The following is a 57671-nucleotide window of genomic DNA, read 5'->3' on the forward strand; positions in this document are numbered from 1 at the left end:
GTCCATGACTGTCAACAGTGTATTGTCGAGAGTGAAGTCATAAGGTAAGTCATTAATTATACACAAAGCAGATTTTACCGCATAACGTTCATTACTGCATTTTCCTGGGATCTCATTTTTAATATTGTTTGGGTGAATACAGATATCAAATCGGTAAAACTTGTCTTGGTAAGCTTGCATTAAAGACAGTTTGGAAGCTACTAAGTTTGGGCTTTTAGCTTCAAAGCTTACAATGACAATGACGTTATTTTGAACATTGATTGTTTGTTTTAATATACATTCGATAGACTCTGTTATGACTTCGATAGGCTCTTCAAAGCAGGGGATAATGATCAAGTGTTTTGTTTTGTTGGAGATTGGCGCTTCTTTTTTATTTTCAATCAACATTTTACAAAAAAAATAGCCGCTTGTTACCATCATCACTAACATTAAACTTGCTTGTAATCCCCAAATAAATAGTGAGAAGTTATATCCTTTCTGAGGATTAATGTCCCATAGATAGTCAGCAAGAAATAAAATGCTCCAGAGTGTAGGCAATAAGAGTAAATACCAACGCAATATTTGTTGACTTTTGAAATAATTTACCATTTTTGTTAGGCCATGTATCAACATCATTTGTTGAGTCGATTTAACGTGCTTCAAGTATAGAAGGTATTTGGATACTGTTTGATTTTTATTGTTAGAATGGCGGGAGACTTTCGTGTTTTAGCGCTATTGTTTACGAAAGCTAACTGACTATGAATGGAGAATAAATAGCGAAGTTTGAATTTAAATTGAGCATAAAAATAGAGGATTAGGCCAATCGTATTTTCTGATAGTAATATCGCTTTAATAAATAACGATTAAAGGAACGACAGCCCTATATATGATTATTTAATCAGTAACGTTAATAAGTATTTTTGATGTGACTTTATATTTTTTTGTAGCTTGTTTGTTTTCATTGATGTGTGTTTGTTTGCTCTTTGTTTTTTTGTTGTTTTTATTTGGTATCCCTTAAGAGCCTGTGTAAAATAAAGCTAGTAATTTTACATTTATATTACAAGTTAAGTTGACTTCAACGTATTGATCTGTATCTATTTTTACAAATAAACATCAACCTTATTGCAATGTGAAAGGATACTCGATAGTTTATACTCGTTTTATTATTAAGAGATCCTAATGAATAGGTTAACCGGAGCTAATTACTGACCATGTATTACCAAAATGATGATGTTCGTATTAATAAGATTAAAGAGCTGTTACCCCCTATTGCTATTTTAGAGCGATTTCCGGCGACACAGAACGCATCAGCGACAGTATTTAATGCTCGAGAGAATATTCATAATCTATTAGCAAAGAAAGATGATCGCTTGTTGGTTGTGATTGGCCCTTGTTCGATTCATGATACTGAGGCTGCAATTGAATATGGCCAACGTTTAGTCAAATTACGTGAAAAATATAAAGATCAACTTGAAATTGTCATGCGGGTTTATTTTGAAAAACCCAGAACAACAGTAGGTTGGAAAGGCTTAATTAACGATCCTGATATGGATAATAGCTTTAAAATTAATGATGGGTTACGCACTGCTCGTAAATTATTATTGGAGCTAAACGATATGGGGATGCCCACAGCGGGAGAATTTCTCGATATGATAACGCCTCAATATGTTGCGGATTTAATGTGTTGGGGAGCGATAGGGGCACGTACAACTGAATCTCAAGTACACCGTGAACTTGCTTCTGGCTTATCCAGCCCTGTTGGGTTTAAAAATGGAACTGACGGCACGATAAAAGTCGCAATTGATGCCATAGGCGCTGCCAGTGCAGCACATCATTTTTTATCTGTAACTAAGTTTGGGCATTCAGCGATTGTTGAAACCAAAGGTAATCCTGATTGCCATATCATTCTACGTGGCGGTAAAGAGCCTAATTATAGTGCAGAACACGTTGCGCAAATCAGCGAACAGCTTGATAAAGCTGGTCTTGCTCAAAATATTATGATTGATTTTAGTCATGCAAATAGTAGTAAACAGTTTAAACGTCAAATGTTAGTAGCTGATGATGTTGCATCACAAATTTCTCAAGGTGAGCAAGCTATTTTTGGTGTTATGGTTGAAAGTCATCTTATTGAGGGCCGTCAAGATCAAGTATCTGATCAGTCGCTTTGTTATGGACAGAGTATTACCGATGCTTGTATTGGTTGGGATGATACTGAAGTTTTATTGAAAATATTAAATAACAGTATAATTGAACGTCGAAGCTAAAAGTTAATGATGGAGGCTATTTTTATGCCTCCATATTAAAAGGTTTGGTTATTAATTTTTTAATCGAAATCTTTTTAGGCTCGTTGACTCAGTAAATAGTCATTGGCTTTTGCTAAGCTTCCAAAAGAAGCGATTAAGTTATTTTGACCTTTTTCTTGGATTTCAGGGTTACCCGATTGGGTCATCATCCATATCCAAGTTTGGATGAGTGGTAATGGTGGGTATTGTATATTTGATGAATCCAACATTGTTGCCCCTTGCTTGAATCTGAGTGAAAATACTTTTTGCTAACTCAATAATATGAATGTTCGATATTTTTGAGGTATCAAGCCATAGTTCATAGCCTTTACAAAGGTTAACAATATTCGTGTTAATGTTAAATCTTTTTTTACAAATATGACTAACCTTTTTTGTTTAATTTTTATTGTTTTTTTATTTGAACAATTTATTTGAGTTATATTAGGTTTTCCTATATTGAAATTAACTTGAAAAACAGATTAGAAAACAGTGGGCTGAGTTTGTTTTCTTTATGCAGTTTTATGTGTATATTTAAGGTGATCTAGAGTAAATATGCGAATTTTTTAACTAATAAATCAAAAAAAAGAGTGCATATTGTGTGCATATGAATTAATTTAGATACGGTGTTATTAATAATTTGTGCTAATTGGGTGGTGGTTTATGAAAAATATTCCTTTACAGGTCAATATTGAAGGTCAGGGTTCCAAAGTTAATACTGATTGGTTAGCGATAATGGCGACACTGAAAAAAAGAGGTTTATCTCAGTTAGAGCTGGAATCTGTCTATTGTGAAGTGAATGCTGGCATGTTGGTTACAACGCGTGGGCTAACATTAGCAAGATGGGTACCTTCAGAGTCATTAAACGGTATAATTAAAGAAGGGAACTTGTCTTCACAAGAAAGTCCCAATTTAGTTACAGCTTAATTCTGATTATTGATGACGTAACTAGGTTAAATATAAATTAATGGTAGATATCACTAGGTTATTTAATATAGATTAATTGTAAGCTATAGCTAAAGCACCCAGAGGAGATAATACTAATGAAGAATATTCCCCTACGCGTTAATATTGAAGGTCAAACGAGTAAAGTAAATACAGACTGGTTGGCAATAATGGCGACGCTTAAGAAGCGCGGCTTAGAGCAAGATGAGCTTGCCAGTGTTTATTTTGATTTAAATGCGGGAATGCGAGTCACAACTCGTGGATTAAGTCTGGCTAAAATAACAGTGACTGAAAACTTGGAAGGTATAATCAAAGAGTCTTCAGCATTAAAGACTGATTTTTCTTCAGTTGTCAGTGACTAATAGGTCAGCTTTCCTAGCTTCCATTGATGACAAAGTAAATTAGGCTGATAGGAGGGAAGTAATTGTGTTAAAGATACGATGCTTCCTTCTTTGTAACACACCGCTTCTCCTTCAATTGTGATCATGCGGTCGCAACTTTTACAACTGGTATAGAGTACCTGCGTTTTATGTTTGGGATCCTTCATGGTGCTGCTCTTCTACTGAACAATATTATCATCTGGTTGCATCATTTAAGCACTTTTCATAAAGAATATAAAGCTTTCTTTATGTGGTAGTATTCGCTGCTTTTTTTCTCTTTGTTGAAGCGATATACTGCTTGAAGTGTTTATGAGAGTGGTTTTGTTGTCTTTTTGCAGTTTGTTGAATGATGGAATCGACATTTCTGCTCTGTTGAGGCTGAGTTGATAGTCTTTTTCAATATCTTGTTAAGTTTGTCTTAGCAACTCTTTTTTCTCATCTCAAGAGGTGGTTATGTGGACTACAGGTCAAATTATTGAGCGTATTGATTGGAATGATAAGTTATTTACATTAAAAATAAAATCGACACTTTCTCCTTTTATTGCAGGTCAGTTTATAAAATTAAGCCAAGTGGTTGAGGGGAAGCGTGTGGCTAGGGCATATTCTCTTGTTAATGCTCCTGATGCGGATCACCTTGAAGTACTCGCAGTGACGGTAGAAGGGGGGCAGTTATCGCCTCGCTTGCATTTATTAGAAGCTGGGGATGAGATTGAAGTGACGACAGCAGCAACAGGCTTTATGACATTGGATGAATTGCCAAAAGAGCAACAGGTCTCCTCTGATTTATGGTTTCTAGCCACAGGTACGGCAGTGGGGCCTTTTATTTCAATTATGGATACTCAAGAGCCTTGGCAACGCTTCAACAATGTTATTTTAGTTTATGGTGTCAGAGAAAAACAAGATTTAGCTTATTTAGATAAATTACAAGGCTTGGCTGTAACTTATCCCGATCAATTTAGATTAATTTTATCTGTAACGAGAGAGGTGGTAGAAGGCGCACTATCTGAGCGCATTTCTAATGCTTTAGAAAATGGCAGTATTGAAAAGAAAATAGGGATGACACTGACACCAGAACATTCACAGGTCATGCTATGTGGCAATCCAGGTATGATCTCTGAAGCTGTTTCGGTGCTAAAAGCTAAAGGGTTAACGAAAAATTTACGTCGTGTTCCTGGGCAAATTACAATGGAAAAATATTGGTAATGAATTTTTAATCTAATGAAGTTATAGATAATATGAGACCAAGAAAATTAAATCATGAAAGGTGATGAAAGATGGAAAGTCAGGGGATGCCTCGTGAACAGTTAGGAATTTGTGCTGAAGGGAATCTACACAGTATTTATTTGATGTTAAATGCAAATGAAGGTGTTGAATCGCAAGTGCGTCCATGTGTTGCGAATATTGCTCAATATCTATATGAATTAGCAGATAAATATGCTGATAGCGCTTTTAATGGCTTTATTGCAATAGGGGCTAATTATTGGAACAGTCTTTATGGTGATATACGACCTACGCAATTAAGACCTTTTCCGGCTATACATGAAGGTAATAGAGCAGCGCCTGCTTTAGAATACGATTTATTTGTTCATATTCGCAGTGATCGATTTGATATATTACATTTAGTAGCCAACGAAATCTGTCAGATGTTTGAGGGCTTAGTTGAACTTGTTGAAGAGGAAAGAGGCTTTCGTTTTATGGATAGCCGAGATCTGACTGGCTTTGTTGATGGCACTGAAAACCCTAAAGGTAGGCAGAGGCAAGAAGTGGCTTTAGTGGGTGAAAACGAGCCCCACTTTCGAGGGGGCAGTTATGTACATGTACAAAAATTTGTTCATAATTTAAGTAAATGGAATCGGTTACCTCAGAAAAAGCAAGAAGATATTATTGGTAGGACTAAGCTAGATAATGTTGAATATGCATCTGAAGATAAGCCGCTATTTAGTCACATAAAGCGGGTCAATTTAAAAGATGAGCAGGGAAAGTCTAGAGAGATTTTACGACAAAGCATGCCTTTTGGCTCCATGAAAGAACAAGGGCTTATGTTTATTTCATTATGTGAAAATGCCGTTAATTTTGAGAAGATGCTTGAAAGTATGATGTTAGGTGATAAGGATGGTCATCATGATCATTTAATGCACTTTACTCAAGCCATTACGGGTTCTGCTTTCTTTGCTCCATCATTGGACTTTATGATTGCTCAGGCGTCAGGTTCTTGAGTGAAATATCATTTAAAAATGAAAACAGAAATAACCTATGAGTGTTATTTCTGTTTTTCAAATGGCTTACTATTATTCATTATAATTAAATAATGATTTAACCGTTTGTAGCGTATCTTCAATATGTTGGATATTAGAGGGAGTGATAAAAATGGTATCGTCGCCAGCTATCGTTCCTAAAATCCCCTCAGGTTTGCCGATAGAATCTAATAAACGGGCAATTAATTGTGCAGCCCCAGGACTGGTTCTTACCACTATCATGGCTTGATTATGATCGACATCCAGCACCAAGTTTTTAAGTGGACTTGTGGCTGTAGGCACGCCGAGTTCAGCGGGTAAACAATAGACCATCTGTTGTTTAGCATTTCGAGTGCGTACAGCGCCGAATTTACTGAGCATACGGGAGACTTTTGATTGATTGATATTGCTAAAGCCTTCACCCTGTAATGCGTTGACTATCTCACTTTGTGAGCCAAAACGCTCTTCTTTTAAAATTGCTTTAAAAGTCTTAACAAGATCATCCTGATTTCTAATTACTTGCATAATATTATTATTCTTTATTCAAAAATACACCTTATTGTGGGTAGTATTGAAATATTTGTCAACAATTATTCGATTTTAGTGAATAATAATGCATGGGAAGATTGAAGAGGGGGTGATTGCTAAATGAATAAACAAAGCGAAAATAAAGCTTTTTTGTTTGTGTAATGGTTGGTTTGTTAGTATTTATCGCTGATATTGTACCACGGTTGTAAGTGAAGAGTAAACCAAGTTTTATATGAACATCTCACCAGAATAATTGAATTTTCGCCGTTAATCCAGTAGGGTGACGGCATCAAAATTCGTCTTATCTCGAGAATGATCTAAAGTCGGTTGCTTCAATCATTATTGGGATAGCTTACAAACTATCAGAGAATTAATGGAGAAAACTATGAAAGTTGCCGTTCTTGGTGCCGCAGGTGGTATTGGACAAGCATTGGCTTTATTGCTTAAGACGCAATTACCGGCTGGATCTGCGTTATCGCTGTATGATATTGCGCCTGTAACGCCAGGTGTTGCCGTTGATTTGAGTCACATCCCTACAGATGTTGATGTGAAAGGTTTTGCTGGAGAAGATCCTTCAGCTGCATTAGTTGATGTAGATGTTGTCCTTATTTCTGCTGGTGTTGCCCGTAAGCCTGGTATGGACCGTTCAGATTTATTTAATATCAATGCCGGTATTGTGAAGAATCTTGTTCAAAAATGTGCTGAGAATTGCCCTAAAGCGTTAATTGGTATTATTACTAACCCTGTTAATACAACGGTGGCTATTGCCGCTGAAGTATTAAAAAACGCGGGTGTTTACGATAAGAGTCGCTTGTTTGGTGTGACCACATTGGATGTTATCCGTTCAGAGACCTTTATTGCAGAAGCGAAAGGGCTAAATGTTGATGATGTCAAAGTAAACGTCATTGGTGGACACAGTGGTGTGACCATTTTGCCATTACTTTCACAAGTTGAGGGAGTGAGCTTTACTGATGAAGAAGTGGCGGCTTTAACAACACGTATTCAAAATGCAGGTACTGAAGTCGTGGAAGCAAAAGCGGGCGGCGGAAGTGCGACTTTGTCTATGGGTCAAGCTGCATGTCGTTTCGGTCTATCATTAGTTCGTGGCTTACAAGGAGAGGCAAACGTTGTTGAATGTGCTTATGTTGACGGTGGCAGTGAGCACGCTCAGTTCTTTGCTCAACCAGTATTGCTGGGTAAGCAAGGTGTAGAGAAAGTGCTTGCATATGGTGAGATCAGTGCTTTTGAAGCGAACGCGCGTGATAGCATGTTGGATACATTAAAAGGTGATATCGAATTAGGGATCAACTTTGTAAAATAAATACAAAATGTGATTTTAATAAAAAATGGCGCTTATAGAGCGCCATTTTTATGTTAGTTATTTTAGTTTGTGAAGATGGGTACAGGGATATTAATATTTACGAGCTACAGCGATTTTAGCCAATGCAATGAGGGCCATTTTGTAGTCTGAACTAGGAATATCCTTTAAAGCTTCAATGGCTTTGTCGGATTCTTCTTGTGCTCTTTTTTCGGTATATTCTAGTGCTCCACAACGTGATAATGTGGCTAAAATTTTATCAATATGCTCGGTGCCATCTCCTTTTTCAATGGCTTCTTTGATTAAGGTTACTTCATCTTGAGTGCCGTGAGTGATGGCATAAATAAGTGGTAGAGTGGGTTTTCCCTCAGCTAGATCGTCACCGATATTTTTGCCTAATTCTTCAGCATTCGCGGTGTAATCAAGTAAATCATCCGTTAATTGAAAAGCGGTACCAAGAAATTTACCATATTCCGCAAGAGACTTTTGCTCGCTTAAAGAGCTGCCCGCAATCACGCCGGCAAGTTGGGTTGCGGCTTCAAATAGCTTGGCTGTTTTGCAATAAATGACCCGCATATAATCTGCTTCACTGGTATTAGGATCATTGCAATTCATTAATTGTAAGACTTCACCTTCGGCTAAAATGTTGGTTGTATCAGCTAGGATTTCCAGCACTTTTAGGCTTTTTAATTCGGTCATCATTTGAAATGAACGTGTATAAAGGAAATCACCAACGAGGACACTGGCACTATTGCCAAATAAGGCATTGGCAGTTTCTCGGCCGCGCCTAAGTAAAGATTCATCAACCACATCATCATGTAATAATGAGGCAGTATGAATAAACTCTATAATAGCGGCAAGCTTCAAATGATCCTCGCCTTGATAGCCCATTGCACGAGATGCAAGAATGCAAAGCAGTGGCCGCATACGCTTACCACCACCATTAATGATGTATACACCTAGTTGATTAATTAGGGCAACATCAGATTTTAACTGCTTGTAAATTAACTGGTTAACATTTTGCATGTCATTATCTGCAAGATGTCGAATGGCGTTTAAATCCATAAATAGACTCTGGTTCGATTGGCTGCAAATAAGGGGGAAGCAACGCAATGTTAGATTCAAATAAAATAGATAGTGGGATTCTACCTAAATTTAACGTACAAGACAGCATGAGATTGATAAAGAATACCGAAAAATGCTCTTTTTTTATTCTTTAGGAATTAAGACTTGTCAGCTAAGCCTTCTTAGCGTAAACTCCGCGACCATTGTCATTAAAGCTTTTGTGGCACCCCGATCTCAACATTATTGAGCGGCGTGCTAGAAATTTTGGAGTAAAATAGCTATGTACGCTGTTTTTCAAAGTGGTGGTAAGCAGCACCGTGTTGCTGCAGGCCATACAGTTCGTTTAGAAAAATTAGAAGTTGCTACTGGTGAAACTATCGAATTCGATCAAGTTCTTTTGGTTGCAGATGGTGAAACTGTACACGTAGGTGCACCTTTAGTTGAAGGTGGTAAGGTTGTTGCTGAAGTTGTCAGCCACGGCCGTGATGAGAAAGTAACAATTGTTAAGTTCCGTCGTCGTAAGCACCACGATAAAAAAATGGGCCATCGTCAATGGTTCACCGAAGTTAAAATTACAGCTATCAACGCTTAATTAGGAGTCTAGCTCATGGCACATAAAAAAGCTGGCGGTTCTACTCGTAACGGCCGCGATTCAGAAAGTAAACGTCTTGGTGTAAAGCGTTTTGGCGGTGAATCCGTTCTTGCTGGTAACATCATTGTTCGTCAACGTGGTACTAAATTCCACGCTGGTGTTAATGTTGGTATCGGTCGTGACCACACTTTATTCGCTTTAACTGATGGTAAAGTGAAGTTTGAAGTTAAAGGTCCTAAGAACCGTAAGTTCATTAGCATCGAAGGTTAATTTGTAGCGTTAAGCTCAAATAACTGAAAGAGCCCCGCCATTGGTGGGGCTTTTGTTTTTGTAGCAATAAAATTGTTATTTGGTCACAGAGTGAGTAACGCAGTATAATACTTATATTCTGTTGTGCCAGGAGTGGATATGAAGTTTGTCGATGAAGCCGTGATCAGAGTTGAAGCAGGCGACGGCGGTAGTGGTTGTGTGAGTTTTAGGCGCGAAAAGTATGTGCCAGATGGTGGGCCTGATGGAGGAGACGGTGGCGATGGTGGCAGTGTTTATCTTCAGGCTGATGAAAACCTTAATACTCTAATAGACTATCGTTTTGAACGTTTTCACAGAGCTGAACGTGGTAAAAATGGTCGAGGTCGTGACTGTACTGGTCATGGTGGCGGTGATCTGGTACTTAAAGTCCCTGTAGGAACACGCGCTATCGATGAAGAAACGGAAGAATCTTTAGGTGATTTGACCCAGCATAATCAAAAGATGCTAGTGGCTAAAGGCGGGTTTCACGGTTTAGGTAATACGCGTTTTAAAAGCAGTACTAATCGTGCGCCTAGACAAAAAACATTGGGCACACCAGGTGAAGTACGCAGTTTAAGGCTTGAGCTGATGTTATTGGCTGATGTGGGCTTATTAGGCATGCCTAATGCGGGAAAATCGACTTTTATTCGGTCTGTTTCTAAAGCAAAGCCGAAAGTGGCTGATTATCCTTTTACGACATTAGTACCTAATTTAGGTGTGGTCAATCCAAGACATGGTCAAAGTTTTGTGATTGCTGATATTCCTGGGTTGATTGAAGGTGCAGCTGAAGGTGCGGGTTTAGGTATTCGCTTTTTGAAGCATTTAGAGCGTTGTCGCGTATTATTGCATATTCTCGATGTGGAGCCTATTGACGGCAGCTGCCCTGTTGAATCTGCTCGTGCAATAGTCGGAGAGCTTGAAAAGCACTCTCCAAAACTTGCCAGTAAACCACGTTGGTTGGTGATTAATAAAGCGGATTTAATGCTGGAAGAGGAATTACAAGAGCGTATCGACACGATTGTTTCAGAGCTTGGATGGACTGGAGAAGTGTTTACTATTTCAGCCTATAATCGCGAAGGTACAGAAGCGTTAAGTCTTAAGTTAGTTGATTTCATCGATGCTTTACCACCTGAAGAAGAAGTGGATGTTGAAGCTGAAGTTGAGTTTAAATGGGATAACTATCATCAAGATAGTCAAGATTCAGCCAATGCAGATTTTGACGATCTCGATGATGATGACTTTGACGATGATGACTATGACGTTGAAGTGATTTATCAGCGATGATGTAAGTCATTAATTATGATAATAAAACCACTGATATTCTCAGTGGTTTTTTTGTTTTTGGGCATTGAATACTAGAAGATTAAAAGAGCAAGAATGGTCAAGAATATCAGAATGTGATCTTTTATGATGTCTTCAGCAGTTAATAATGAGATGGACTCAATGGATAATCGACAGAAGATACAGAAGGTAACGGAGTATATTGATGAGAATTTTGATCAAGATATCTCCATTGAGACATTAAGTCAGTTAGTGTATTTATCTCAATATCATTTTCATCGTTTATTTACTGCTATAAACGGCTTACCTTTGTATCAATACTTACGTTGGTTGAAATTAAAACGATCCGCAAACCAATTATTGTTTAGTCGGGATAAGTCTATTTTAGATATCGCATTGTGTGCCGGTTTTGAGTCCCATGAAGCCTTTTCTAGAGCTTTTAAAAGCGTATGTGGTCAAACACCAAGTCAATTTAGAAAAGCGGCTAAATGGAGATACTGGGAGTCCATTCCGTATTCAATAACACTGAAGGATAGTATGATGATAAAACCCATAATTGATTCTTTTAAAGGGGCGCGTTTAGCCGTGGTTAAACATAGGGGAGATTCGAGTGATGTTCCTCAATCCATTGAAAAGTTAGTTCGTTGGACAAAGCTTAATCATTTAGGCCAACCAAAGGCTGGTGAGGTATTTATGATTGCCTATGACGATCCTAAAACAACGGATCCAGAGCATTTTCGCTGTGACATAGGGAGAGTGATCCCTGATGACATGCTTCTTACTGCCGAAATGGAAGTGAGTGAACAATTTTTGCCAAGTGGGCGAGTTGCTATTGCAAAGCATTTAGGATCTCATGAAACGATTGAGCAAACCGTGTATGCGATGTATCAAAATTGGTTGCCCTCTGCACAAGAAAAATTAGCCGATCATCCTTGTGTTTTTTGTTATCAAAATTATGTGACTGAAGTGCCTGAGTCAGCTTTAGAAACTGATATATATTTCTTTTTAAAAAATTAAAGTGAAATTGATTGCCAGAACAAAGTGAAGCTAGCGAGTTTATAAGTAGGATCTTGCCATTTTTCTGGATTATCTAAAAAATAGCGAGTACTGGCTAAATATTGTCCATGGCAACTTTCTTGCATTAATGCTAATGGATGATTGCTCAGTAATCCCATTTCTTGTCCTGCTTGAATAAAATCACCAATGAATTGTAATGTGCTGTTCATTGTATGTTTTTTTATATTTGCGGGAATAACAGTGGATAAAGAGTATTGCTGAAAAAAAGCTTGCTTAAGCGGATTTTCCATTGCCCATTGAATACTGGTATTCCATAAATGTTGGGCATCTTGTTTTAAATCGCCAGACTCTTGTTTGTTGTTTAATATATTGGTCGCAAAGTCTTGTTTGATTGATATAAACAATTGATTCATCAACTCATCTTTAGACTGAAAATGATGAAAAAGCGTGCCAGTTGCGACGTCGGCTTGTTTAGCAATCAAGGCCGTAGAAGTCCCGTAAAAACCTTGTTTGACAAACAAGGCGAGAGCGGTTTCCAGTATTCGTTGTTTTTTTGTTATTTTGGGCATAATCAAAAATTAGCGTAGAAAGATTTTTAGAATGAATGCCCCGATTTTACCACCATAAGGAGGATGAATGAATTTTCCTGTATTCAATTTACCACGACTCAATACTGTTTTGGCGTGACTGAAGGTTAGAAAGCCTTCTTTACCATGATAATGTCCCATACCGGAAGGACCAATACCACCAAAAGGTGCATCATCGGCTGCAACATGGAAGACGGTTTCGTTAATACAGACTCCCCCAGAATGGGTTTGTGCTAAGACCTCTTGTTGTGTTTTTTTATTCAAGCTCATTAAGTAGAGTGCTAAAGGACGAGGGCGGTCATTAACATATCTCAACGCTTCATCGAGTGTTTTATAAGTGATGATGGGTAATAAGGGCCCAAATATTTCTTCTTGACTAATATTCATTTCATCAGTGATTTGGGTGATGAGTTGTGTGGGGATTTTTCGAGTTTGAAGATCGATGGCTTCATCATTGGCACTTTCAATTTGGGCCCCTTTTTCTTGGGCATCGATCAGCAATGATTGAATTCGCTCAAATTGACGAGAATTAATGATACTGGTGTAATCTTTATTGTGTTTTATCTCACCATACATTTGCTTGAATTGCGATTTATAAGCGTCAATGAAAGCGCGTTGTTGATACTCGGGAACGAGTATATAGTCTGGCGCAACGCAAATTTGCCCAGCGTTTAAACATTTACCATAAATAAGACGTTCAACTGCCATCTTCATAGGCATGTCTTCTGCGATGATAACAGGGGATTTTCCACCTAATTCTAATGTGACTGGTGTGAGATTTTTAGCCGCGGCTAACATGACTTGGCGCCCGACAGTCGTGGAACCTGTGTAGAGTAAATGATCAAATGGCAAGGCTGAAAATGCGGCGGCAATATCGACTTCGCCCTGTATACAAGCCACATAATTATCATCAAATATACTGCTTAACATTTCTGTTATTTGTCGATTTGTTGCTGGGGTAAATTCTGACAGTTTCAGCATCACGCGATTGCCTGCTGCAATGGCTGTGATTAATGGACCAATGGAGAGCATCACAGGAAAGTTCCACGGAGAAATAATTCCAATCACGCCTAGAGGTTGATAATGAACTTTAAGCTTGGCGGGCATGAGTAATAAGCCTGAATGGCGGCGAGTAGGTTGACTCCATTTCTTTAAGTTTTTAATGGTATAGTTGATATTATTAATACAGGGGAGAATATCAGCAATTAAGCTATCATCAAGTGAGCGATGGCCAAAGTCCTCACATAAAGCTTGTTGTAATGGGACTTGATAATTGATTAATGCGGCTTTTAGCTGTTTTAGTTGAGTGACTCGTTGTGCTAATGATGGTGTTGGCTGGGCTTGAAAATCACTTCGCTGTACATTTAATATTTGTGTCAGTGTGATTGCTTTGTCATTAACGGCCATATTCATCTTCATTCCCTTTTAACTTATATACATTGGTTTAAGTACAGTGTGATAAGTATTTATAGACTGATTAGTCAGTTAATGTTAGGGGAGCTCAATGATTTTATCCATCTTTTATTTGAAAAATCACAATGTGAGTTTTTGTTCTAATAGAGTAAGTTGTTGGATGAGTATCGCAATTTGGGGAGGTGGTGCAAAATAAGGATGAATTAATCATACTTTATGACTAATATCAAAAGTGTGACAGGCCAAGGTTAAGCTTTTTTGGGAACAGGATAGGAGAAATAATAATGCGTACTCGTCAAATATTATGCCCAACAGACTTTTCACAAACAGCAAAAAATGCATTAGATTATGCGATTGAACTCGCCAATCTTTATCATGTGGATATTCGGCTATTACATGTTATGAGTAGTCCATATGGTAAACATAATTATGGCATTATTGTAGAGACACCTGAAGAACTCGAACATCATTTAGAAGCCTATTCTCTAGAAAAGCTGCAGACTCTATTAGCGAATATAGAAAATAAACTTGAAGTGGGCTTATCGGTAAAAACAGTGATTAGAAGTGGCGGTACTGCGCCACAAATATTAGAAGAGGCCAGTGAGCAAGATGTTGGCATGATTGTGCTGGCAAGTCATCATAGTGCTGGAACCTTGCACTTTTTACATGCAAACCTAGCGGAAGAATTAGTGCATAAAGCCAAATGTCCAGTGTTAGTTGTTAAGGATACAGGAATGGAATAACGGCGGTACATTAGGAGCTCACTGACTAAAATTAATGGAGTCAGTGAGATGCAATTTATGATATTAAGTAATGATAAATGGCAAATAATGCCCAGCTTAATATGAGTAATAGCCAAGGTACAAAAGTAAAAGGTTTATCAGTGTTGATTTCTGTATCAATCACTTGTTCGTCTATTGCTGTTTTCTTTAAAGATTGTTTGCGTTGCTTGTCACGATGCCGTGCTTTGGCTTTTTGGTGTTTTTTATATTCACTTATTCCTTTTTCAATACCTTGAGCAATCAATTTGGTTTGTTCTTTAGTTTGACCTGGCTTTTGAGTGGCTTTTGCCATTTTGAGTGCTTGGTCTTTAGTCTCATTGGATATAGGAGATGCCATAGAAGGGGAAATTCATCAATAAACTTGATATTACTATATCAGATAATAAATTCGAAAATATAGCTAATTTTCTTGATGCCTAAGCTTATATCGTGATTGAAAAATAGCAAACATGATGGCAATAATTTAAAGCTAATGAATTCATTATTCTACTTATTTGGTAAAACTTATGTGTATTTTGAGTAAATGTTCTACACATTTTATTGCAAGAATAAAGGTGAATCATAGTGCTAAATACATTACATTGCGCAGCTTCTGTACTGCTGGCTGTATTTTGAGCAGCATGGCAAACTTAATTAATCGTTGTTTTATATTTTATTTGTTGGTGATGAATAAAAAGCCGATGAAATAATAATATAAAATACAAGTGAGAATGTTTATGTTTATTTTATCGTTGTTGTCTGACTCATTGAAGCAAAAAAGCTTCCATTTCAAGAAAGTTGATTTAAGAAAACTCATTAATTCAATGTGTATGCTTTTTATTATGGTGTCATTTGGCAGTTCGGCGCAAACTTGGAGTCATCTCATTGAAGGCACTTATGGTGGAAAACTGCTAAAAAATCATCAAGGAGACGTTTTAGTGACAGGAGAGGCACGCTTTCCTGTTGAATCTAATATAGACGCTAATATAGAAAATTATCATGTGTCTCATCCTGTTTATGATTTTGTTTATCACCTCACTCCCTCAGCAGATGTACTTTGGGCTAAATCTTTCAGTGAGGAAAATGATGAAGTGATGGGATTGGTTTCAGGTCATTTCATGATAGAAAACAAGCTGGGTGAATATGCTTTAGTTTTAGAAGGGCATCATAGTAATGAGCAGCACATGGCTTTTTTTAATCATCACGGTGATCTCCTTGCTTGGCAGGCTCTTTCGAGCAATGAGTACATTCATTATGGTATTGGTACTCATGATGGTGGTATGTTGCTCCTTGGTTCAACCGAAGATGGGCATGGTTTAATGATTAACATGAACTATAAAGGTGAAGTCAAATGGCGGCATACGATGGATGAGAGAGTCACAGTGTTCTCTCATGCCGTGGAGCTGACAAGTGGTGATTTTATTCTTGCAGGGCAGAGTGTATTAGAGGATGGCGAGAAAACGGCTTCAATTGTGAAAGTGACTGACAAGAATAAAGGCGAGAGGATCATTTGGGTTGAACACTTATCAGATAAAGGCTTACAGAATTCAGTTGTTGCAGGAGTGGCTTTGACACAAGATGAAAATATTATTGTGGCAGGGGAAACCGCAGAGACTAACACCAGTTGGGTAGCAAAATTCAATCTTGACGATATTGAAATGCAAAAGGATTTTATTTGGACTCCTCAGCTTGGTGAAACAAGTATCAAGAGCCAAATTAATGACATTATTGTTACCTCAATGGGGAGGATTATCGCTGTTGGGGCAAGTAATAAAGAGAACATTTTGGGGAATGATGATTATTGGGTGGTAGGCCTCTCTTTAGAAGGAAGTAAAGAATGGGAACACTATTATGGTGGTGAGGACAGAGATGAAGCGTTCTCTGTGGTTGAAATGAGCAGTGAACAGCTTGTTATTTCAGGTTATTCATCAGGATTTTCCATGACTGGGACTTGGCTATTGTCATTAAATGCCAAGGGCGAAATTGATGACTATACACCTTCAATTCTAACGCGTTAAAGAGTCATTAGTATGAGCCAAATCCTGCTTTATATAAGAATAAAGACAGTGTTTTGGCTCCTTTGTGCTAAGTTGTATTTCATGTGCGACCTCATTGCCGCTTATTCACCATGTGAATGCAGTATTGATTTAGCTATATGGATATAGGAAATGTCTACTTCTGTTTGGCACAACAGTAGACATTAAATATTAGGTGGGGAAGATAGAGCTTAGTTTGACTCTAAGCCAACGATCCCAAGAATGGAGAAGATAGCAGGACTTCTGAAGCCAAAGCCGAAAATAACTTTCAGTATTAGCTTAGCCATGTCTAAAATCCCCATAAACAGCTGTATCAAGCATAATTAAAATGTTACAGCCATTAAAGTAGCTCGACTGGACCATGATCATCGCAATGGCCATTATGAGCATGGTGTAAACGACCGTTCACTAAATAATCGACATGATCACCATGGGGAATCGCTTCATGGCCACAATTAGGGCCGTGAACATGGCTGCCACAATCGTGAGTGGGAATACATTGATCCGGATTAGTCTTACTGACTTCAATAACATGATCATGGTAATGATCGTCATGAGGTTGATGTAAATGTCCATTGTGAACATAACAAATATGATCTTGATGATGAATGGCGGTATGGCCACAATGAGGGCCATGAGTATGATCTGGATGAGTGTGAGTGTTTGAGCAAGGCATAAGGCGTTCTCCCTTGATTTGGTAAGAATAAAGTGTAGAATAGCTTTTGATATCTTGCAGCTTGGACATGCCCTCATTTTTAAATTCAAGGTTTTATTTTAGGTTTCGACGTAATATTTTTCCGACACTTGATTTAGGCATTGAGTCAACAAATTCAAACAATGTGGGTATTTTATATGGGGTGAGATGATTAGCACAATGTTGTTTTAAACTGGATAAAAGAGTGGCAGTTGGGGTAATTAAGGCGCTTAATGTTATAAAAGCTTTTACTTTTTCACCTGAATGTTCATCACTGATCCCTATGACCGCAGATTCTAATACTGCATCATGGAGCGATAAGACATTTTCAACTTCATTAGGGTAGACATTGAAGCCAGAAATGATGATCACATCTTTTTTTCGATCGATAATTTGATGAAAACCGTCTTTTAGAGCAATTGCAATATCCCCTGTTTTAAAGAAGCCACTTTTTGTCATCACATGTTTAGTTTCACTTTTTTGTTGCCAATATCCAGACATGACTTGGGGACCTGAGACTGCAAGCTCTCCCGCTTGACCTTGGATAACTTCATTTTCATTCTCATCTAAAATACAGACGAGAGTGTTCATTAGAGGCTGGCCTATGGTGCCTAACTTTTCAAATCCAGGTGTATTGAGTGAAATAACAGGCGATGTTTCTGATAGGCCATATCCTTCACAAACCGCACAACCTGTGGTGTTATACCAGATATCGGCGGCAAATTGAGTCAGTGCTGTTCCCCCTGAAATAGTGACTTTTAATTGGCTAAAGTCTAAGGACTGAAAGTGTTCTTGCTGGCAAAGGCCAATAAATAGTGTATTGAGACCAGCAAAGCCTGTGAATGGATACTGCTTGAGGGTCTGAATAAAGTTAGGGGTATCTTTTGGATCAGGAATAAGAACGGTACAAGCGCCTTTTTCAAAATAAAGGATCAGATTCACCATAAATGCATAGATATGATAAAGAGGTAAAGGTGCAATAAAAATTTCTTTACCTTCATTGATACGGGAGGCAAGTCTGTCGGATAATTGTGCTGCATTGGCAATAAGGTTCCCATGACTTAACATTGCCCCTTTAGACAGACCTGTGGTGCCTCCTGTGTATTGCAAGGCGGCTAAGTGATTACTTGATACTGAGACAGGCTGGAGTAAATGCTTCTCTCCAACTTTTAATGTATCCATAAAATGAAAATGATTAAAGTCACATTGGACTTGTGTTTGAGGTGAGATGAGATCGAATGGATGGGTCGTGATGACAGTGTCAATAGCGGTGTTATTAATAATATAATCGAGCTTGGGAATATGACTTGAGAGTGTAACGAGTAATTTTGCACCTGAATCATTAAATTGATGGAGCATTTCTCTTTGAGTGTAAAGCGGGTTAGTGTTGACTAAGATTAATCCTGCTCTAATAGCACCATAGGCTGCGATAACAAATTGAGTAATATTAGGGAGTTGAATTGCTATTCGATCGCCTATTGTTAGATCAGTGTATTGTTGTAAATAAGCAGCAAACTGGCGAGAATATTGTTCAATATCATTAAAACTGACAGCAAGCCCAAAACAAGAAAATGCCGTTTTATTGTTAAAGCGAGCACAGGTTTCTTCGATTAAATGAAGGAGTGAAGAATACGGAGAGACATTGATTAAAGGAGCGGTATTAAGCGTCGGCATTTTAATTGACCCCAATTGACATATTTTTAACATTTAAGTTAAAGTCAAAATGGCCATTAAGTCAATGATAAATTTAATATTGATGCTTTATTGTTGACTAAAAGGGGATAGACGCAGACACACAATGGGTGTGTCTGCTTATTGGCATTTATAAAGGGCTAAAAAAGTTGGATGATTGAGAGACCCAATTATTTTTGCTTTCTAGGTCATCAATTTCCTTAATTGTAAAGTTAATGGGACTACGAGAGGTATTTAATCTATCTTGTTTAGCGAGAACGGTGACTGGGTAATCGAGCTGTTCTCCAGGTAAAATAACAATTTGGGTATCACCGACTAATTGATAAATATGATCATTATCAATGAATATTTGATATTGGCGACGTTTTTGAGTTTTATTCCTTATTTTAAGCGTATAACTATTTTCTATTTGGCTATCTAAGGTTTCACGGTAAAGGTTTTGCCTGTCACGGATCACATTGAGTTGAATATTATCGCGGTTGGCAATATCTAACCCTATGACACTCAACATGATTAAAGTGGCAATACCATAACCGATAAACTTGAAAGAAGTAAAAATAGGCTTGGGCTTGTTTTTTAGGCTGTTTTCACTAATGTAACTAATTAAATTAGGCTCATAGCCGAATTTTTCCATCGTATGATTACACGCATCAACGCAGGCGCCACAATTGATGCATTCATATTGAAGTCCATTGCGTATATCAATGCCTGTGGGGCACACATCGACACATAGGTGGCAGTCGACACAATCTCCTAATTCTGTCGCTTGTTTACGTTTTCTCGGACCACGAGATTCACCTCGATTGACATCATAAGTCACTGTCTTTGTATTAGCATCAAACATAACAGATTGAAAACGTGAATATGGACAGCAATGAAGACACATCTGCTCTCTCATCCAACCGGCATTGAGATAAGTACAAAGTGCGAAAAACCATACCCAAGTCGTAACCCAAAAACTGCCTGTGAAAGTGAAGATTTCAGGATAAAGTGTGCGTGCGGGAATAAAGTAGGCAATAAAGCTACATCCCGTCAATAGTGCAATCATGCTCCAAAGTAGATGCTTGCTTGCCCGTTTGTAGATCTTATTTAACGTCCAAGGCGCTTTATCTAATGTAATTCTTTGATTTCGACTTCCCTCTAGGCGGGTTTCAACCCAAACAAACATAAATGTCCACGCGGTTTGTGGACAAAGAAAGCCACACCATACCCTTCCCCAAAATACGGTGGCAAAAAACAACATAAAAGCAGCGGCAATAAAAATCCAAGCGAGAATGGTAAAATCTTGAGGCCACAGTGTGGTGCCAAAAAAAATAAATTGTTGCTCACTGATATTAAATAAAATGGCTTGGCGTCCTTGATAAGAAATAAAGGGCGTCAATAGGAATAATAATACTAAAAGGCTATTCATGCCTGTTCTTATTCGCTGAAAATAACCTTTTTGTTCACGTATTTGAATTTTATTTGATGGGGTTGATATTTGTTTAATGGGAATGCGATCCCCCATAATTGGATGAGTATTAATGCTATTATTATTTGACATGTTACTTCTCTTTGGCAATTGCGCTGCACATTCTTTTTTATGAGTTGATAGCAAGCATTAGGCCAAAGTGATTATATTCATAATTTATTGTTATATATGAATATTTTTTAGTTTGGGTGTGTTTTAAATCACGATATATCGCTATTTTACTAAATATCGTGATATTTAGCATTAATACTGCGTATGATCACATAAATGCAATGAGAGCTAGATCACAAAAGATTAACTTGGTCTGTTGATCCCCAGTTTTTTCATACGAGATCTGAGTGTACTCGGAGCAAGATCTAGCATTTTGGCAGCCCCTACGGGGCCAGAGATCCGCCAATTGACTTGTTGTAAGATCTGGGTGATGTATTGTTTCTCCATTTGGGCAAAGGTGAGTTGATCGGTTTGTTGAGTACTGTTTTGATGAATGTTTGAGATGGGGGCAATATGTAACACATCACCTTGAGCAAGAATAATCTCTCTTTCGAGTACATTTTGTAATTCTCGTACATTACCAGGCCAAAGGTGAGACATCAGTTGTTGTAGACTTTTTTGAGTAACGCCTTTAATTTTTTTTCCTAACTTTCTATTTAAATCATGTATTAAATGATTTACCAATTCTGGGATATCATCCAATCTATCTCTTAAAGGAGGCACTTGAATGGGGAAAACATTCAGGCGATAATAAAGGTCCATTCTAAACAAACCTTGTTGTACTCGTTTGAGTAAATCATGGTGACTGGCTGTGATCAGTCGAATATCAACTTTAATGGTTTCACTGCTTCCTACACGCTCAAATTCTTGCTCTTGTATGACGCGTAATAGTTTAGACTGGGCTTCAAGGGATAATTCAGCGACTTCATCTAGAAAAAGCGTACCATGATCTGCGAGTTCAAAACGGCCTTTTCTTCGGTTTGTTGCGCCAGTAAAGGCGCCTTTTTCATGACCAAATAGTTCGCTTTCAAGCAAAGTGGCAGAAAAAGCTGCGCAGTTCACGCTGATCAGCGGTTTATCGGCTCTATGGCTCAGCTGGTGGAGATTGCGAGCCACTAATTCCTTACCTGTGCCATTTTCTCCACTAATCAGTACGGTACTATCTGTATTGGCAACTAATGTAACTTGTTGTATTAAATCTTGTATTTTTTCACTGTTACCAGAAATCCCCACATCTCCAGTTCTATTTGCAAGTTCGAGTTGTAAGTATTTGTTTTCTGATGATAATTTTTCAGAGAGGGCCTGGACTTGTTTCAAGGCTTGTCTTAAAGAGTGCTCTGTTTGTTTTTGAATACTAATATCACGAAATATCGCGACTACGCCAATGAGGTGATTATCTTTATAAACGGGTGTCGAATTATACAAGACGGGAAAACAGGTGCCATCTTTACGCCAAAAGACTTCGTGACTGATTTCTCTAGGCATTCCATCTTGCAAGGTATTATAAATTGGGCATTCTTCTTGGGGATAATGACGCCCATCGCTATGGCTATGATGGTGGCTATCATGAATGTTTTTTCCAAGCAGTTCTTCTGCTGTCCAGCCCGTCATTTTCTCTGCTGCGGGGTTAATAAAAACAGCATTGCCATTAAGGTCAAAACCATATATACCTTCACTCACTGCATTTAGAATTAATTGATTTTCTGGTAAAAATTCAGTGTCAGATGTATTTTTGACTATTTTATTTGCCATGATCCCTGCTTTGGTCAAGTGCCCGTGGCGCTATTATAAAGGCATAATGATAAAACACGAAATGTCGTGTTTTATGCATTTGATGCTATCTGAATGATTTCTTCCTCAATGGGGCCCCTTTTAGCGTATTTACGCATCTCTTGTGCATTGTTATTGTTTTTTGTTAGATTAATGTTTCACTTATGTGCTTGCTGTTGAGTGTTTTTTTACATTCTTGGCTCATTTGGGTTCAGTTCTCTGTTCATGTCACGCCAGTGGATGAACAGGATCATAACAATAAAAAATGAGAAATTGATGAAATGCATATAACTAATAAATTCAAGCAAAAGACCCTCTGTATAGCCATCACTATTGCCATTTCTGGTAGTTTTATGAATCAAACCGCCTTTGCTGAAGATGTCCCTGTTCCTGTCGATGAAAAAGTTGAACGTATTGCGGTGGTAGGATCGCGAGCGGCTCCACGCTCTATTGCAGATTCTCCGGTCCCCATCGATATTATCGGTAGTGATGAAATTAATCGTTCGGCCAGTACCGATATGTTGGAGATTTTAAAAGGATCGGTTCCTTCACTGAATGTTCATGCTAATCCAATCAGTGATACAGCAAGTTTAGTGCGTCCTGCAAATTTAAGGGGGTTGTCAGCGGACAGCACTCTGATTTTGGTGAATGGAAAACGAAGACATCGCTCGTCAGTGATCACTTTTCAAGGAGGTGGCATTAATGATGGGGCTCATGGCCCTGATATTTCAGTGTTTCCAAGCATAGCACTAAAGCAAGTCGAGGTGCTTCGTGATGGCGCCGCTGCACAATATGGCTCAGATGCGATAGCGGGTGTGATCAACTTCGTATTAAGAGATGATGCAGAAGGGGGATCTCTTGAGGCAAAAGTCGGAGAGTATTATGAGGGAGATGGCACGACAGCTCAAATACTGGGTAATATTGGTATGCCATTAACTCAAGATGGTTTTGTTAATTTAAGCTTTTCTTATAAAGATATCGATCCCACAAGCCGAAGCGTACAAAGACCCGATGCGGCAGCATTTGCCGCCGCGGGGGTAGAAGTAGACGACCCTGCACAAGTTTGGGGCTCACCTGAAATCAGTGATGATATCAGTATATTTGCGAATTTAGGATTAGAGCTGGATGCTTTTTCTCAAGCTTATCTGTTTGGTAATTATTCTCAGCGAGATGTGAAAGGCGGTTTTTATTATCGAAACCCTAATACTCGGGGTGGGGTGTATTCTAATCCGCAAAAAGAAGTAGATGAAAACGGTAATGAAACTATTGTAAATTATCTTTTAGTTGGTGATTTAACAGATGGTCCAGTAGGGCAAATTAATCCAGGTTTATCGAATGGTGATGGTATAGATTGCCCGAATATTGAGATTACATCAAATAATATAGCCACCCAGCAAAATTACATTGATGGTGTGGCAAATGATCCCAATTGTTTTGCTTTTACTGAAATGCTGCCGGGTGGGTTTACCCCAAATTTCGGCGGACATATCGAGGATACCTCTATTGTTGCCGGTACACGAGGAGAGTTTCAAATTTCTTGGATGCAAGGTATCGATTATGATTTCAGTGGTAGCTATGGCAGCAATGAGTCTCGTTATGAGATTTATAATACGGTTAATGCATCTTTAGGCGCTGATACTCCAAGAGATTTTAGTCCAGGGAAATATATTCAATCGGAGTGGAATTTCAATGCTGATTTGGTGAAATACATTGATTTCGGTATGGCTGATGACTTTAACTTTGCCTTTGGCGCAGAATGGCATGATGAAACCTTTGAAATTTTAGCGGGAGATGTTGAATCTTATGAGGCCGGCCCGCTAAGTAGTCAAGGTTTTAGTGTGGGATCAAATGGATTTCCTGGGTTTACTCCTGCCCAAGCTGGAGAATACACCCGTACTAATTATGCAGGTTATATCGATATTGGTATGCCCTTTACCGATAATTGGCTATTAGAAGCAGCAGTGCGTTATGAAGATTATGAGACCTTTGGTTCGACGACCAATTATAAGCTGGCAACTAATGTCAGGGTTACCGATGATATTGCGTTACGTGGTTCCTATAATACCGGTTTTAGGGCACCAACAGTGGGGCAAGCTAATGTCAGTACAGTACAAACCAGTTTTGAATCAGGCGTATTAGTGGATTCAGCCCTATTACCACCGACTAATCCTATTGCCCTCCAGTTGGGAAGTGAAGAATTAAGTCCAGAAAAGTCAAGTAGTTATACCTTAGGTGTGGTGTATACCTTAGGGGAGGTCTATATGACGCTGGATTATTACAATATTCAAGTGGATGACAGAATTAGTCAATCGGCCAAAATTGATCTTACCGATGCAGATAAAGCCATATTGATTGCAGATGGGGTGCCCAATGTTGCTGGTTTATCCCAGGTTAGCTATTTTACTAATGATTTTGATACGACAACTCAAGGTGTTGATTTTGTCGCAAATTACAGTACCGATCTTCTTTTGGGAGATTCCAGTTTTGCCTTAGTGTATAACTGGAACGAAACGAAAGTGGATAGCTACACTGACGTGACGGGAGACTTTAAAGTCTCACGGCTTGAAAATGATTTACCTAATCACAGGGCAACTTTCACTTGGAACCAAGCTTGGGAGTACTTAGGTTTGTTTACCAGAGTGAATTATTATGGTGAATATCAAGGCGTGCATGTGGATTATGATGCTACTGCAAAAACCGCATCAGATTCTGTCACTGTGGATATGGAGCTGAGCTACTATATTAATGAGGCTTTTACGGTTGCAGTGGGAGCACAAAATATTTTCGATAAAAAAGCAGAATTGATTGATTACGATGGTGATTCTAATGCTTGGGGAGGGGTGTACTATGAAACTTCACCCTATGGATTTAATGGTGGTTACTATTACTTGAAAGGCATTTATCGTTTTTAGTGTTAGTGGATGCGAATGATTGTTAATAAAAAGCCTTGTTTTTAAACAAGGCTTTTTCCTTGATAGTGGTAGAATACTCAATTCAGGCTCTTAGAGTGAACTTTTAATAAAACAGATACGCTTTTATTTATAATATTTAAATTAGGGTTAAAATATGACATTAACATCCTGGCTCAGTTTATTGGCCATTAGTTTTTTAGGCGCCATGTCTCCTGGGCCGAGTTTAGCCATGGTAGTACGCCACACATTAGGTGGAGGACGCGCCAAAGGTATTATTTGTGCGTGGGCTCATTCTATCGGTATTGGTATTTATGCGTTATTGACGTTATTAGGACTCGCGGTTTTACTAAAGCATGCGCCATTAGTCTTTAATGGTATTGCGTTGATTGGGGGTGTTTATTTAGCTTGGATAGGTATACAAGCATTGCGCTCTAAAGGTGGAATGGCGGATAAATTAGCGGCAGGAGAAAATACATCTGCAAAGGTTGCGGCCAGAGATGGCATTGCGATTTCTCTGTTTAACCCTAAAATTATTTTATTTTTTGTGGCGCTCTTTAGTCAATTTGTGATGGATGCAAGCACTGTTACGGGTCAATCTCTTATAGTGTTAACTCCTTTAATTGTCGACGGACTTTGGTATACCTTTATCGCGCTTGTGCTTTCTCATGGTGCGGTTTTACCCAAACTAAGGGCGAAAGCAGGACTGATTGATAAAATCTCAGGTGTGGTCTTAATCTTATTAGCCATTCGCGTTTGGTTTACGATTTAACGCGTTTGCATAACTCTATATTTTTATTTCATTGGTTTTAAATTCGGATCATTATGACACATTTAGATTGGCTGAGCTTTTTAGCTGAGCAAGAATCCCAAGCTTATTATCAATCAATCGCAGAATTCGTTGCCAAGGAGCGAGCAGCAGGTAAAGCAATTTATCCTCCCCATGAGGATGTTTTTAATGCATTGACTTTGACACCGTTAAAAGAGGTTAAAGTGGTGTTACTGGGTCAAGATCCCTATCATGGAGCCAATCAAGCCCATGGTTTATGTTTTTCAGTGAAAGAAGGCATTAAAGTGCCGCCTTCTTTAGTCAATATGTATAAAGAATTAGCCACCGATATTGATGGGTTTACTGTCCCTAACCATGGTTGCCTGACGCCTTGGGCTAAGCAAGGTATATTGATGCTCAATACCGTGCTTACGGTTGAGCAAGGTCAGGCGCATTCCCATGCTAAAGTGGGGTGGGAAACCTTTACTAGCAATATACTGAGGTTGCTTAACGAACAGACTCAGCCGATTATTTTTGTGTTATGGGGAGGGCATGCAATAAAAAAAGGCAAACTTATTACAGCAAGTCAGCATACTATTTTATCGGGCCCGCATCCTTCACCTTTATCCGCTTATCGTGGCTTTTTTGGCTGTCGTCATTTTTCGACTATTAATACAATATTAAAAGAAAAGGGTTTTCAGCCTATTGATTGGCAAGTCTAAGCGACATTTTCAATGACCATGGCAATCCCTTGTCCCACGCCGATGCACATAGTACATAAGGCGTATTTTTGTTGATTGCGGATCAATTGATGCATAGCAGATATGACAATACGAGTGCCACTCATTCCTAATGGGTGGCCAAGTGCAATCGCCCCACCTTGAGGATTAATGCGAGGATCCTCTTCTGTTAGCCCTAAACCTTGAATACAACTTAATGCTTGAGCGGCAAAGGCTTCGTTCAGCTCAATAATATCCATTTCATCCAATGTTAATCCAAGACGTGTGAGTAATTTTTGGCTAGCAGGAATAGGACCAATCCCCATTAAACTTGGGGTGACACCGACAACGGACATGCCCAGCACCTTAGCTTTAGGGGTAAGGTTTTGAGCGCAAAGCGCACTTTCTGAGGCTAATATCATGGCCGCAGCGCCATCATTGATGCCGGAAGCGTTCGCTGCAGTAATACTGCCTTTTGAATGCACTATCGGTGATAATTTAGCCATCTTCTCAAGGCTGGTTAAGCGTAAATGCTCATCCCTATCAAATAGTATTGGAGCGCCTTTTTTCTGTGGTAATGTCACAGGCACAATTTCGTCATTAAAGTGACCCATTTCTTGTGCGCTGGCTGCTTTTAGTTGACTGGAAAAAGCAAATTCATCCTGTTGTAGGCGGCTAACATCAAATTTTTCAGCAAGATTTTCAGCTGTTTGCGCCATACTATCAGTGCCATAATGTTCATTCAAAGCAGGATTGATGAATCGCCAGCCCATCGTGGTATCAAATAAGTGTTGATTACGCCCAAAATCAGTATTGGCCTTAGCCATTACATAAGGAGCACGAGTCATGTGTTCGACGCCTCCTGCGATAATGAGTTCACTTTCACCTGCTTTAATGGCTTGCATTCCATAGCCAATGGCATTGAGTCCTGAGCCACAGAGTCGATTAAGCGTAACGCCAGCCAAGGCTTCAGGAAAGCCGGCTAAAAGTGATGCCATACGAGCAATGTTCCGATTATCCTCACCAGCTTGGTTCGCACACCCCAAAATAAGGTCGTCTACTTGGTTGAGATCCAGTGTTGGATTTCTTTCTTTAAGGGCTTTTAAAGGGAGCGCAGCTAAATCATCCGCACGGATTGTGGCGAGTGAGCCAGAATAACGGCCTATGGGCGTTCGAATCGCATCACAAATATACACATCCTTGAGCATGTTTTATCCTCACATTCTTGTGTTAAGTTCGGGAAATTTCTTTAGTAACAAAGATAAGCCTAAAGTGACTTGCTCGACTAAATAAATGATTTCTTTTTTAGTCATCGGCGTCGATAGCATGGCCGTACAGGTATTAATCATCATGATCCCATTATCAAATAAATAATTGAGTAGAAACTGAGTGGCTTGGCCTTGTATTGTATTATTATAGGCTTGCCGATAATTGAGTGGGGCTTGAGCATGAAAATGTAGCCTAAACATGGAACCTGTACCTGTCACACAGGCCTTTATTCCAAGGGTCTCAATGGTATGAGTGAGTTGTTCTCGTGCGAATTGACCTAAGGTATTGAGCCGGTCAATCGCCACTTCATCAAATAGGGTCATTGCTGTCAGCCCTGCGACCATAGTAACGGGGTTGGCTGAAAAAGTGCCTGAATGGGGCAGAATAATAGGAGAGTTACGAGGATCGAGCACGTGCATGATGTCTTTTTTTCCTGCAAAAGCACCAACAGGAAATCCTCCACCGATCATTTTTCCAATGGCCGTTAAATCGGGTTGGACTGCATAATGGGCTTGAGCACCAGCGAGACTGGTGCGAAAAGTGATGACCTCATCGAAAAGCAATAAAGTATGATTGTCTCTGCTCCATTTATATATGGCTTCAATGAATTCAGAGGTAGCAGGAGTTAAACCGACTCGATGAGAAATGGGATCGATTAAAATGCCTGCAAGTGATGTTTTATGCTGCTCTAAAATGCTTAAGGCTTTATCGATATCATTATAAGGAATGATGATGACATCATTTAATGCACTTTTTGGGGTACCTCTTCCAACGGCTACACTGCTTGGCTGTTGAGCTTCTCCCCACGTAGCAGGTGAGGCGGTTTGACTCACTTCAGCATAATCATAGCTACCATGATAAGCGCCTTCAACTTTCGCAATTTTACTTTTTTGGGTAAAAGCGCGAGCAGTTTTTATCATTGCCATTACCGCTTCAGTGCCTGAATTGACAAAACGAATTTTCTCAAAACTCGGCACACGATGGCAAAGTAGCTCCGCAAATTCAATTTCCAACTCTGTGGCTAGCGTAAAGGCGGTGCCTTTGCGCACTTGTTCTATAATCGCTTGAGTGACTTGAGGCTGGGCATGACCATGGATAAGTGAAGCCATATTATTGGCAAAGTCAATGCGCTTAATACCGTCGATATCGGTGAGGTAGCAACCTTCACCGTGGCTGACATAGGTGGGGTGAGGCTTATGGTAAATCGTGTTTCGGCTGACGCCACCTGGGAGTACCGTTTTGGCACGTTTAAATAATTGTGTGCTTTGATTAATAGAAGACATATTGAAAAACTCTTTAAGTGATAGATGCGTGTCATTGAGCTGTTGCAAACTTTGTGTGTTTATCGCGTCGATCAATAATCCGTGCATCTGTATGTGCAGTCACATAGGCTAAGGTCACATTAGGGGCGAGTTCGATTAATTCAAAACCATTTGATGTGATGTCGATAACACTAAGATTGGTATAAATACGCTTAACGACTTTTTGTCCTGTTAAAGGGTAATAACACTCTTTTAGCAGTTTAGCCTGTCCATTTTTTGTTGTGTGCTGAGTCATGATCAATATGGTTTTGACCCCTGCAACTAAATCCATTGCGCCGCCAACAGCGGGTATGGCATCTTTATCATTTGTTGACCAGTTGGCTAAGTCGCCTTTTTCAGATACTTGCATTGCACCTAATACACACACATCAATATGTTGACCACGGATCATGGCAAAGCTGTCAGCATGGTGAAAATAAGCCGCACCTTTGATGGCTGTTACCGGCTTTTTACCTGCATTGATTAAATCAAGGCAGATATCATCGTCATTGGGTTTAGGGCCCATGCCCAATAATCCGTTTTCAGTGTGATAGATAAATTCACGTCCTTTAGGCACATAACAGGCTACTTTTTCAGGCATACCAATACCTAAATTCACATAAGCTCCATCAGGAATGTCTTGGGCAACACGTTCTGCCATTTGCTCTCTTGTCCAGCCAATGGCCTGTCTATTGTGGTAGCTCGCTTGGTTATTATTTATTGAGTGATGACTTTCTGTTTGAATAGTTTTCATGGATAAACATGTCCTTGAGCGACCATTACAGATTCTTGCTGAGGATGCGACACTGTGATGATGTGGTTGACAAAAATACCTGGAGTGATCACGGATTCTGGGTCGAGCTCTCCTGCTTCAACGGGGTGTTGAGCCTGTACTAGCGTGATATTGGCTGCCGTTGCCATGATAGGGGCAAAGTTTCGTGCGGTTTTATGGTAAGTGAGGTTACCGTAGCGATCCGCACAATGGGCTTTGATAAGCGCAAAATCCGCTGTGAGTCCTTGCTCCATCACATAATCTGTGTTGTTAAAACGTCGTACTTCTTTACCTTTACTGAGTGGAGTGCCAACTGAGGTTGCGGTATAAAAGGCAGGGATCCCAGCGCCGCCCGCACGAATTCTTTCTGCTAGCGTACCTTGTGGGACCAGCTCCAGTTCAATTTTTTGAGTGCGATACAATTTGGGAAAGACGGTTGAATTGGCTGTTCTAGGAAAAGAGCAGATCATTTTACTGACTTGACCATTTGCAATTAATGCGGCGAGCCCGACTTGCCCGCTACCGGTATTATTGTTAATTACGGTGAGATTTTTGGCACCATGATCAATGAGTGCGTGAATAAGCTCAATGGGGCTGCCGGCTTCTCCGAAACCGCTTATCATGATGGTGGCGCCATCAAAAATGGGATTGATGATCTCGGTGAGCGAATGTGAAAATTTATTTATCATGGGGCTTTCTTTGAGTCAGTGAATAAAATCTAAGAGTGAGCAGATGAGTCTTTTTGCTCACTCTTTTTGGTTAGCATTGTTATTAATGCTGTAATCTAGCTTGTAGGGCTTGAGCCAATTGCGTTTCAATTTGCTTTAATTCGTTTTCAAAGAAATATTCATCGGTATCAAAAGGGACTAAGCAGTCGATTTTGTTTTCGACTTCGTTGTATTTCGCGTGGAATACACGATCCATCCATTTCATATTACGAGCTTCTGTAAATTGCAATGCAAAGCATTTTTCACCATTGATAATCGAGGTGCCTAAAATGGCCAGTTTTCCAGCGGAAATGGTCATTGAAATATGTCTCGAAGGGCGGTTGATAGACGCTAAAGAACGGTAAATGGTATTAAATATCTGCTCAATTTTCGCTAAAGGTGCGGTGTAATAGTGATGTTCCCCTGTGGGGCGAGCACAATACATAGAGTGGAAGCCAATACTCATAATGCCTAATATTTCTGCTAGATGGATCCAGTTCTTAGCCGATTTATCGACATCAACTTCACCTTTCTCATCGGTAAACAAGCTTATATGGTGCATAATGGGACTTTGGGAACGAATATTGACACCATGGTTTTGTAGACGACGAATAGCGGCGATGGTACTGGGGTTTAATAGCTCTCTGGGCGTTGAAAAATGGGCCATCCAAGCCAGTTGAATGCCATTATCTCGAAGCATATCAAACACACTTAACATGTCATTGTATTTGTCACTTAAAATCATTTCTGGTTGAAAGGTAAGAGAGCGAGTGGCTAAGCGGACATTTTTTACATGCAATAAGCTGGGATCTTGGATTAAAGGCATAACGTACTGTTTTAATCGACTGGCTGGCATATAACCTCCATCACCACCAGTAATGAGTAAGTCCGTAATTTCAGTATGTTGGCGAACATACTCATGGATCTGTTTGATATCTTTTTGAATAAACATGTCTTCATCACCTCTTACTTGTGCATGACGAAAACAATAGGTACAAAAAGAAAAACAGTTTTGAGTGGTCTTATCAAAAATTAATTGGCATTGAGGATATTTATGCTGAGAACCATCGAGAAACTCAATTTCACCTGATTCATTTTCAAACCAAGGCTTATTTAATTGTTGATTCCCATCATGGGGATTGGTTCTTTCCATATAATCAATGGCGATTTGAGTCCGTCCTGTTGCCGTTTTTTCGTTGATATAACGTGCTGTAGCTTGCGGTTCAATCATACCTGGCTGAGCAAAAACCAGTTGAAAGACAGAGTCTTGTTGATAATTATCCCAATTAATACTGTTTAAAGAATGACGAGTGGCTAAAAAACGGTACACTTCAACGAAAAACTCTCGTTCTGCCATATGACCGATTTTGATGCCATTTTTCGCTAAAATGCCACAGACTTCTCGAAAACCCGATAGCCCTGTGTAGTGATCTTTTCCATGAAATAAAAAACGTTTGTTTTCTAGAAACCCTGAATGTTGCGGATAAGCTGCGTGCAGGCGGCTGAGTAAGCCTAGGGGTAATAAGTTTTCTGTTTCGATTATTTGTTTGATTGTATAGCTGTATTCATAACGCTGCATGGTTTGTTTAAGCTGATCTTCTGAAATAATGAGGTGCTTATTTTTGTCGTGTTTGTCTTCAATAACTCGAATGGTAAGATCGGCTGTTGAGGCGGATGAGTTCATTTTCGTTCCGTGCATAAATGAATGGATAAAAGACCATAAATAAAGTATGGTTTTCTGAATAATATTATTTTTTTATGTCTCCTATAGCTGCCTCCTATAGCTTAAGCATTAGTCCTGTTGACGCAGAAGACGCTTGTCAATATGGTAAGAATAAGGAAGTATTTGATCATTATGGAATTACGTTCATTAAAGTATTTTCAAGCCGTTTACGATAAAGGCAGTATCAGCGCGGCGGCAAAAACATGTTTTGTGTCTCAACCTTCTATTACTGCCGCTATTCAGCAATTGGAATCGTTATTATCTATTACCCTATTTATTCGTCATGCGCGAGGGGTACTGCCTACCGCAGCGGCTGATAAGCTGTATCCGTTGGCAAAAGATATCGCAGAAAACACCCATTCTATCTACCATCTTTTTTCTGATACGCCTCAACCGGTAAGCTTGCGTCTAGGGATTATGCGATCTCTGGGGGCAAAACGTATGAGTCTATTTATTAAGCAAATCACTGAGAAAATAGATAATCTGGAATTGACCTTAGTGGATCCTGAGGAACCTTGTGACATTCGTGTTGTGTTAGCTCACACCGTGACGAGTCAAGAAAGCTTTATACCTGTTTGGCGAGATGAATATCAATTAGCGGTACCGGTTAGCTGGTCAATGGCCAATCAAAAAAGGGTGAGTCTTTCTCAACTTGATGCACTGCCCTTTATTCATCGAGCGCCTTGCGATGCATTAAATAAACTTAAATCGGCGATGGTAAATGAATCTGCACTCTTTCAACATAGAGCAAATATTAGAACCATTGAATATGCATGGCAATTGGTGAGTACAGGCATAGGCGCGGCATTACTGCCGAATTGGCAAGAAATAAAAGAAGCCGAAGGTATTCAATTATTGCCTATAGAAGGGCTGCATTTAGTGAAGCATATTGGCGTGGCTTATAACACCAATAAAGCCAATACTCCTTTTGTGCTCGCTGTTAACGCGATTTGTAAAGAAGGGGATAATGCATAATCAATGTGATAGGCATAAATCATTAAAATCTAATTAAAGCTGTTGTAGAGTTATGTCGCTTATTAATTAACTCAAACAATTGGCTTTTACCATTTGACCTTAGTTGTAATTTCTATACAATGCTCGCCCTTGTTTGTTAACCATCTGATTATAAATGTATAAATAATCATCCTATTTTGCACCAGTCATTTCTGTCTGGTGTCGTGTCGTTAGTTTGGCCTTAGGTCTCAATTTAAAATAAAAATCGTGTTAGGGACGAAAGTATGAATATTAAAAAATGGATAGCATCTTTTTCTATCCGTAGGGGATTAGTGGGACTCACGAGTATTGCGCTATTAACATCTATTATATTTGCCACCTTTTCTTCTAATTATGTCTTTCGTTCAATAGTAGAAAACAGAGCAAAAAATGAAGAGTTACCGAATCGACTAGACAAAATTAAAAATAAAATTTCCAGTGAATTACAGATCCCTATTTCATTGTCTAAAGGTATAGCGCAAAATCAGTTTTTAATTGATTGGGCATTAGCGGGAGAAAAAGACAGTGAAATAGCCCCTGTACTCGCTTACTTATCGCGTCTTAAGGATGAAAATGGTGCCAGTACGGTTTATTGGATTTCAGTGGTAGAAAATAAGTATTACAAAGATACTGGCTTTTCTGAAACGCTGCTAAAAAGTCATCCTGGCCATCAATGGTTTTTTGACCGTTTAGATAATCCGGATTTAGTGTCATTAGATTTAGATATCGATATGGTTTCTAAGCGAATGACCGCTTTTGTTAATGTGCTCGTACGTGAGAAAGGTAAAGTGATAGCAATTGCGGGTATGGGGTATGAGCTCGGTCATATTATTGATATTGTGACGCGAAATAAAATAGGACAATCAGGGTTTGTTTTTACCACCAATGATAGTGGACTGATTACCGTTCACCCCCAGCTTGATAGAGTGGATAGAGATTCTGTGAGCATGCTGGAAGGCTATCAAAGTATTGCCAGTACGCTGGATCAAAATAACAGTGATGTTGTGGTGAAAGAGACCATTAAAAATGGGCAAACCTATTATTTAGCCAGTGTGGCTATCCCTGAACTCAGCTGGCATTTATTTGCCGAGCTGCCAGTGAATGAATTAATGAGTGAATTTAATAAGATCACAACTTATAGCATGATCATTAATTTACTGATAGGCGGTATTTTTGTGTTGATCATGTTATGGGTGACTTATTTTTTAACGCGACCCATTAATGATGTGGCGTTAGCATTAAACAATATGGCTAATAATGGCGGGGATTTAACACAACGTTTAGATGATAGCCGCAAGGATGAATTAGGTTTGCTTGCTAAAGGCTTTAATGCGTTTATTGAAAAGCTTCATAACGATATTAAACGTATTGATAAAGATCAAAAAACGCTAGCGAATGTTATTGTTGATTTATCTGTGTCATCTGAAGAAACCATTAAGACGACGCAAGAGCAGAGAATTAATTCTGAGCAAGTTGCCACAGCCATTAATGAGATGGGGGCCACTGTGCATGAAATTTCACGTTTGGCGATGTCAACATCTCAAAAAACAGAAGCAACGAGAAAAGATACCCACGGATCAAATGAAGTTGTAAAAGAAACGAGTATGGTGATTAACGAGCTTGCGTCGGAAATTCAATTAACGGAGTCAAAAATTACTGAGCTGGCAAAGCACGCCCAATCAATCAGTACTGTGATTGATGTGATAAGCGGTATTTCAGATCAAACAAACTTACTGGCATTAAATGCCGCTATTGAAGCCGCAAGGGCGGGTGAGCAAGGACGAGGTTTTGCTGTTGTTGCTGATGAGGTTCGCCAGCTTGCTCAGCAAACACAAGCGTCGACGGAAGAAATCAGAAAAGTGATTGGCCAATTTCAAGAAGGGACTCAAGAAGCAGTTGATGCGATGAGTGTGGGGATCCAGTCGAGCCATGAAGGGGTGAATAAATCAACAGAAGCCAGTGAATCTTTGCAAATGGTGACAGAAGTGATCCAGCAAATTGCGGATATGAATTGTCAGGTTGCAACCGCAACAGAGGAGCAAAGTAGTGTGGTCAATTCATTGAATGAAAATGTGATAACTATTGCTGATTTATCCTCTCATATTCATACATTAGCGGACAAGAATGATCGTGGTATTCATCAATTAGCTCAGTTATCGGATGAGTTATCTGTGTTAGTGAGTCAGTTTAAAATTTAGTGACTGTTTTCAAGACTGATGATTGAAGAGGATTGGATGAAGGGGGAAAAGATGTTACTTTCACTTTCGTCCAGGCCTTTTTATTGACCATCATTTCAAGAGAAGTAAATATGATAGCGTCTCGAGTATTAGAGGAGCCGTTTTATACCTGACATGTACAGCGGCTATTTGATAGTTTTAAGCAATTGACAGGAAAAGATTTATTGGTCATAGAACCTCAAATGACATTGGTTTCAGCAATCGATAAAGCTCCCTTTGCTATTTTATCTCACGGTGTAGAGGCGGAGCCTATTTTCAATTTTGCAAATCAATTTGCGCTGAGCTTGTTTGAATGTGAATGGCAAGATTTTATTAAGATGCCATCACGTTATTCAGCTGAAGCCCCCTCTCAAACAGAAAGAGCTTTATTACTTGAAAGGGTCGCTCGTCAAGGCTTTATCAATCATTATCAAGGGATCAGGATTTCGGCAACAGGGAAACGCTTTAGGATCAATAATGCCATTATATGGAATATCATTGACAGTCAAGGGCAATATTATGGTCAAGGTGCGATGTTTAAAAGCTATACACGATTATATAGCTAACTCAATATAAAATAAGAGCATCACGGGTATAATGGCTTAAAACTGTTGAATATCGTTACTTTCAAAGAAGGTGAGCTTTTGTGGAGGCTCAAGCGAACTTAAATAAAGGGCTTTGGCGACTTGTGTGATACTAATGGCTCGGTATTTTTTGAGTTTTCCTTGTAATAAAGGTGATATCAAAGTTAACAATATTAATCCGATATACTCTCCCAGTCGAAAAGTGTTTCTTTTACCGTGTAGTAGCGAAGGCCTAAAAATTCGAATGGATGATAGTTGATATTGCTGCACTTTTGACTCAACGTCACCTTTCGTTTGTGTGTAATAGTTAGATGAGTTTGCATTAGCGCCAAGGGCACTCACAAGGGAGAATCCCTCGGCTGATATCGTTTCAGCTAGTGAGGCTACGGCTAAGACATAATCGCTATCAATACGTTTAAATGCATCAATAGAGCCTGCTTGTTTTAAGGTAGTGCCAAGGCAGCAAAAGACTTGTGCATGCATTAATGTTGGATGAGCGTTTATCAATGGCTGAATATCCCATTCATCGAAATTAATTTCATGGGTGATCAGTTTGGAATGGGAAATCGCCATTGGGCGCCTGACTAAACAATGCACGTGTGAATATTCCGGTGCTTTAAGCAGTAATGTTAAAAGTTCTGTTCCTATGGCGCCAGTTGCACCAACAATGATAGCGGTTTTCATTTTACCTGCTTTAAAATCAATCATAGAAGACTGTTATTATCCTATCACTTTTCAATATGTTTAATCATTGATTAAATGACTTTAGGATGTTAAGTATTATGAAAAATTCATTTAAAATCTATATGTTAATTAAATTTTCACTCTTGTACTGAAGTGCCAGATAGGCGTCGCATTTTCTGTTTTCCTGTGGCAATATGGACCATTTTTATAAATCGGCACCAAACATTTTCCTGAACATAAGGGACGTTATATTTTTCACAAGTTGCTCTAATTTTCGGTTGAATTAATTTGTATTGACGCATGGGCAAATTGGGAAATAAATGGTGCTCTATTTGATAATTGAGATACATATGAAGAAAGTCTATGGCTTCATTTCCATTGGGGTAATTTGTTGAACCGAGTATTTGTCGAAGGTAATATTCTGAATTGCGGTGCTTATATTGATTAATATTATCAAAACGATAAAGATCAGCGCCAGAGTGATTAGGGACAATAATGATAAACATCTGAATATTATGAATAACTTCAGCTAATAATCGAGCGTAAAATACATTAATGCCCATGCCTGGAACGATCCATTCACACAAAAGTGGCAGGGCAATAAAATGAAAACCAATATAAGGAAGGAACAGTGTAAACCACATATGGCGAGGTGTTTTTTGTCGAACATCAATAAAGTTTTTTACATTAACTTTCTGATAATCTTTAAAACAACTCAGAGTTTGAGGGCTATAATAGGTAAACTTCCAGCTCATGGCCGCAATAAAGAGAATGAACCATTTGATAAATGTAGGCTGTTCCAAATTGGCAAGCCAGTCTAGATTATTTTCGACGAGATCGGGATCTTTATTTTCACCGGTAAAGGTGTGATGAAGGTAATTGTGTTCATAATTCCAAGCATCTGCTTGGATCCAATCAAACCAATCTAAGTAACGGCGATAACCTTGTGCATAATAAGCAGAGTGAAAACGTTTTGGGATATTGTTAATTCGGTTATAACCGCCGTGGCCAATATGATGCATGAGTAGCCATTTCACCATTAAGTGTTGAGATAAAAATACTCCACCAACAAGCCATTGCCCAAAAAAGCAAAATAATAATCCAAGTCCAAAAAAGAGTGTGCCTAGTGTACCGATGCAACGCATGTGACGATAATCTTTTAAACCCACAGAAGCTTGAGCAGACATGCCTATTTTTTTGATTTCTTTGACAAATTCATCGAGGTTTTCCATGAATTTTCCTTGAAATAGTGTGTATGAATTAAACGGGAATGTGTCATTTATCCCCAAACGACTTAAAGGTGCGGGCTCCCTCGGAAATTAAAGCCCTCTTAGGCAAGGTATTGAGTTGATAGCTTAGGGAGCTTAAGTTGATGCTCAATAACACAGCATAACAGTGTGTTAAACCAGCCCAATGGATCCTATATAAAGACAGGCTTCAGTGCTGTATTACCTTAAAGGTAATATGCATTTTTTCCATTTATCTTTAAAAAGAGTTCGCCTCGAATTAAGCCTTTTCTTGGACTCCTGACAGCATGCCCCTTCAAATGATTTGGGGATTTAGCTATACATAGCTTAGCTGAATGTTTTTGCTTTGCTCTATGTCATGTGGATTTATGTATTGTAATGCCTAATCGTTTTGCTAATCGAACGAGATTTGCTCTATCGGTTTCAAGATTTCGTGCCGCGGCAGCCCAATTAAATTGGTGAGTTTCTAAGGTTTGTTTGATGAGTTGAGCTTGAAATGTTTCAGTGGCTGATTTTAACGATATCGTACTCACTAGAGGGGCTGGAATAGGAAGCTGTGAGTGTGATGGCTGTGCTGATGGTGGTTCGATCTCTGGTTTAGTTGCTGGAATATCGCAATACTCAGGTAAAATATGGATAATACTTTTATGCCATTGGGCCTGTTTGGCTTTGAGTGCGGCTCGGCTAATAACATGTTCAAGTTCTCTTACATTTCCCGGCCAACGGTAACTTGCCAGCAAAGAGAGTGCTTGTGAAGTTAAGGTTAATTGATTTATACCTAATTTTCGTGCGGTATTTTCAACAAAATATCCTGCCAGTAAATGGATGTCATTGCCTCTTTCTCTTAAAGGGGGGACATTGATTGGATAAACACTGAGGCGGTGATACAGATCGGCACGAAAACGCCCAGCTTTAACCTCTGCTTTTAAATCACGGTTGGTGGCAGCAATGACACGTACGTCGACAGTTTTGGTTTTGTCTTCTCCAACGGCTTGAATTTCACCACTTTGTAATGCACGCAGTAATTTACTTTGTAAGTTTAAGGGGAGCTCTCCAATCTCATCGAGAAATAATGTGCCGTTGTCGGCAAGCTGAAATTTTCCTTCTCGATTTTTTTCAGCCCCAGTAAAGGCACCTTTACAATGTCCAAAAAATTCACTCTCAGCGAGATTCTCTGGAAGTGAAGCACAGTTTAACTGGATCATGGGTTGATGGTGTCTTTGTGAATGCTGATGAATATTACCTGCCACCAATTCTTTTCCGACACCCGTTTCACCTAATATCAATACATTGTAATGGGAGCTTGCAACGAGTTTTATTTCATTTTTTAGTGCTCTTATGCAAGGACTAAGGCCGATGATTTCACCGCCATCACGCATTATGGCTGATTGACTGAGTGCTTGAACAAGTGCATTTGAGTGCTTAGCTGCATCTTCTAATTGCTCTAATTGGATAGCGGTTTTCATTGTTGCAGCGCTAATTTTAGTGATAATTTCAAGCATTGCAGGGTTAATGTTATCAAAACTATTTGGCTTTAAGCTGTCGAGGGTCACAACGCCGAGTAGGTGATCTTCATGATATAAAGGTAACCCCATACAGGCATGAATAGGGATATCCCCTGTTTGAGCTTGCAATAAACCATCATAAGGATCGGGTAAATCACAGTCTTGACTAAAGGTCACAGGCTTTTGTGATTGACTAATCATCTTGAGCCGTGGGTGGGCCTGAATGTCAAAACGCCTCCCTAAGGTATCGGCTGACAAGCCTTCGATTGCCAAGGGCATTAACGTGGCATTTTGATGTTGCAGTAAGGCAATAGCGTCACATTGAATGGTTTTTCGTATTGTTGAGAGTAATCGAGTAAACCTATCTTGATTGGTCACACTGTTAGCAAGGTCCAATGCTAAGGCCACAATTGCTGATATGTCGCTCCCATTCATGTCTTTATGACTCTTTTGTGATTATTTGACTTCATAATAGTGTGTCTAAATGACACTACATGCAAGGTTTTTTTATTACTGAAATATTTAAAATATTGTTTTTAAATTAAAAAATAATATTGGCACACAAGGTGCTATTAGTCTGTATTAATAAAATTGCAAAAATTTATTTTTTAACGTGAAGTGAAAGTGAATAGCGTGGGTGTCACAGGCATGAGTCGATAAGGTGGTAAGTAATGGGTTTGATTAATTTAACTGAGCCAGCCTCAATCAATAACAAGGGGCGATTCAGTGCTAATGCCCCTTTATGGATGCTTGCGTTTAGGCCATTTTTTTTGGGCGGAAGTTTAGTTGCATTGTTTGGAATAAGTTATTGGACTTTAGTACTTTCAGGAGCCGTGACTTGGTCATTAAACCTTCCACCGAATGTATGGCATGCCCATGAGATGATGTTTGGTTTTGCAAGTGTTATTGCGATGGGTTTTTTGTTGACTGCAGCTCAAACTTGGACTGGAGTTTCAAGTATTTCTGGCACGCCATTAATAATCTTAAGCTGCTTTTGGTTAATGGCGAGAGTGTTATTTTTTGTGCAATTACCGTTTAATTTTGCTTTAGGTGAACCGGTTAATTTATATCTGGTTATTGTCTTTCAGGGGATTTGGTGGCTGGGAGGGATTATGGTCTTAAGCAAGATGCTATTCAAAGCTCGAAATAAGCAAAATTATCCTTTCATTGGCATACTGACGCTTCTTTTTATCTTTAATATGTTATTTCTTTATTTAGTTATTCATCAGCAAAGTGCATTAGCCCTTAAATTATGTGATACGAGCGTTTTTATATTCATTTTGTTAATTGGTATTGTCGCGGGTCGTGTTATTCCTTTCTTTACGGCGAGAGGATTAAAGCTTACTGAGCAAGTGAAATGTCCACGACTCGATCGCTGTATTTTATTCCTCACAATGGGAGGCATTTTAAGCTCGATAGGGGAAAATCTGACTTCAGATAAAATCATATTGAGTATTTTTGTCGGGGGATTAGCCTGTTTACATTTACTTCGTAGTTTTATTTGGTGGAACAAAGGGATCGTAAAGGTGCCTCTGCTTTGGTCATTACAATTGGCTTACTTCACATTAGGTGTGGGATTGATTGGCATTACGTTGAGTTTTTATCATAGTCAGATCTTCTATAAGGATGCGCTGCATATGGTCACCATTGGCGCCATTGGAATGATGATTATAGCGATGATGGCCAGAGTGTCATTAGGGCATACGGGGAGAGCCTTATCGCCTCCATATTTTATCAGTATTGCGTTTGTTTGTATTTTTATTGCTGCCATTGCTCGAAGCATTTTACCGTCAATAATCAATGCTAACCATGCTTGGATATTAAGTGGCTGCTTATGGAGCTTAGGCTTCTTTCTTTTCTTGTTTCATTATTTTCCTATTCTCATTAATAAGCGTATTGATGGGCGTATAGGGTAATCAACTTATTCATCTTTATAGGTGAATAACATTCATCATTTTACAGTTATTTGGAAAAAATATGTTGTCTGAAAATACCGTTAAAATTGTTAAAAGTACGATTCCTTTATTAGTTAATGCAGGAACGGGGGTGACAGAACACTTTTATAATAGAATGTTTACCCATAACCCAGAGCTTAAAAATATATTCAACATGGGGAATCAAGCAACGGGAAAACAACCTTTTGCTTTATTTAATGCATTAGCCGCTTATGCTCAACATATAGATAATCTAGAAGTATTAACATCCGCTTTAAGTAGAATAAACCATAAACATACGAGTTTGAATATTCTTCCAGAGCATTATCCGATTGTTGGTCATCACCTTATTGAAACCTTGAGAGAATTGGTTCCTGATGCTTTTACTCCTGATGTAGAGGAAGCGTGGACACAAGCGTATAACTTGTTGGCAGATCTTTGTATTACTCAAGAGCAAGGGTTATATCAGCAAAAATCAAATTCAAAAGGAGGCTGGTCAGGTGAACGTCTATTTATTATTACGAATAAATCAGTAGAATCAGAATTAGTCACTAGCTTTACACTAATGCCTAAAGATGGTGGTGAAGTGATTGAGCACCTTCCAGGACAATATTTAGGAATAAAAGTAAAACCTGAAGAGGCGGATTACACTGAAATACGGCAATACTCTATTTCAGATAAGGCAAGAAGAGATGGATATCGTATCAGTGTGAAAAAAGAGCTCAATAATCCAAAAGGTATAGTGTCTAACTTTCTTCATAGTTTACCCCAAGGAGCTGAAATTGCAGTTTATCCTCCCTCGGGAGATTTCTATTTAGCACATGTGGATAATCCTGTTGTCCTTATTAGTGCTGGAATAGGTTTAACGCCTATGATGTCAATGCTAGAAACCTTAGTTGAGAGACAATTACCGATACCAGTACATTATTTACATGCTTGTGAAAATCAAGAGCAACACTCTTTTGCCAATAGAGTTGAGACACTGTTAGGAGAATATAAGTCGCTAAATGCGCATACTTGGTATCATAAAACGGCTGAGCAACCATTCAGTATTATTGATGAACAAACTAGACATCAACTGCATGGGGGGTTAATGGAGCTCAGCGAGATTAAGAGAGAGCTGCCAATCGAGAAGGGGCATTTTTACTTATGTGGTCCGAATGCATTTATGAGCTTTATTAAGCAGCAACTGTTATTGTTAGGAGTCAAGCAAACTCAGATACATTATGAAGTATTTGGTCCTCATGAAGATTTATAATTTTTTATAAAACAAAAATCCCACAGTTGTGGGCTTTTTGTTTTAATGAGCTTTTATTTTTAAATAATCTGAATGATTGATTAAGCGGCGCAGCTTATCCCGACTTCAGGTGAAATAGTCTAATCTTATATTACCCATCTAGTTTTAATTTACTGACTTGTCTATGTGGATAAAGGATGATGTTTTACAAGGTGAAGTTGTACTCTTAGAGCCTTTGGCCTTAGAGCATACCGATTCACTCATTAAGCTTTCAAAAGAGGGGGGGCTGTGGGAGTTATGGTACACCACTGTACCTAAATCTGACGCAATGGAAGATTATGTAAAGACTGCTATAAGGAATCGAAGACATGGAGATTTAGCTTATGTAGTGCGTTCTAAATTTAATCATCAAATTATAGGCACAACGCGATATTACAATGTTGATGAAAAAAATCGAAGAGTCATGATAGGTTTTACTTGGTATGCCAATTCAGTGCGAAGAACACCCGTTAATACTGAATGTAAGTGGTTGTTATTAAATAATATATTTGAAAAGTATAATGCTATTGCTGTGGAGTTTAGAACCCATTATTTCAATCAAGATTCTCGAAAAGCAATTGAACGTTTAGGGGCTAAACAAGATGGCGTATTACGAAGTCATAAAATAATGCCTGATGGATCATTACGCGATACGGTTGTTTATTCTATTATTGCTAGTGAGTGGCCGGCAGTTAAGTGCCATTTACAAAGTAAAATGCACTTGCCCCACCCTTCAAGTAGTTAAAGAAATTGTGGATTGTATCAATGTTGAATTGTTAACAGTGAAAATACGACTATGGAAGTCATCAATACAATATTACAAATACTATTAACTTGGGTTTGGGATTATATCCTGATCTACATGTTATTGTTTGTTGGACTATATTTCAGTTTTAAAATGAAGTTTTCTCAATTGATCCATATTAAACATATGGTTTCATTGTTAACAGAACATACTGGCACAAAAGAGCAAAGCAAAACCCGTGTTTCATCCTTTGGCGCTTTCGCTGTGACATCAGCATCAAGGGTGGGAGCAGGCAATATTGCCGGTGTGGGGGTGGCAATTTATCTCGGAGGACCTGGCGCTATTTTTTGGATGTGGATTATTGCATTAATCGGTACTGCTTCTTGCTTAATTGAAAATACCCTTGCTCAAGCCTATAAACATAATACCCCCGAAGGCAGTTTTAGAGGAGGGCCTGCTTTTTATATTGCCCAAGGATTGAAGTCGAAAACTTGGGCCTTCATATTTTCTATTTTAATGATCGTTTCTTATGGGTTAGTTTTTAACTCTGTACAGGCAAATACGATTGCTCATGTGATGACGACTTTTTTTTCTATCTCTAATTTTAATATTGGGGTTGATTTGGTTATTTTTACGTTACTTATTATTTTCGGAGGATTAAAAAGAGTCATTAAGGTGTCTGAAGTATTATTTCCTGTCATGGCTCTGTTATATTTATTGACGGCATTAATTATAATTATTATGCATTTCACAGAAATCATTCCTGTGTTTCAGTTAATCCTCAGTGAGGCATTAGGGCTTAAAGAAGCCACCACTGGTGCGTTTGGTTTTATGGTCATGCAAGGGATCAAACGAGGATTATTTTCAAATGAAGCTGGAATGGGATCCACGCCCAATGCCGGTGCTGCAGCCTATGTTTCCCATCCCGTTAAGCAAGGTTATATTCAATCATTAGGAGTGTTAGTCGATACCTTACTGATTTCTAGCGCAACGGCTTTTATCATTCTCTTACCACAAATTCATATTCTTCAAGAGGGGGTGACAGGGGTTGCGCTAGTCTATCGCTCCATGAATTTAACTTTTGGGGATTTTGGTGGTTATTGCTTAACAATATTAGTGATTATTTTTTCCTATAGTTCTATTTTAGGTAATTATTTTTACGGTGAAATGAACATTAAGTATATGACTGATTCTAAGTGGGCCTTAAATGCTTTTCGAGTCGGTGCGTTATTAATGCTGTTTTATGGCGCCATGACTGCGATTCAGTTTGTATGGGATATGGCTGATTTTTTTATGGGCTTGTTGGCGATAGTGAATATTTCAGCGATTTTTTTATTGAGGAAAGTGGCCCTTGCATTGGTGAAAGATTACATGAAGCAACTGTCTAGGGGAAAAGATCCGATATTTCATCGAGAACGTATTCCTGAATTAACACAAGTAGAATGTTGGGGAGATAATGAATATCGTGCTTTTCAGCAAGATTTAGCCCGCCGTCAGGAAAAAAAGTAATACTCAGTGTGAAGAGAAGTATTCACTTGAATGCTTAGTGATAAAGCACTCCTCTTTACTAGGGACATAGATGTGGCACTTACTATGGCATCATTGAAACACATTAATTTCTAACATTATTCGACCATCAAAGATCAGGGGCTCCTAATATCATTATGTTGTAGGCTTTACTTTTGGGCGTAACCAGTTTTTAATAGGATCAATCAGCCAGTATTTATTTATAATTAATAATGCTTGCACTGGAATGTAGTGACGTTTTGCATAAAAAATACAGGCGTAATCAGCATTTTTTATCGGGCCTTCATATAATTTATTGGGAAAGATAATAGATTGTAGTCTAGCGACCTTAGGGTGTTTGGCACCGCTGACAATATATTGTTTTTTACTTTTTTTCATATCCCAAAGTGAATAGAGAAAAATCATGCCTCTATAAAATTGATTGACTTCATCTTTGACCCATAAGCCTCCTGTTTCAATAACATCATTACCATGAGAGACAAAGTCAGGTTGCTCTCTAGTTTTAGGGACATCTTCAAAATAACGAATAGGATGATGAGTATTGAGTGTATAGCCTGCTAACATCTCACCGTATTCATTCTTAAACACTCTAACAATGGAAACACGTTTGAAATGTTCTACGGGTGTATGATTTCCTGATGCATCAGCATAATGTTGAGCATATATTTCGAACTCTTCATCTTGGGAAATTAGGTTAGTTTTTAGCATGGTAAATCACCTGAGTCGGGTCGTGCTTGATAGCGGCCGGGGTTGATAATATTTTGTGGATCGAGTACTTTTTTGATGTATGATTTAAGCTCTAATGCATCTTTATTTTCTTCTTCTGATAATGTAAAAGGCATTTCATCAATGGCGCGACGGTAACACTGCCAATGGTTTTCTTTATAGCGTTGACGTAGCTTTTTAATTAATGCTCGCGCTCTTTGTTGTTCATCGAAACTATCGACATCATAATAAAGGCTAATAATGGCCTGGCACATGTGGGCTGTTACTGAGGTTAAGGTGACACCAAATTCAAAGCCATACTCTTGAAATAACTGCTCACTCTGTTTCATGCACAGATTAACTTCTTGGCTTAACATCGGCAAAGCAGGGGCTATCCAGTAAAAGCCACATCGACTGTCAATGGGATCGTTACTTTCATTAAAATGTTGTGTTTTATTACGCCAATAACAGCCTTTTAAGGCCATTGCGTCAGGATTGCCTTCAAACATCAACATTGCCCGTGTGAATTGGTTGATTTGATCTTGAAACTGACTGAACCGTGAGAAACGTGTTAGGGCTGATGGTATACACTGTAGCAGTTTGTTGATTTTTATCAGGCGACTCAGTGCAATGATTTTGACATCAGTAATACTACTGAGTGCTTGTTTTATTCTCTTGGCTTTGGCTTTAGCGACACTTGGTGCGCCTGAGACGATAAAAGCGGCTGTCCATGGCATGATTTCATATTTTTTTTCAACGCGAGCAATGTCTGAAGGAAGCGCCCCTTTCATGGGATCCCATTGGGTAAAATCAAACTGGCTGACCATAGATAGCATGCGAAAGTTATTACCGATGTGCGGCAAAGCGTCTACAGTATTTTCAGCTTTAAGTTGACGCATAATATCAATATAAGCGCCGATATCTGATGATCTTTTCAGTCTGACTAAGCACCGCAGACTTTGGGTTTGTCGTTGAGAAAGTTCAAATCGAATTTTTGTCACTACAGCGAGGTTATTTTGGGTAAATAACTCTGTTAAGCCCGCACTGTGACCAGTGCGGCCAAGGTAATAATGGGAGGTATCTAAAGATTTCCTCTCACCATTAGCTTGAATATATTCTGTGATTGTAAAATGTCTGCTACGGTATCCTTGTGCGCCATGACCAAAACCTCTTTCTAATACATTACCGATAATGCTGGTGGTAGGGCCAGCACCTGTGCAATCAAGCATCCATGGTGTATTGGATAGAAAGCGAGCGAGTTGCCCTTGGGTGACACCCGGTGATATTTCGACAATACCTAACTTCGCATCATAATGATGGATTTGATCCAGTCGGCTTAAATCAATCAGAATATTATTGTTATAAATAGGTGTGGCTTTGCCATAACCCCAGTTTTTTCCTGTACTGATAACATAGAAAGCTTGGTTTTTTTTATGGCAACGTTGAATGATATGGATTAATTCATCTATCGTTTCTGGTTTATGGGCGGCCGTTATATGCCTATTATGACCCACTAAACCACTATTAAGATATTGCTTCCCATGACTTCTGCTGGTTTTTATTTCAATGGTGTCCAATTGCTCAAGAGACATACTTCTGTCCTGACTTAAATTTTGAGCAATTTTATCTTTCTTTTTGTAACATAAACAGTGATCCATGTTAATTTTTTGTTATTTATATTTTATTTTTGTTAGCGGTAGACGAAGGTATCAGATTTAATGTATCAGTGAAATTCATCGATGACTGCCAGAGGCGCTTTTGTGAGCATAAAGCCAAAAGTGTAAGGATATTATTTTAAAAGGCGCTAAATAATAACAGGACTGCTGCGATGACTGACATTGAGAATACTGGGATTGTAGCCCCAAATATCATTAATGGTTTGGTGAGTTAGACATTGTGAGGGTAAGCCTGTTTGCGCGATTTCTCCTTGTTTCATGATAATGAGTTCATCAGCATATTGTGAGGCTAGGTTGAGATCGTGCAACACTGCCATTACAGTATATTGATTATGTTGAGTAAGAGATTGAATGAGGCCTAATACATTATGTTGTTGAGAGAGATCTAAGGCTGAAGTTGGTTCATCTAACAATAGTAGAGGAGGTTTGTGAGCTTGGCTTAATTGTGTGAGCACACGGGCTAGATGCACTCGTTGTTTTTCTCCGCCAGACAGACTGGGGTAGGGCCTGTCTTTGAGATGGTAAATCGCTAATTGATGCAATAAACCTTCTATTATCATTAAGCCTTTTTGGTGACTATGGCTCAGTGGATACAATCCCATTGATACCACATCATATACCTTGAAGGGAAAACTTAAACTCGACTCTTGAGGCAACACACCCAATAAAGTCGCTAATTTTTGCTTCGGCCATTGATTGAGTGTCCGCTGATGTAATTGGATTTCTCCGTGACTGAAAGCAATATCTTGACTGATGGTTTTTAATAGGCTGGACTTTCCTGCACCATTGGGGCCAATAATGGCAATAAATTTACCTGCTGAAGTGTTGAAATTAATATCGTGTAGAACGGTTTTCTGGTTGATTGTGAGGCTGAGGTTACTGATCTTTAACATTGTGGGATCACTTTTTGAGTTAGAGTTTATTTTTCTGTTTAATCAGAAGAAAAATAAAGAATGGTGCACCGAGTAGTGCGGTGATTAATCCAACTGGCAGTTCTTGAGGGGATAAAATAAATCGTGCTCCACTATCGGCTAACATGAGCATAATGGCCCCAAGCAACGCACTTAATGGTAATAATTTATTGTGATCTGGACCTATCATCATGCGGATAAGGTGAGGGACAATGAGCCCGATGAAGCCGATTATGCCAGTGGCTGCAACACTGATCCCGACGCCAAATGCACAGAGTAAAATTAATGTTAATTTGAGTTTATTGATGTCTATGCCTAAATGTCGGGCTTCAGATTCTCCTAATAATAGGGCATTGAGTGCATTGGATGAGCGATGAAATTGCCAGCTCAGTAATCCTAAGGTTAACAAGGCTAATATCACGTAATGCCATTGTGCGCCGGCAATCGATCCCATTTGCCATAAGGTTAAATCTCGTAACGCCGTATCATTAGCAAAATAAATCAATAACCCTATGGCTGCGCCTGTTAATGCCGCAATGGCAACGCCTGAAAGTAATAAAAGTATGACAGAAGTGCCATTATGTCCTTGAGCAAGGCGGTAAACCACTAAGGTTGTGATGAGTCCCGTGATAAAAGCGCTAGCGGCAACCCCCATTTCACCGCTGGTGGGGATGAGTATGATACATAACGCTGCGCCAAGTGCAGCGCCAGACGATACGCCGATGATGCCAGGATCGGCTAACGGATTACGAAAAAGTCCCTGCATCACAGCGCCACATTGGGCTAAAATTGCGCCAACACATAAAGCCAATAGTGTTCTAGGTAGCCGTACATTATTAATAATGAGCTGTTCATGAGGTGCAAGCGTCTGTATTTGCCACTGAGTTGCCCAATGGATCATTGCACTAAAACTGTGACTTAAACTGATGGAAATGGGGCCTGTTGAAATTGAAATTAATCCTGATAGCAACAGCAAGCCTAATAATACAGGCAATAGATAATATGATGTTCTCATTTCACTATTTCTTTATCGTTAACTATCATTTTACTTTTTTCAAAGGAGAGCAATTGTTGGTTAAATCGTTCTGCTTCATCAATGGCACTCAATCCCATTCCACCTATCAGAGCCTTGGCAGGGATCATAAAAATGCGTTTATTTTGGTATGCTGATGTATTGGCAAGCAATGGCATGTTAGAGAGCAAAGGCAGTAAGCTGGTATCTTGTTTTTCACTAATCTTATTCCGTGAGGAGATGAGTATAATATCCGGATCAATAGATAAAATACCTTCTTGTGATACGGTTTTATAGCCAGAAAATGTGGCGCTATTTTGAGCGCCTGCTAAGTGTATGATAATGTCTGCTGCGCTATCTTTTCCGCCAACTTTAGCAGGCCTTCCAGCTTGCAAAAGCAAAAATAATACCTTGATAGGTTTGCTATGCTCAAGTTTATCCCGATTTTTGGCGATAGTATTGAGTTGTGCTGAAAGGTGATTTTTTACTTTTTTGGCTTGGTTAGGTTTAGCCAGTACGGTGCTAATCGTATCGATATTATTGAATAATTGGCTTTTATTATTTGCTATGGGGAGACTGATGACGTTAACATCGGCGGCACGTAATAACGCTAATGTTGTTGCAGGACCCATGACATCACTGCCGATTAATATATCGGGGTTAAGGGATAATAAGCCTTCAGCTGATAACATGCGGTGGTAGCCGACTTGTTTGATGTGATTCAATCCCTTAGGAAGTTGGCTGCTGGAATCGATTGCAATGACGTTTTTTTCGCCGTTCAATGCTAATACTAATTCGGTGATCCCAGCTCCTGCACTAATAATTCGAAGGGGTTGGTTTTGCTCTGCAAGCGGCTTCACTGGAGCAGTGTTTGCCCTAACAGCTTGACTGAGTGTGAGTAATAAAGCACAGCCCAGTGAAAGGAATAAAGAGGAAGCCATTTTAGTGTGAGTAAAATTAAACATGGTGAATTAAAGACCTATTGGTTTATTTATACAGTGATATATCATTAACGACTTGTTCTGATTAAAAACTCTCATTGTGTATTTTCCATTAGAATTTGAGTTTGACTGATTTCATGTTGTTGTAATAAATTCAATAATTGCATCAAGGGTTCAATGGGAGCTGACTTATCGGCAGCGATGATAAGGTTTGCATTGGGTTGTGAGGCAAACTCAGTATTAAAAGCCGCTTCAAATTCAGACCAATGATCATAATCTTTTCCATTAATCGCCCATTGAGGACTTGATGGCATTACATTGATTGCGATTTGTTTTTCCATCACCACAGGGGTTAAATCAGCATTAGCAGCGGCGGGAATATCAACCTGTAAACTCAGCAGTGGTACATTTGCTGTGAGCAGTAAAAAAACCAATACAATAAAAATGATATCGATGAGAGGAGTGAGATCGAGAGCTGTTGTTTCAGCTTGTGCCTGTGATGACAAGGTGTTTTTACTGCTTATCATATTGTCATACTCTGCCGATGATTGGTTTTGCTGGCTGGAGTGGAAGTTAATGTGTCTTTTGCCGTTTTTGTCAATACGGCTTGCTCGAGAGCGCCAATATGCATAGCATTTGGGACGCCATTTAACCATAAATTAAGCTGATTTAAAGTATAAGCGGTTTTGTCACAGCTTTTTTCTGCCCAGAGATGAAATAGCTGTGCAAAAATGAGCGCTGGCAGGGCAATGATTAAGCCAGCTGCAGTTGTGTTCATCGCTAACCCCAACCCTGATGAGAGTTGTGATGGGGTGATGGGACCTTGATTTTGTGCAAGTTCTCCAAACATACTAATGAGGCCTAATACTGTGCCTAGTAGCCCCATTAAAGGCGCGATAGCGGCGATCAATTGCAGTAGCTTTAAACCCGATTTTCTCATGCTTAATTGCTGGCTCAGCCATAAACTCAGGATATTTTCCCGCGTAGCTTGATTTTCGCCTCGATAATTAAGCAAGAGTAAAGCCCCTTTTGCCTCCATATGTTGACTTTGTTTGAGCGCTTCCATACGTTGTAAAATATAATGTTCAGTGGGGGGAGCGATATCAAGCGCCAAGTGCTTGAGTGATTTGCGGCTTTTTAGCAGATCATGGAGTATCAATGCCAGTCTTTCTAGAATGATCATGAATGTGATGAAAGCACAGAACCCTAGTGGCCAAGTTAAATAGCCTAAGGCTTGGTTGAGTGACTGAAACAAGCTGTCATTCATTGCTATTATTCCTACTATCAATTAATGGAGTGAAAATCGAATGGGCACACGCACTTTATAGGCGTAGGCGGTTTGTTTGTCGGGAGCTGAAAACTGCCACTTTTTAACAGCGTCTACAGCGGCTTTATCTAATAAGTTGAAACCTGAACTTGAAATTAATGTGAGTGATAGTTGTTTTCCTGCTTGATCAAATAACACTTCTAATGTTGTGATGCCTTCAAATCCTTTTTTGCGTGCTAGTCTTGGATAGTGAGGCTGGGCTGGGGGCGAAGTAAATGTGGGGCGTTTGACTTCAATACTTTGTAAAATAGTTTGCTGTTTATTTGCTGTCTTCTTTATATGAGCCTGCTGACTGTCAAGTGAATTAACCTCTTGATTTTTATTGGCAACATCTTGACGTTGTTTGTTTTCTATTGAGGAAGTTTTTTCTATTGGAGTTCTTTTTTGTGTTTGCTTTCGAGGGGAAACCGTGTCTTTTTCTGATGTCTCATTGATTTGATGTGAAATCGATTTTATTTTATTTGCGGTAAGTGTATGAGCCGTTGATGAAATAACAGGGTTGGACATGTGTTTGATTGCAGACGTATCAGTTTTGAATGCTTTTGACTGTGCAGTGTGGGCTATAGGTGTATTGTTATTTTTCCCCCCTTCAAAGGAACGATTATGTGCAGAAGAGGCGGTAAGCATTATGTTAACCGATGTTTTTTGTGTGAGTCCTGATGCAGGCATAAACGCTAAAGAGCGAGACTGTTGAAGCAATATACAGCCCAGAATTAAGCAACTTAAACTGGCAAACAGCATGTATCTTTGATACGTCATGCTTACCATCCACGGTAAGCGTAATAATGAAAATTAACAATCTCTAACATTTTTACAGGACCTCTGTGTAGGAGATACATTCAACTTATCCTTTATAATTTACACTTGAATACCACTGAATGCAAATAAGAATGATTATCAGTTGTGTTATTGTTTTCTATCGGGTAGAGTGCTGTTAATGAAGAGTAAAGGCGCATTCCTGCTGTCTTTGCGACTATTTATTACATCATGAAGGTCTACAAAAATGTTCACTAAGCAGTTGGTTATTCTCATTGCCGTGTCACAGACACCTCTTGTCTTTGCTGATGAAAAACAATCTTATACAGAGTTTGATGAGGTGTTGGTTTCTGCTACTCGTATTAAAGAAAATACGTCGAATACGAGTCAAAGTGTTGCGGTTGTGAACGAAGAAAAACTACAAGAACTTCAGCCTAATTCTGTTGCCAGTGCTTTAAAATATGAAGCTAATATCAATGTAACTAATGGTCCAAGAGCAACTTCACAGGGAGTGGAAATACGGGGGTTGAGTGGTCAACAAGTACTTCAAACTATTGATGGAGTTAGACAAAATGCTAATTCAGGTCATAGAGGCACTTATTTCATGGACCCTGAATTGTTACAGTCAATTGAAGTGATCCGAGGGCCTGCCAGCAGTATTTGGGGCAGTGGGGCTGTTGGAGGTGTGGTTGCCCAGAGAACAAAATCAGCCAGTGACTTACTGGAAGAAGGCGAGCGTTTTGGTGGCTATTTAAAGCAAGGCTATGAAACAAATGGTGATCGTCTTAGTACCAGTGGAGCGATTTATGGCAAACAAGATAATGTGGATTGGCTGATCAATGCCAGTAGTTTTGATAATAATAATATTAAAACAGGTGATGGTCAGACTATAGAAAATAGTGCCGCAGATGGTAATAGCGGTATCATTAAATTGGGCTGGCAAGCAGCAGAGAATCAGCGATTAGAATTAACGACGCGATTAAGTCAAATTGATGAACTTGTACCCAGTAATCCCAGTACCAGTGAAGGAACCTCATCACCATTAGTAAGACGAAATACAACCGATAAAAATGTAACAGTAGGTTATGACTACCATTCTCTTGATTCTCAGGCTATCAATTTGAAAACCCAGTTTTATTGGAATGATACCCATTATGATGAAGATAGAGTGACCTATGATCAACAAGACAGTACCGATTATCAATCTATTGGCTTTAGCGTGAATAATCAGAGCTTGTTTGATACTTGGTCATTACTCTATGGTATTGATGCTTACCATGACACTATCGATACGGTGAGAGATGATACGGGGCAAGAAGGTGAGCGGGTGAATAATTTGAATGCCAGCTCTCAAGTGGCAGGGGCATTTACTCAAGCCAATGTGGATTTAACCCAGAGTTTGGGATTAACAACTGCTTTACGTTTCGATCATTATGAAAATAAGAGTGATAGCTTAGGTACTTCTGCCAATGATAGTGCGGTATCCCCTACGTTAGGTGTAAAGTGGCAGACGACAAATTGGTTAAGTTTAAGTGCACGATACGATCAAGCTTTTCGAGCACCAAGCATGGAAGAAATGTATTCAACAGGCACTCACTTTTGTTATTACACCGGATTTTGTAATAGTTTTGAAATCAATCCGGATTTGAAGCCTGAAACGGCGAAGAACAAGGAACTACAGGCTGATATGAATTTCAATCAGTTACTGGGCAATGATGAATTAGCGTTGACATTAAATGTGTTTCGTAATGATGTGAGTGACTATATAGAGCAAGTCTTTACTACAACGACGACATCTTATCAAAATGTCAGTGACGCAAAGTTAACGGGTTTTGAGTTAGGTGTTCGTTATCGTTATGAGCAAACACGTTTAGTACTGAATTACGGTCAAACAGAAGGTAAAGATACAGAGACTAATGAATATTTATCGGATGTACCTGCAAATAAAGTGACCGCAGATCTGTCACAAGGCTTAATGCAAGGTGAGGTGAAAGTGGGGACACGCTTTACTCATGTGAATGCGCAAGATCATGTCCCTACAAATACCGATGAGGTGTATTCAAATTATTCCCTTTGGGATCTGTATGCATCATGGGAGCCTACCATGGGTATTTTGTCAGGCTTTAGATTTGATTTATCGGTTGATAACGTGACTGATAAACAATACCGTCAGGCGTGGCAAACTTTGTATGAACCAGGCCGTAATATTAAATTAGCTGCACGCTATCAATTTTAATGATTTGATGCTGGAGTAAACCTATGCAACACCCTGACAATAACAAAATTCAGCAATATTTGACAACACACCCCAGTGTCATGCCATCACAAGTGGCTGACGCATTGGGGGTGTCAGAGCTTGCGGTTGTCAAAGCGTTACCTGAAGATGAATGGCATCTCATAGCATTAACTGAAATGGATGGACTTTTCTCTACTTTGCCTTCATGGGGGAATGTAACCACAATTATTACTGTCTCTGGCCATATTTTCGAATTTAAAGGCCCTTTTCCAAAGGGAAAATATGCTCGTGGGTACTATAATTTGATCCCCAAAAATAATGGTTTTCATGGGCACTTAAAATCAGATGAAATTTCACACATTATATTGATAAGCAAAGCTTTTCGAGGTAGGGAAAGTTATTCTATTAACTTTTTTGGTCTCACAGAAGAGATTATATTTAAAGTGTATTTAGGTCGTGATGCTAATGGGGTGTTATTCCCAGATCAAGTCGGGCATTTCAAGCAATTGATCCAATCAAATTTATAAGTGGAAAGGTTAAATGACACAGAATAAACAGCAAAGGTTAAGTGATAAGCTTTTACCTGAGATAGAAGCCTTTAAACAAGAGTGTAAAACACTGCAACTTGCTACATTAAATAGTGATTATGTACCCAATGCGAGTTATGCACCTTTTGCATTAGCTGATGACGGTTTTTATATTCTCGTTAGTGAATTAGCAAGGCATGGCGTTAATTTACAAACCATGCCTGCAGTATCGGTGATGATGGTAGAAGATGAGGGGAAAGCCAAAACAATTTTTGCTCGTCGCCGTTTAACTTTTGATACACAAGTAGAGCTGATTGAAAAAAATACCAAACATTTTCATAAAGGCATTACAGCACTCAGTGAGCGTTTTGGTGACATGATTGATAATTTAGCGGGCTTAAAAGATTTTAATTTATTTAAACTGACCCCCAATAAAGGCTTATATGTGAAAGGCTTTGGTCAGGCCTTTAATTTAACCGGTGATGAATTACTGACCCTTGAATGGAAGACTGATGGCCATCAGCAGCAGGGTCAGTAACGTGTAGTCAGAAAGGAGAGTATCACTATAGATCAGCTCATATTTGCTATTGTTTTATTAAGCCTTCAATTTAAGAAGGCTTTTTTATTTTTGAAAAGATTTTAATGATACATTGATGCCTCAAATAATAAACAAGATAAGCGCTTTTTAGTTACAAAAAAAATCTAAATTTAAGTGATATCAAAAAATACCTGATTTATGGTTTTTTTTAACCGCTCTTTAACCCTATTGACTACCATTTCATAGTGAGATTGGGTATAAATATTATTCGGTATAAAGAGTGCATATCTAAAGATGAATTTAAGTGAGATACGTTATCAGCGTGTAGTTGTAAAGTTAGGGACCAGTGTCTTAACTTCTGGTAGTGAAAGACTCGATAAAGCGCATATGGTTGAGCTTGTTAGACAGATGAGTCAGTTGATGAAAAAAGGGATTGAAGTGGTGCTATGTACCTCTGGTGCGATAGCGGCTGGCCGTGAACATCTACAATTTCCAACGTTATCAGATACTATGGCGAATAAACAATTATTGGCGGCTGTGGGGCAGAGTCAGCTTATTCTCGCTTGGTCTGAGCTATTTAGCCTTTATGGGTTGCACGTGGGTCAGTTATTATTAACCCGCGCAGATCTGCAAGACAGAGAGCGGTATTTAAATGCAAGAGACTCCCTTAATGCGTTGCTTGCTCAAGGGATTGTACCGATTATTAATGAAAATGATGCTGTTGCTACCGCTGAAATAAAGGTGGGGGATAATGATAATTTATCGGCGCGAGCAGCATTGCTGTGCGATGCCGGTTTATTGGTGTTATTGACGGATCAACCTGGATTATTTGATGCCGATCCTCGTCATCATCCAGAGGCGAAGTTAATTTCCGAAGTGGCTAATATTGATGATAATTTACGAAAACTTGCTGGCGGTGCTGTCTCTGGGTTAGGGACGGGGGGCATGGCCACAAAGCTTGAAGCGGCAGATATCGCTCGCCGTGCAGGAGTCGAAGTCATTATTGCTTCAGGCCATCATGCAAATGTGATAGAAAAAGCCGTATGCAAAAGTGATGTAGGTACACGATTTAGTGCATTGAAAAATCCATTAGAGAGTCGCAAACAGTGGATTTTAGCGGGCCCGAATACTAAAGGTAAATTAGTGCTTGATGATGGTGCTGTCACCGCTGTGACTCTAAAAGGGCGTAGTTTGTTGTCTAAAGGGGTGAAAGACGTCGTGGGTATATTTCAGCGCGGTGATACGTTAGCTGTCGTGGACAGTAAAGGTAAAATGCATGCTAAGGGCATGGCGCGTTATAGCAGTGACGATGTAAGACAAATAATGGGTAAACATTCGAACGAATTCGAGTCGATACTGGGACATGATTACGGCGATGCAGTGATCCATCGCAATGATATGGTGGTGCTATGAGCCAAACTGAACACGAACAATATTTAAACGCTCTTGGCGAGCGAGCCAAGCAGGCGAGTTATGCACTGGCCAACTTAACGGCAACACAGAAAAAAGCATTATTAACGGGAATTGGCGACAGCTTAGCCGCAAATAAAGATAAGATTTTAAGGGCCAATGAGCAAGACGTTACGGCAGCACGTGATAATGGTTTATCGAATGCGATGCTTGATAGGTTAGTGCTAAATGAACAACGCCTTAACAATATTATCAGTGATATTGATAATGTGATTAGCCTTGACGATCCTGTTGGCAGTGAAATAGACAGTCGTTTACTGGATAATGGTTTACGTTTATCTCGTCGTCGTGTGCCTTTAGGGGTTATTGGGGTGATTTATGAAGCACGTCCGAATGTGACAGTGGACATTGCTGTACTGGCGCTGAAAACA

Annotated in this window: 54 protein-coding genes and 1 pseudogene (2 of these 55 running past the window's edge); 27 read left to right on the top strand and 28 right to left on the bottom strand. The window is 39.1% G+C overall.

The genetic code is table 11. The annotated features are described in order from the left end of the window. A protein-coding gene (locus Q0976_RS08640; protein WP_299493013.1) for a glycosyltransferase family 2 protein crosses the window boundary here: on the bottom strand, nucleotides 1-588 show its 5' portion. The gene continues 885 nt to the left of window position 1, outside the view; the window shows 588 of its 1473 coding nt (coding positions 1-588); it begins with the start codon at nucleotides 586-588; its stop codon lies beyond the left edge, outside the window. A 602-nt stretch (nucleotides 589-1190) separates the two neighbouring features. On the opposite strand from Q0976_RS08640, the gene aroG reads away from it, so the two are divergent. Then, nucleotides 1191-2243 carry a 3-deoxy-7-phosphoheptulonate synthase AroG gene (gene aroG / locus Q0976_RS08645; RefSeq protein ID WP_299493014.1) on the top strand — a complete coding sequence of 351 codons (1053 nt, stop codon included), beginning with the start codon at nucleotides 1191-1193 and terminating at the stop codon, nucleotides 2241-2243. A 74-nt stretch (nucleotides 2244-2317) separates the two neighbouring features. On the opposite strand, the gene Q0976_RS08650 is transcribed toward aroG, so the two are convergent. After that, on the bottom strand, nucleotides 2318-2491 hold the full coding sequence (locus tag Q0976_RS08650) for a hypothetical protein (RefSeq protein ID WP_298770460.1): 174 nt from the start codon (nucleotides 2489-2491) through the stop codon (nucleotides 2318-2320). A gap of 430 nt (nucleotides 2492-2921) precedes the next feature. Between Q0976_RS08650 and Q0976_RS08655 the strand changes: the two genes are divergently transcribed. Both Q0976_RS08655 and Q0976_RS08660 read left to right on the top strand, forming a co-directional pair. Next, nucleotides 2922-3185 (top strand): hypothetical protein, encoded by a 264-nt coding sequence (locus Q0976_RS08655; protein ID WP_299493016.1) that lies wholly within the window; start codon nucleotides 2922-2924, stop codon nucleotides 3183-3185. 116 nt (nucleotides 3186-3301) lie between these two features. Beyond that, a complete protein-coding gene (locus tag Q0976_RS08660) occupies nucleotides 3302-3565 on the top strand; it encodes a hypothetical protein (protein WP_299493018.1) in 264 nt (87 codons plus the stop codon). On the opposite strand, the gene Q0976_RS08665 is transcribed toward Q0976_RS08660, so the two are convergent. After that, nucleotides 3562-3750, bottom strand: coding sequence for a hypothetical protein (locus Q0976_RS08665; RefSeq protein ID WP_299493020.1), 189 nt, complete (start codon nucleotides 3748-3750; stop codon nucleotides 3562-3564). The genes Q0976_RS08660 and Q0976_RS08665 overlap by 4 nt on opposite strands. Nucleotides 3751-4036: 286 nt before the next feature. Between Q0976_RS08665 and Q0976_RS08670 the strand changes: the two genes are divergently transcribed. Beyond that, the gene (locus Q0976_RS08670; protein WP_299493022.1) at nucleotides 4037-4786 is read left to right on the top strand and encodes a ferredoxin--NADP reductase; all 750 of its coding nucleotides are present in this window, start codon (nucleotides 4037-4039) and stop codon (nucleotides 4784-4786) included. Nucleotides 4787-4857: 71 nt separating this feature from the next. Further along, a complete protein-coding gene (locus Q0976_RS08675) occupies nucleotides 4858-5799 on the top strand; it encodes a Dyp-type peroxidase (RefSeq protein WP_299493024.1) in 942 nt (313 codons plus the stop codon). Nucleotides 5800-5871: 72 nt separating this feature from the next. Here the strand turns inward: Q0976_RS08675 and argR are convergent, their stop codons facing one another. Next, the gene (argR, locus tag Q0976_RS08680) at nucleotides 5872-6342 is read right to left on the bottom strand and encodes a transcriptional regulator ArgR (protein WP_299493026.1); all 471 of its coding nucleotides are present in this window, start codon (nucleotides 6340-6342) and stop codon (nucleotides 5872-5874) included. Nucleotides 6343-6730: 388 nt separating this feature from the next. On the opposite strand from argR, the gene mdh reads away from it, so the two are divergent. Then, the gene (mdh, locus tag Q0976_RS08685) at nucleotides 6731-7666 is read left to right on the top strand and encodes a malate dehydrogenase (RefSeq protein WP_299493028.1); all 936 of its coding nucleotides are present in this window, start codon (nucleotides 6731-6733) and stop codon (nucleotides 7664-7666) included. Between the two features lie 90 nt (nucleotides 7667-7756). Here mdh and ispB read toward each other — a convergent pair whose 3' ends face one another. After that, complete coding sequence (gene ispB, locus Q0976_RS08690; protein ID WP_299493030.1) at nucleotides 7757-8728, bottom strand: octaprenyl diphosphate synthase; 972 nt, start codon at nucleotides 8726-8728, stop codon at nucleotides 7757-7759. A 280-nt stretch (nucleotides 8729-9008) separates the two neighbouring features. On the opposite strand from ispB, the gene rplU reads away from it, so the two are divergent. The 4 genes from rplU to Q0976_RS08710 all read left to right on the top strand — a co-directional run bounded on the left by rplU (nucleotide 9009) and on the right by Q0976_RS08710 (nucleotide 11906). After that, a complete protein-coding gene (gene rplU / locus Q0976_RS08695; RefSeq protein ID WP_299493032.1) occupies nucleotides 9009-9320 on the top strand; it encodes a 50S ribosomal protein L21 in 312 nt (103 codons plus the stop codon). A 15-nt stretch (nucleotides 9321-9335) separates the two neighbouring features. Further along, complete coding sequence (gene rpmA, locus Q0976_RS08700) at nucleotides 9336-9590, top strand: 50S ribosomal protein L27 (protein WP_012141302.1); 255 nt, start codon at nucleotides 9336-9338, stop codon at nucleotides 9588-9590. Between the two features lie 138 nt (nucleotides 9591-9728). After that, a complete protein-coding gene (gene cgtA / locus Q0976_RS08705) occupies nucleotides 9729-10892 on the top strand; it encodes an Obg family GTPase CgtA (protein WP_299493034.1) in 1164 nt (387 codons plus the stop codon). 123 nt (nucleotides 10893-11015) lie between these two features. Next, nucleotides 11016-11906, top strand: coding sequence for a GyrI-like domain-containing protein (locus Q0976_RS08710; protein WP_299493036.1), 891 nt, complete (start codon nucleotides 11016-11018; stop codon nucleotides 11904-11906). Here the strand turns inward: Q0976_RS08710 and Q0976_RS08715 are convergent. After that, on the bottom strand, nucleotides 11903-12475 hold the full coding sequence (locus Q0976_RS08715; protein ID WP_299493038.1) for a TetR/AcrR family transcriptional regulator: 573 nt from the start codon (nucleotides 12473-12475) through the stop codon (nucleotides 11903-11905). The two genes, Q0976_RS08710 and Q0976_RS08715, sit on opposite strands and share 4 nt — an antisense overlap. Before the next feature lie 9 nt (nucleotides 12476-12484). Beyond that, nucleotides 12485-13906, bottom strand: a complete 1422-nt coding sequence (locus tag Q0976_RS08720; RefSeq protein WP_299493040.1) for a coniferyl aldehyde dehydrogenase — start codon at nucleotides 13904-13906, stop codon at nucleotides 12485-12487. A 284-nt stretch (nucleotides 13907-14190) separates the two neighbouring features. On the opposite strand from Q0976_RS08720, the gene Q0976_RS08725 reads away from it, so the two are divergent. Next, entirely contained in the window at nucleotides 14191-14649 is a 459-nt protein-coding gene (locus tag Q0976_RS08725) for a universal stress protein (RefSeq protein WP_299493042.1), read from the top strand. A gap of 55 nt (nucleotides 14650-14704) precedes the next feature. On the opposite strand, the gene Q0976_RS08730 is transcribed toward Q0976_RS08725, so the two are convergent. Continuing rightward, entirely contained in the window at nucleotides 14705-15025 is a 321-nt protein-coding gene (locus Q0976_RS08730) for a DUF2956 domain-containing protein (RefSeq protein WP_299493044.1), read from the bottom strand. A gap of 379 nt (nucleotides 15026-15404) precedes the next feature. Here Q0976_RS08730 and Q0976_RS08735 point away from each other — a divergent pair, with 379 nt between their 5' ends. After that, nucleotides 15405-16685 carry a hypothetical protein gene (locus tag Q0976_RS08735; protein ID WP_299493046.1) on the top strand — a complete coding sequence of 427 codons (1281 nt, stop codon included), beginning with the start codon at nucleotides 15405-15407 and terminating at the stop codon, nucleotides 16683-16685. A 358-nt stretch (nucleotides 16686-17043) separates the two neighbouring features. Here Q0976_RS08735 and Q0976_RS08740 read toward each other — a convergent pair whose 3' ends face one another. From Q0976_RS08740 to Q0976_RS08755, 4 genes are all read right to left on the bottom strand, one after another. Next, nucleotides 17044-17379, bottom strand: coding sequence for a hypothetical protein (locus Q0976_RS08740; protein ID WP_299493048.1), 336 nt, complete (start codon nucleotides 17377-17379; stop codon nucleotides 17044-17046). A gap of 93 nt (nucleotides 17380-17472) precedes the next feature. Beyond that, the gene (locus tag Q0976_RS08745) at nucleotides 17473-19071 is read right to left on the bottom strand and encodes an AMP-binding protein (protein ID WP_299493050.1); all 1599 of its coding nucleotides are present in this window, start codon (nucleotides 19069-19071) and stop codon (nucleotides 17473-17475) included. 148 nt (nucleotides 19072-19219) lie between these two features. Next, complete coding sequence (gene ccoG / locus Q0976_RS08750; RefSeq protein WP_299493161.1) at nucleotides 19220-20596, bottom strand: cytochrome c oxidase accessory protein CcoG; 1377 nt, start codon at nucleotides 20594-20596, stop codon at nucleotides 19220-19222. A 258-nt stretch (nucleotides 20597-20854) separates the two neighbouring features. After that, complete coding sequence (locus Q0976_RS08755) at nucleotides 20855-22303, bottom strand: sigma 54-interacting transcriptional regulator (RefSeq protein WP_299493052.1); 1449 nt, start codon at nucleotides 22301-22303, stop codon at nucleotides 20855-20857. 299 nt (nucleotides 22304-22602) lie between these two features. Here Q0976_RS08755 and Q0976_RS08760 point away from each other — a divergent pair, with 299 nt between their 5' ends. The 3 genes from Q0976_RS08760 (at nucleotide 22603) to ung (ending at nucleotide 26721) form a co-directional block, all read left to right on the top strand. After that, a complete protein-coding gene (locus Q0976_RS08760; RefSeq protein WP_299493054.1) occupies nucleotides 22603-25233 on the top strand; it encodes a TonB-dependent receptor in 2631 nt (876 codons plus the stop codon). Nucleotides 25234-25387: 154 nt separating this feature from the next. Beyond that, nucleotides 25388-26002 (top strand): LysE family translocator, encoded by a 615-nt coding sequence (locus Q0976_RS08765; protein ID WP_299493056.1) that lies wholly within the window; start codon nucleotides 25388-25390, stop codon nucleotides 26000-26002. A 53-nt stretch (nucleotides 26003-26055) separates the two neighbouring features. Next, nucleotides 26056-26721 (top strand): uracil-DNA glycosylase, encoded by a 666-nt coding sequence (ung, locus tag Q0976_RS08770; RefSeq protein ID WP_299493058.1) that lies wholly within the window; start codon nucleotides 26056-26058, stop codon nucleotides 26719-26721. Here the strand turns inward: ung and pcaF are convergent. The 5 genes from pcaF to Q0976_RS08795 form a co-directional block, all read right to left on the bottom strand. Further along, nucleotides 26718-27926 carry a 3-oxoadipyl-CoA thiolase gene (gene pcaF / locus Q0976_RS08775; protein WP_299493060.1) on the bottom strand — a complete coding sequence of 403 codons (1209 nt, stop codon included), beginning with the start codon at nucleotides 27924-27926 and terminating at the stop codon, nucleotides 26718-26720. The genes ung and pcaF overlap by 4 nt on opposite strands. Nucleotides 27927-27935: 9 nt before the next feature. Continuing rightward, nucleotides 27936-29270: an aspartate aminotransferase family protein gene (locus Q0976_RS08780; protein WP_299493061.1), complete on the bottom strand. Its 1335-nt coding sequence runs from the start codon at nucleotides 29268-29270 to the stop codon at nucleotides 27936-27938. 31 nt (nucleotides 29271-29301) lie between these two features. After that, the gene (locus Q0976_RS08785) at nucleotides 29302-29970 is read right to left on the bottom strand and encodes a 3-oxoacid CoA-transferase subunit B (RefSeq protein WP_299493163.1); all 669 of its coding nucleotides are present in this window, start codon (nucleotides 29968-29970) and stop codon (nucleotides 29302-29304) included. A gap of 68 nt (nucleotides 29971-30038) precedes the next feature. Then, complete coding sequence (locus Q0976_RS08790; RefSeq protein ID WP_299493063.1) at nucleotides 30039-30749, bottom strand: 3-oxoacid CoA-transferase subunit A; 711 nt, start codon at nucleotides 30747-30749, stop codon at nucleotides 30039-30041. 82 nt (nucleotides 30750-30831) lie between these two features. Next, complete coding sequence (locus Q0976_RS08795; protein WP_299493065.1) at nucleotides 30832-32451, bottom strand: hypothetical protein; 1620 nt, start codon at nucleotides 32449-32451, stop codon at nucleotides 30832-30834. Between the two features lie 171 nt (nucleotides 32452-32622). Between Q0976_RS08795 and Q0976_RS08800 the strand changes: the two genes are divergently transcribed. The 3 genes and pseudogenes from Q0976_RS08800 to Q0976_RS08810 all read left to right on the top strand — a co-directional run. Beyond that, entirely contained in the window at nucleotides 32623-33465 is an 843-nt protein-coding gene (locus tag Q0976_RS08800) for a LysR family transcriptional regulator (protein ID WP_299493067.1), read from the top strand. A gap of 263 nt (nucleotides 33466-33728) precedes the next feature. Then, nucleotides 33729-35681, top strand: a complete 1953-nt coding sequence (locus tag Q0976_RS08805; RefSeq protein WP_299493069.1) for a methyl-accepting chemotaxis protein — start codon at nucleotides 33729-33731, stop codon at nucleotides 35679-35681. 164 nt (nucleotides 35682-35845) lie between these two features. After that, nucleotides 35846-36265, top strand: a pseudogene (locus tag Q0976_RS08810) (MEKHLA domain-containing protein); the annotation flags it as partial. A 36-nt stretch (nucleotides 36266-36301) separates the two neighbouring features. Here Q0976_RS08810 and Q0976_RS08815 read toward each other — a convergent pair. The 3 genes from Q0976_RS08815 to norR form a co-directional block, all read right to left on the bottom strand. Continuing rightward, complete coding sequence (locus Q0976_RS08815) at nucleotides 36302-36967, bottom strand: short chain dehydrogenase (RefSeq protein WP_299493071.1); 666 nt, start codon at nucleotides 36965-36967, stop codon at nucleotides 36302-36304. 137 nt (nucleotides 36968-37104) lie between these two features. Continuing rightward, complete coding sequence (locus Q0976_RS08820; protein ID WP_299493073.1) at nucleotides 37105-38199, bottom strand: fatty acid desaturase; 1095 nt, start codon at nucleotides 38197-38199, stop codon at nucleotides 37105-37107. A 371-nt stretch (nucleotides 38200-38570) separates the two neighbouring features. Next, entirely contained in the window at nucleotides 38571-40154 is a 1584-nt protein-coding gene (norR, locus tag Q0976_RS08825) for a nitric oxide reductase transcriptional regulator NorR (protein WP_299493075.1), read from the bottom strand. A gap of 236 nt (nucleotides 40155-40390) precedes the next feature. On the opposite strand from norR, the gene Q0976_RS08830 reads away from it, so the two are divergent. The 4 genes from Q0976_RS08830 (at nucleotide 40391) to Q0976_RS08845 (ending at nucleotide 45183) form a co-directional block, all read left to right on the top strand. Next, the gene (locus Q0976_RS08830) at nucleotides 40391-41635 is read left to right on the top strand and encodes an NnrS family protein (RefSeq protein WP_299493076.1); all 1245 of its coding nucleotides are present in this window, start codon (nucleotides 40391-40393) and stop codon (nucleotides 41633-41635) included. A 61-nt stretch (nucleotides 41636-41696) separates the two neighbouring features. Further along, nucleotides 41697-42911, top strand: a complete 1215-nt coding sequence (hmpA, locus tag Q0976_RS08835; protein WP_299493078.1) for an NO-inducible flavohemoprotein — start codon at nucleotides 41697-41699, stop codon at nucleotides 42909-42911. 163 nt (nucleotides 42912-43074) lie between these two features. Beyond that, a complete protein-coding gene (locus Q0976_RS08840) occupies nucleotides 43075-43674 on the top strand; it encodes a GNAT family protein (protein WP_299493080.1) in 600 nt (199 codons plus the stop codon). A 51-nt stretch (nucleotides 43675-43725) separates the two neighbouring features. After that, entirely contained in the window at nucleotides 43726-45183 is a 1458-nt protein-coding gene (locus tag Q0976_RS08845) for an alanine/glycine:cation symporter family protein (RefSeq protein ID WP_299493082.1), read from the top strand. A gap of 153 nt (nucleotides 45184-45336) precedes the next feature. Here Q0976_RS08845 and Q0976_RS08850 read toward each other — a convergent pair whose 3' ends face one another. The 8 genes from Q0976_RS08850 to Q0976_RS08885 all read right to left on the bottom strand — a co-directional run bounded on the left by Q0976_RS08850 (nucleotide 45337) and on the right by Q0976_RS08885 (nucleotide 52532). Continuing rightward, nucleotides 45337-45909, bottom strand: a complete 573-nt coding sequence (locus Q0976_RS08850; RefSeq protein ID WP_299493084.1) for a hypothetical protein — start codon at nucleotides 45907-45909, stop codon at nucleotides 45337-45339. Next, nucleotides 45903-47498, bottom strand: a complete 1596-nt coding sequence (locus Q0976_RS08855) for an FAD-binding protein (RefSeq protein ID WP_299493086.1) — start codon at nucleotides 47496-47498, stop codon at nucleotides 45903-45905. Before Q0976_RS08855 ends, Q0976_RS08850 begins: the two co-directional genes overlap by 7 nt. Nucleotides 47499-47710: 212 nt before the next feature. Beyond that, entirely contained in the window at nucleotides 47711-48475 is a 765-nt protein-coding gene (locus tag Q0976_RS08860) for a heme ABC transporter ATP-binding protein (protein ID WP_299493088.1), read from the bottom strand. A 19-nt stretch (nucleotides 48476-48494) separates the two neighbouring features. Beyond that, complete coding sequence (locus Q0976_RS08865; protein WP_299493090.1) at nucleotides 48495-49508, bottom strand: iron ABC transporter permease; 1014 nt, start codon at nucleotides 49506-49508, stop codon at nucleotides 48495-48497. Then, nucleotides 49505-50470: an ABC transporter substrate-binding protein gene (locus tag Q0976_RS08870; protein ID WP_299493092.1), complete on the bottom strand. Its 966-nt coding sequence runs from the start codon at nucleotides 50468-50470 to the stop codon at nucleotides 49505-49507. The genes Q0976_RS08865 and Q0976_RS08870 overlap by 4 nt, the downstream gene beginning before the upstream one ends. Nucleotides 50471-50541: 71 nt before the next feature. Further along, nucleotides 50542-50973: a biopolymer transporter ExbD gene (locus tag Q0976_RS08875; protein WP_299493094.1), complete on the bottom strand. Its 432-nt coding sequence runs from the start codon at nucleotides 50971-50973 to the stop codon at nucleotides 50542-50544. Then, a complete protein-coding gene (locus tag Q0976_RS08880; protein ID WP_299493096.1) occupies nucleotides 50970-51713 on the bottom strand; it encodes a MotA/TolQ/ExbB proton channel family protein in 744 nt (247 codons plus the stop codon). Before Q0976_RS08880 ends, Q0976_RS08875 begins: the two co-directional genes overlap by 4 nt. Nucleotides 51714-51734: 21 nt before the next feature. Beyond that, nucleotides 51735-52532 (bottom strand): energy transducer TonB, encoded by a 798-nt coding sequence (locus Q0976_RS08885; RefSeq protein ID WP_299493098.1) that lies wholly within the window; start codon nucleotides 52530-52532, stop codon nucleotides 51735-51737. A 244-nt stretch (nucleotides 52533-52776) separates the two neighbouring features. Between Q0976_RS08885 and Q0976_RS08890 the strand changes: the two genes are divergently transcribed. The 5 genes from Q0976_RS08890 to Q0976_RS08910 form a co-directional block, all read left to right on the top strand. Beyond that, nucleotides 52777-54765, top strand: coding sequence for a TonB-dependent hemoglobin/transferrin/lactoferrin family receptor (locus Q0976_RS08890; RefSeq protein ID WP_299493100.1), 1989 nt, complete (start codon nucleotides 52777-52779; stop codon nucleotides 54763-54765). 23 nt (nucleotides 54766-54788) lie between these two features. Beyond that, complete coding sequence (hutX, locus tag Q0976_RS08895; RefSeq protein WP_299493102.1) at nucleotides 54789-55292, top strand: heme utilization cystosolic carrier protein HutX; 504 nt, start codon at nucleotides 54789-54791, stop codon at nucleotides 55290-55292. Between the two features lie 13 nt (nucleotides 55293-55305). Next, on the top strand, nucleotides 55306-55830 hold the full coding sequence (gene hutZ / locus Q0976_RS08900; RefSeq protein WP_299493104.1) for a heme utilization protein HutZ: 525 nt from the start codon (nucleotides 55306-55308) through the stop codon (nucleotides 55828-55830). 294 nt (nucleotides 55831-56124) lie between these two features. Beyond that, complete coding sequence (gene proB, locus Q0976_RS08905) at nucleotides 56125-57243, top strand: glutamate 5-kinase (RefSeq protein ID WP_299493106.1); 1119 nt, start codon at nucleotides 56125-56127, stop codon at nucleotides 57241-57243. Next, on the top strand, nucleotides 57240-57671 hold the 5' end (the start) of the coding sequence (locus Q0976_RS08910; protein ID WP_299493108.1) for a glutamate-5-semialdehyde dehydrogenase. 858 nt of this gene lie beyond the right edge of the window; only the first 432 of its 1290 coding nucleotides appear in the window; its start codon is at nucleotides 57240-57242; the stop codon falls past the right edge of the window. Before proB ends, Q0976_RS08910 begins: the two co-directional genes overlap by 4 nt.

The sequence above is a fragment of the uncultured Shewanella sp. genome, assembly GCF_947501665.1.
Classification (GTDB): domain Bacteria; phylum Pseudomonadota; class Gammaproteobacteria; order Enterobacterales; family Shewanellaceae; genus Shewanella.

Coding starts and splice junctions, on each gene's coding strand:
- Q0976_RS08650 (WP_298770460.1), bottom strand. CDS start 2,491: ATGTTGGATTCATCAAATATACAATACCCACCATTACCACTCATCCAA.
- hmpA (WP_299493078.1), top strand. CDS start 41,697: ATGTTGTCTGAAAATACCGTTAAAATTGTTAAAAGTACGATTCCTTTA.
- Q0976_RS08665 (WP_299493020.1), bottom strand. CDS start 3,750: ATGAAGGATCCCAAACATAAAACGCAGGTACTCTATACCAGTTGTAAA.
- Q0976_RS08865 (WP_299493090.1), bottom strand. CDS start 49,508: ATGAGAACATCATATTATCTATTGCCTGTATTATTAGGCTTGCTGTTG.
- Q0976_RS08710 (WP_299493036.1), top strand. CDS start 11,016: ATGATGTCTTCAGCAGTTAATAATGAGATGGACTCAATGGATAATCGA.
- Q0976_RS08715 (WP_299493038.1), bottom strand. CDS start 12,475: ATGCCCAAAATAACAAAAAAACAACGAATACTGGAAACCGCTCTCGCC.
- Q0976_RS08860 (WP_299493088.1), bottom strand. CDS start 48,475: ATGTTAAAGATCAGTAACCTCAGCCTCACAATCAACCAGAAAACCGTT.
- Q0976_RS08675 (WP_299493024.1), top strand. CDS start 4,858: ATGGAAAGTCAGGGGATGCCTCGTGAACAGTTAGGAATTTGTGCTGAA.
- Q0976_RS08885 (WP_299493098.1), bottom strand. CDS start 52,532: ATGACGTATCAAAGATACATGCTGTTTGCCAGTTTAAGTTGCTTAATT.
- Q0976_RS08655 (WP_299493016.1), top strand. CDS start 2,922: ATGAAAAATATTCCTTTACAGGTCAATATTGAAGGTCAGGGTTCCAAA.
- Q0976_RS08765 (WP_299493056.1), top strand. CDS start 25,388: ATGACATTAACATCCTGGCTCAGTTTATTGGCCATTAGTTTTTTAGGC.
- Q0976_RS08830 (WP_299493076.1), top strand. CDS start 40,391: ATGGGTTTGATTAATTTAACTGAGCCAGCCTCAATCAATAACAAGGGG.
- norR (WP_299493075.1), bottom strand. CDS start 40,154: ATGAATGGGAGCGACATATCAGCAATTGTGGCCTTAGCATTGGACCTT.
- ispB (WP_299493030.1), bottom strand. CDS start 8,728: ATGGATTTAAACGCCATTCGACATCTTGCAGATAATGACATGCAAAAT.
- Q0976_RS08795 (WP_299493065.1), bottom strand. CDS start 32,451: ATGAACTCATCCGCCTCAACAGCCGATCTTACCATTCGAGTTATTGAA.
- Q0976_RS08745 (WP_299493050.1), bottom strand. CDS start 19,071: ATGCCGACGCTTAATACCGCTCCTTTAATCAATGTCTCTCCGTATTCT.
- Q0976_RS08755 (WP_299493052.1), bottom strand. CDS start 22,303: ATGGCAAATAAAATAGTCAAAAATACATCTGACACTGAATTTTTACCA.
- Q0976_RS08725 (WP_299493042.1), top strand. CDS start 14,191: ATGCGTACTCGTCAAATATTATGCCCAACAGACTTTTCACAAACAGCA.
- Q0976_RS08870 (WP_299493092.1), bottom strand. CDS start 50,470: ATGTTTAATTTTACTCACACTAAAATGGCTTCCTCTTTATTCCTTTCA.
- Q0976_RS08875 (WP_299493094.1), bottom strand. CDS start 50,973: ATGATAAGCAGTAAAAACACCTTGTCATCACAGGCACAAGCTGAAACA.
- Q0976_RS08760 (WP_299493054.1), top strand. CDS start 22,603: ATGCATATAACTAATAAATTCAAGCAAAAGACCCTCTGTATAGCCATC.
- mdh (WP_299493028.1), top strand. CDS start 6,731: ATGAAAGTTGCCGTTCTTGGTGCCGCAGGTGGTATTGGACAAGCATTG.
- rplU (WP_299493032.1), top strand. CDS start 9,009: ATGTACGCTGTTTTTCAAAGTGGTGGTAAGCAGCACCGTGTTGCTGCA.
- hutX (WP_299493102.1), top strand. CDS start 54,789: ATGCAACACCCTGACAATAACAAAATTCAGCAATATTTGACAACACAC.
- hutZ (WP_299493104.1), top strand. CDS start 55,306: ATGACACAGAATAAACAGCAAAGGTTAAGTGATAAGCTTTTACCTGAG.
- Q0976_RS08800 (WP_299493067.1), top strand. CDS start 32,623: ATGGAATTACGTTCATTAAAGTATTTTCAAGCCGTTTACGATAAAGGC.
- Q0976_RS08720 (WP_299493040.1), bottom strand. CDS start 13,906: ATGAATATGGCCGTTAATGACAAAGCAATCACACTGACACAAATATTA.
- Q0976_RS08670 (WP_299493022.1), top strand. CDS start 4,037: ATGTGGACTACAGGTCAAATTATTGAGCGTATTGATTGGAATGATAAG.
- proB (WP_299493106.1), top strand. CDS start 56,125: ATGAATTTAAGTGAGATACGTTATCAGCGTGTAGTTGTAAAGTTAGGG.
- Q0976_RS08820 (WP_299493073.1), bottom strand. CDS start 38,199: ATGGAAAACCTCGATGAATTTGTCAAAGAAATCAAAAAAATAGGCATG.
- pcaF (WP_299493060.1), bottom strand. CDS start 27,926: ATGCTCAAGGATGTGTATATTTGTGATGCGATTCGAACGCCCATAGGC.
- ccoG (WP_299493161.1), bottom strand. CDS start 20,596: ATGGGGGATCGCATTCCCATTAAACAAATATCAACCCCATCAAATAAA.
- Q0976_RS08815 (WP_299493071.1), bottom strand. CDS start 36,967: ATGAAAACCGCTATCATTGTTGGTGCAACTGGCGCCATAGGAACAGAA.
- Q0976_RS08660 (WP_299493018.1), top strand. CDS start 3,302: ATGAAGAATATTCCCCTACGCGTTAATATTGAAGGTCAAACGAGTAAA.
- Q0976_RS08850 (WP_299493084.1), bottom strand. CDS start 45,909: ATGCTAAAAACTAACCTAATTTCCCAAGATGAAGAGTTCGAAATATAT.
- aroG (WP_299493014.1), top strand. CDS start 1,191: ATGTATTACCAAAATGATGATGTTCGTATTAATAAGATTAAAGAGCTG.
- Q0976_RS08890 (WP_299493100.1), top strand. CDS start 52,777: ATGTTCACTAAGCAGTTGGTTATTCTCATTGCCGTGTCACAGACACCT.
- Q0976_RS08840 (WP_299493080.1), top strand. CDS start 43,075: ATGTGGATAAAGGATGATGTTTTACAAGGTGAAGTTGTACTCTTAGAG.
- Q0976_RS08730 (WP_299493044.1), bottom strand. CDS start 15,025: ATGGCATCTCCTATATCCAATGAGACTAAAGACCAAGCACTCAAAATG.
- Q0976_RS08880 (WP_299493096.1), bottom strand. CDS start 51,713: ATGAATGACAGCTTGTTTCAGTCACTCAACCAAGCCTTAGGCTATTTA.
- rpmA (WP_012141302.1), top strand. CDS start 9,336: ATGGCACATAAAAAAGCTGGCGGTTCTACTCGTAACGGCCGCGATTCA.
- cgtA (WP_299493034.1), top strand. CDS start 9,729: ATGAAGTTTGTCGATGAAGCCGTGATCAGAGTTGAAGCAGGCGACGGC.
- Q0976_RS08805 (WP_299493069.1), top strand. CDS start 33,729: ATGAATATTAAAAAATGGATAGCATCTTTTTCTATCCGTAGGGGATTA.
- Q0976_RS08855 (WP_299493086.1), bottom strand. CDS start 47,498: ATGTCTCTTGAGCAATTGGACACCATTGAAATAAAAACCAGCAGAAGT.
- Q0976_RS08845 (WP_299493082.1), top strand. CDS start 43,726: ATGGAAGTCATCAATACAATATTACAAATACTATTAACTTGGGTTTGG.
- Q0976_RS08790 (WP_299493063.1), bottom strand. CDS start 30,749: ATGATAAATAAATTTTCACATTCGCTCACCGAGATCATCAATCCCATT.
- argR (WP_299493026.1), bottom strand. CDS start 6,342: ATGCAAGTAATTAGAAATCAGGATGATCTTGTTAAGACTTTTAAAGCA.
- Q0976_RS08780 (WP_299493061.1), bottom strand. CDS start 29,270: ATGTCTTCTATTAATCAAAGCACACAATTATTTAAACGTGCCAAAACG.
- Q0976_RS08735 (WP_299493046.1), top strand. CDS start 15,405: ATGTTTATTTTATCGTTGTTGTCTGACTCATTGAAGCAAAAAAGCTTC.
- Q0976_RS08740 (WP_299493048.1), bottom strand. CDS start 17,379: ATGCCTTGCTCAAACACTCACACTCATCCAGATCATACTCATGGCCCT.
- ung (WP_299493058.1), top strand. CDS start 26,056: ATGACACATTTAGATTGGCTGAGCTTTTTAGCTGAGCAAGAATCCCAA.